Here is a 51337-nt window from a genome sequence, read left to right on the forward strand (position 1 = left end):
TACTGAGGTTGAACTCGTGGTGTCGTAGGGGTTCATCCGGGTTGGATGGTCAGGCCGGTCTCGGCCAGGCAGCCGTCGATGAGGTTGCTGCGGTACTGGATGTGCCGCAGGCCCCGCCGGATGCGCTGGATGAGGTGTTCGGGGGTGGTGAAGGCGGTGTTGGACAGCCATCCGCGCCGCAGCAGGGACCAGATGCCCTCGACCGGGTTGAGGTCGGGCGCGTAGGGCGGCAGGTAGAAGATGGTCAGCCACTCGTGCCTCTCGGCGAACTCGCGCAGCCCGGCGGCTTTGTGCACGTTCAGGTTGTCCCAGACGAGGACGATGGGGCCGCCGAGCTGCTGGTGGGCGGCGATCAGCAGGTCGCGGTAGTCGGTCCAGGCGAAGCTCTTGCGCCCGTCGCGGCGGCCGTCGTCGCGACGGGGCCGGTAGATCAGCCGGGACCGGTGGCCCGGTTTGTAGCAGGTCAGGGCCGCTATCGAGACCCGGCGGCGGGAGCGGCCGCGGACCCGCACCACCGGGGTGTGCCCGCGCCGGGACCAGGTTCTGGCGTGCGGCGGCGTCATGGAGAATCCGGCTTCGTCCTCGAAGATCAGCCAGGCTCCACGGGCCGCCGCGAGCCTTCCGCGCGGGGCCACGTCTCCTTCACCCATCCCGTGACGGCGTCGTCGTCGCGCTCGAGTGCGCGGCGGGCCGGGACCTGGCAGGACCAGCCGCCTCGGACCAGGAGCTTGCGCACGCCCTGGAGGGTGTAGGTGAGGTGGAAGCGCCGGCCGATGACCGTCTTCACACGGTTCAGGGTCCAGCGCTGGTCCTCCCAGCCGTGCGCGGCCGGCCCCTTGGCCAGTTCTTTCTCCAGAGTGGCGAACTGCTCCTGGCTCAGCCGCGGCAGCGAGGCCGGCCCCTGCGAGCGCAGGGCCCGCGGACCACCCTCGTCCCAGGCCCGGCGCCAGCGCTGCACCGAGCGGACGCTGACCCGCAGGTCCCTGGCGATCACCGAACTCGCCTCGCCCCGGGCGAACCGCTCGGCCGCCTTCAGCCGTAGCTCCTCGCGGAACTGTTGTCGTTCGGCGGTCAGACCGCCGCCTTGTGGATACCGCATCCCACCGGCATACCGCAGGGATCAAGGACCGTCAGCCCCTACGACATCACAAGTTCAACCTCAGTAACCGTTCCGCCCGGCCTCCTTCCCGGATCCCTCCCGCTCCCCGGCGCCGGCCAGCAGCCGGTCGGCGATCTCCTCGATCCGCTCGCGCAGGCCCTCCTGGCTCTTCCCGCCGTCCAGCCGCTCACCGCCGATCACATAGGTCGGGGTGCCGGTGACCCCGATCGCCCGGCCCTCGGCCTGATCGGCGTCGACGATCAGCAGATGCCGCCCGTCGATCAGGGCGGTGTCCATCTCCTCGGCGTCCAGGCCCAGCTCCCGGGCCACCTCCAGCAGCAGATCCTCGCCGCGCTCTCCCAGCTCACCGGTACGGGCCAGGACCGCCTGGGCGTACTCGTCGCCGCGGCCCTGCGCGTACGCCTCCTCGGCGGCCTGGGCGGCGGCGTAGGAGTGGCGGTGCTTGTCCAGGGGGAAGTGGCGCAGCCGGATCTCCAGGGCCTCGCCGTACCGCTCGCGCAGCGCGCGCAGGTCGGCCATGGCCCGGTCGCAGTCGGGGCACTGCAGTTCGCACCAGACGTCCAGGACGGGGCGGGTGGGGCGGATGTCGTTCATGGCGACAGTCTCCCAGCCCGGCCCCGGGAGGAGAGCGGGAGGTGCGCGAGGGGGTCCGAAGGAGGAGAGGGCCCGGAAATCCCCCCCGAGACCGCGGGGCGGAACGTGGCACATACGGGGCGGGAAGCGGCACGATGGATACATGCTGACCACGACCGTCTGCGCGGCGCTCTCCGCGGCGGGACTGGCCGTCGCCTTCCTGACGGCCTACCGCCGCCGCTTCGCCGCGGCCACCCGCATAGCGGCCCTGTCCCTGGTGCCCGTCGGGCTGGCGATGTCCGGCCTGCTGGGAATGTTCGGCGAGATCGGAGGGGCGGTGGCGGCCTGGGCCTCGGACCTGGTGCTCAAGCCCACGGTCTGGGCCGGCTTCGGGGTGCTCGCCGCGGCCCTGGTCCTGTACGTGGTGGGCCGCGCCGCCGGCAGGCGTACGCGTGCCCGCGAGGGCGGAGCCGGGTCCGGGCGCGCCGCGCGCCGCGCGGCGGAGCCCGGTGCCTCCCGGCCGGCCCTCGGCGGCGAGGGCGACAAGGGGGGCAGGGGCCGTGAGGGGCGTCCCGCGGCGGGGGCGACCGACACGGACGACTTCTCGGACATCGAAGCGATTCTGAAGAAACACGGCATCTGAATCCGGTGAACCGTGCCCGCGCGGTGGTGTGTTGAGCCGCGCGGCTCACCCGCCTGCGCCATCATCGCGGCGAGATGCACGACACCACCGAGACACCCGAGGACCGTGCCCCCGGCTCCCTGCGCGAGGCGGGTCACGGCATCCGGTCCGGCGGACCGGATGCAGGACTCCCCGGCGAACCGCCCGAGCCCCGCGGCTGCCTGTTCGCCCTCTCCCAGCCGCCGCTGATGCTCTTCCTGGCCGTCATCGGCGCGCTGGTCTTCCTGGCGGCGGTACACGACCTCCTCCTGCTCTGACCGCCGTTTCGCCGCCGGGTCCCCGGCTCTCCGAGGGCTTCCGGCCGGGGCGGTCAGTTCCCGGAGGCCTCGCGCTGCCGCGCCCGGTAGGCGGCCACGTGCAGACGGTTGCCGCAGGTGCGGCTGTCGCAGTAGCGGCGCGAGCGGTTGCGGGACAGGTCGACGAAGGCGCGGCGGCAGTCGGGGGCGGCGCAGCGGCGCAGCCGCTCGCGCTCACCGGCGACGACCAGGAAGGCCAGGGCCATGCCGCCGTCCGCGGCGAGGTGGTCGGCGAGGGAGGCGCCTGGTGCGAAGTAGTGGATGTGCCAGTCGTAGCCGTCGTGGTCGGTGAGCCGGGGCGTGGTGCCGGCGGCGGCCACCAGCGCGTTGACCAGCTCGGCCGCGCGATGCGCGTCGGAGGCCGCGAAGACCCGCCCGAACTGATCGCGCACCTCCCGTACGGCGGCCAGGTCCGTCTCGTTCAGGGCGCCCACGTCGCTGACGGCGTTGCGTTCGACGAAGGCGCGCAGCGCGGCGGTGTCGGTGAGGGTGTCGGGGGTGTGCTCGTCGGGCGCTGTGTTCAGGAGGTCGACGACGGCGTCGAGGGCGCACCGGGTGTCGTGGTTGATCAGCACGGTCGTCGCTCCCTGGCCGGTCTGTCGTCGGCAGCCCTGCGGGCCTTGCTGCGGTGAGACTCTAGCCCCTCCCGGACACGGCGACGCCGCCGCCACGTACCACCGTGGCGGCGGCGTCGCCGTCGCTGGGTCGGGAGGGCCGGGCCCCGAGCCGTCGCCCCGAGTCGGACGGCAGCGGGGTGCCGGCGGCTGTCAGCTCTCCGCGAGGATGTGGGAGAGCTCGGTGTCGAGGTCGAAGTGCCGGTGCTCGGTGCCGGGTGGGACCGCGGCGTCCGTTCGCTTGAGGAAGGATTCCAGGGCCCGCGCGGGGGCCTCCAGCAGCGCCTCGCCCTCCGGCGAGCTGAGAGCGATGCAGACGACGCCCTGACCGTGGCTGCGGGACGGCCAGACACGGACGTCGCCGGTGCCTGTGGGACGGTGCAGGCCTTCGGCGAGGAGATCGCGGGCGAAGACCCACTCGACGGTCTCCTCGGCGCCGGTGTGGAAGGTGGCGTGCACGGCGTAGGGATCGGCCGTGTCATACCGCAGGCCCGCGGGTACAGGCAGGGAGGACTCGCTCGATACAACGAGGCGCAGGTGCAGCTCGCAGCTGACCGTGGTGTTCATAAGCGCCAGGGCCTTTCGCTCAGTGTGCGCTCGGGGATTCGCACGTCGGCGAAATCGACATGCCACCTGCGGGAGGGGTGTAAACCCCTCTGCCCCTTTTGTTTCCCTTCACATCATTCAGATGGAGGAATGGGGATTTGGCCGATGGTCTGTTCGGGCGAAGGGTGCGGAGGGCTCGGGTAATCTGGGGCGGGTGGAAACCGAGAGTAAGGAACGGGCCCTCGGTTCACGGGCGCCGCGCTTCATCAAGGCATCCCGGACGCTCCACCTGAGCTGGCAGGTGGGGGTCTTCCTGGTCGGGCTCGCCATCGTCTTCGCCGGAGTACTGATGCTGGCGCTGCCGGGGCCGGGCTGGCTGGTGATCTTCACGGGGCTGGCGGTCTGGGCGACCGAGTTCGTCTGGGCCCAGATCGTCCTGCGGTGGACGCGGCGGAAGGTCTCCGAGGCGGCCAGGCGCGCTCTCGACCCTAAGGTGCGGCGCCGCAACATGACGCTCACGGCGCTCGGTGTGACCGTCGCCGCGGTCCTGGTGGGCCTGTACCTGGCCCGGTACGGGCTGGCGATGCCGTGGGACGTCGCGGGATGAGCCGGCGGGGCCCCTCCGGGTGCGCGAGTGGGTCACGAGCAGTCGCTGACATGCGGTAATGTTGTCGCCGCACCCGGGCGATTAGCTCAGCGGGAGAGCGCTTCGTTCACACCGAAGAGGTCACTGGTTCGATCCCAGTATCGCCCACCGAAGGCCGGGGTCCCGGCAGGCTCGAAGCCTGCCGGGACCCCGGCCTCTTCGTGTCCGCCCGCGCACGCTCCGGATGCCCGGCGGTGAATTCCGTCCGAACCGTTGACGCCTCTGCCGCGCGTCCCTAAGTTAGCCCGGCAAGCGCTTGCCTAAAACGTTTCAAACAACCGGGGTGGCGGGACGAACCCGCCCGGGAGGGGCGTTTCGATGAGTTCTCGACGGAGCAGGGTCGCGGGTCTGCGGGCCATGGGGGCCGGTCTGGCCGCGCTGGGGCTGCTCGCCTCCGGGTGCGGTGGCGGTGACGCGGGCGCGGACGGCAAGGTGACCATCCGCTACTCCTGGTGGGGTGCGCAGGACCGGGCCGATCTGATCAACAGGACCATAGACCTGTTCGAGAAGGAGAATCCCGGCATCGAGGTCAAGACCGACTTCCAGGAGTACGGGGACTTCTGGACGAAGTTCAACACCCAGGCCGCGGGCGGCAATCCGCCGGACGTCTTCCAGAACTCCTATGCCTTCCTGCGCAAGTACGGCCAGAAGAACCTGCTGCTGGACCTCAACCCCCAGGTGAAGGCGGGCAATCTGAACCTGGACGACTTCCGCCAGGGGCTCGGCAGGGCCGGTGAGATCGACGGGAAACTACTGGGTGTTCCGGTTGGGGCCAACACCTTCACCCTCGTCTACGACGTCAAGGCGTTCGAGGAGGCCGGCGTCACCCCCGAGCGGGGGTGGACGTGGGAGGACTTCGACGCGGCCGTGGAGAAGATCAGCGAGCCCGGGGAGGACTTCTGGGGCGCCAGCAGCAACGGCGGCGTGATGTACCTGTACGACCTCCGCCTGCGCCAGCAGGGCAAGGCGTTCTTCACCGAGGAGGGGCTCGGCTTCACCGAGGCCGACCTGAGGAAGTGGTGGGGCGACCACCGCGCCAAGCTCGACGACGGCCTGCTCGTCCCGGCCAAGCAGGCCGCGCAGGTCCTGCCCAAGTCCGAGGTCAGCGCCGGTCTGTCGGCCGCCGAGTTCACCTGGGACAACTTCCTGGCGCGCTACGTCTCCGAGACGGACAGGGAACTCGCCCTGGCACCGATCCCGACCATGGACGGCGAGCGCACCGCGCAGTACCTCTCCTCGCTGATGCTCAGCGCCTCCGCCCGGACCGAGCACCCGGAGGAGGTCGCCAAGTTCGTCGACTTCATGGTCAACGACCCCGAGGTCGGGAAGATCATGGGCTACAACCGCGGAGTGCTGCCGACCAACGCGCAGTTCGAGGCCTACGAGCCCGAAGGGCCCGACGCCAAGATCGCCGAGTACGAGAAGAGCGTCACCGACCAGCTGGAGCCGATCACACCCCACCCGGCCGGGACCGACACCGTCGAGGCGGCCTTCCTGAGCATCTACCGCTCGATGGCCCAGGGATCGGTGTCCGTCGACGAAGCGGTCTCCCAGTTCTTCGACGAGGCCAAGACCGCCCTCGGCTCCTGATCCGAGGAGAACGTCCCGTGATGCGTACCGAGACCCCCGCACCGGCCGGGACGGAGGAGGAGCGGGCGGCGAAGAGTCCTCGCCGCCCCGCCCCCTCCGCCCCCGCCTCCCGGCCCGCCGCCACCGCGCGGCGGCGGGCCCGCCGGGAGACCCTGGCCGGCTATCTGTTCCTCTCCCCGTGGTGCGTCGGCATCCTGCTGCTGACGCTGGGGCCGATGCTCGTCTCCCTCTATCTGGCCTTCACCGACTACAACCTCTTCGACTCGCCCCGCTGGGTGGGCCTGGAGAACTTCTCCGAGATGTTCTCCGACGACCGCTGGTGGACGTCGGTGCGGGTCACGGCCGTGTTCGTGCTGGTGGCCACCCCGCTCAAACTCGCGGTCGCGCTCGGTGTGGCGATGCTGCTGGTGCGGCCGCGCAAGGGGCAGGGCTTCTACCGCTCGGCGTTCTACGCCCCCTCGCTGATCGGGGCGAGCGTGAGCATCGGCATCGTCTGGCGGGCCCTGTTCCAGGACGACGCGGTCGTCGACCGCTCCCTGAGCCTGTTCGGCTGGGACGGCGGCGGCTGGGTCGGCGACCCGGACTGGTCGCTGCCCACCCTGATCGCCCTGTCGGCCTGGCAGTTCGGTGCGCCGATGGTCATCTTCCTGGCCGGTCTCAAGCAGGTGCCGCGCGAGCTGTACGAGGCGGCCGAGGTGGACGGCGCCGGCGCCTGGCGGCGATTTCGCTCCATCACCCTGCCGATGATCTCCCCGGTGCTCTTCTTCAACCTGCTGCTGGAGATCATCCACTCCTTCCAGATCTTCACCTCCGCGCTCGTGATCGCCGGGCCCGGCGGACGCGCGGGCGGCCCCGGCGACTCGCTGCTCGTCTACACCTGGTACCTGTACGAGCAGGGCTTCTCCAATCTGCGCATGGGCTACGCCTCCGCGATGGCCTGGATGCTGCTCGCCGGGATCGCCTTGGTGACCGCCGTGCTGTTCTGGTCCCAGCGACGCTGGGTGCACTACGAGGAGGGGGGCCGATGAGCGCGCCCACCGGCACCGTCCGTCCCGTCCGCACCGCCCGTCCCCCGCGCACCGGCGCCCCGGCGCGCCGCGGGGTGCGGTCGGTCCTGTGGCACCTGGGGGCGCTGGCCCTGCTGGCCGTGGTGCTCTACCCGGTCGTCTGGGTGCTGGGCGGCTCCCTCAAACCGGGCGACGAGATCGTGGGCAGCCTGGATCTGCTGCCCACCGATCCGATCACCGGCAACTACGAGCGGCTCGCCGACGGGATCGCGGGCATCGGCATCGAGACGTTCTTCGTGAACTCGCTGCTGGTCGCGCTGGGTTCGGTGGCCGGTGTGCTGATCTCCTGCTCCCTGGCCGCGTACGCCTTCGCCCGGATCCGCTTCGCGGGCCGCGACGTGCTGTTCGCGCTGATGATCGGCACCCTGCTGCTGCCCGTCCACGTACTGCTGGTGCCGCAGTACGTGCTGTTCCAGAAGATGGAGCTGATCAACACCTACGTGCCGCTGCTGCTGGGCAAGTTCCTCGCGGTGGACGCCTTCTTCGTCTTCCTGATGGTGCAGTTCATGCGCAACCTCCCCAGGGAGCTGGACGAGGCGGCCCGTATCGACGGCTGCGGCCACTGGCGGATCTACTGGACGATCGTGCTGCCGCTGTGCCGCCCGGCGCTGATCACCAGTGCCATCTTCAGCTTCATCTGGGCCTGGAACGATTTCCTCGGTCCGCTGATCTACCTCAACGAGCCCGACAAGTACACCGTCTCGCTCGGCCTGAAGATGTTCATGGACCAGGACAGCCTCGCCGACTACGGCGGCATGATCGCCATGTCGGTCGCGGCCCTGCTGCCGGTGCTGCTGTTCTTCCTCGCCTTCCAGCGCTACCTCGTCGAGGGCGCGGCCACCTCGGGGCTCAAGGGATGAGCGGGACGGGCGCCGCGGCGCGGGCTCGCGCGGACACCGCCACGAGCGCTGCGACGGGCATGGACCGGCGGCCCCCAGCCGCCCGGTTCGCGCTCTTCGCCGAGTGCCTGCTGGCCGGGGTGTGGCTGCTGCTCGCCGCGCTCGCGCTGGTGACGGCGCTGCCCGCGTTCGCCGCCGCCTGCGGCCACCTGCGGCGGTACCTGGACGCCGAGCAGGCCGGGTGGCGGCAGTTCGCCGCCGAGTGGGCGGCCGCCGTACGGACCGGCTGGCGGTTCTCGCTGCTGTGGTGGGCCGCCCTGGCGCTGCTCGCCTTCGATCTGCGGGTGGTCTCCTCCGGACTGCTGCCCGGTGGCCCCGCGGTGGCCGCGGTCGGCGCCGTGGCCGCGGTGGCCGTGGTGGTGGCCGGGCTGCGCACCGCCGCCGCCTGGCGGCCCGGAGACGACTGGGTCCGCACAGCCCGTTCCGCCGCCCGGCGCACCCTGCGCACCGAGCCGGGCGGCTCGCTCCTGCTGGCCGGAGGGCTGGCCGTGGTCGGCGTCGCCGCCTGGATGCTGCCGCCCCTGATCGCCCCGGCGCTCGGCTGCCTGGCCGCCTGCGCGGTCGCCGTCGAGCGGCGGTACGGCCGTACCTGACCGAGTCCTCCCGGGGCCGGCCGCCGCGCGGGCTCGCTCAGGGCCGTCCGGTCGCCTGTCCGGCCGCGGCGGCACGGTTCCCGGTCGGCTCCGCCCCCGGGGGCGGGACCGACCGGACCGGGGCGGACGGTCCAGGCTCCCGTCCGCCCCTCCCGGCCCTCCCACGTCCCGGTACGGCGCGCCCGTCAGCGCATCCGGCCCACCGCGCGGCGCAGCCGCCGGGCCTCCCGCAGCCGCCGCTCGTAGGTCGCGCCGACGAGCAGGAGCAGCACACCCGCGGCGGCGGGCGGCACCCAGCGGGGCAGGAGTCCGGCCACCTGGACGACATGGGGGGCCAGTTCGTGCACGGCGACCAGAGCGGCGGTGCCGCCGCCCATCAGCAGCGGGGCCTTCAGCCGCGACCGCGCGCCCAGCACGGTCAGGGCCAGCGCGGCGGCGCCCAGTAGCAGCGGGCGCGGCCAGTGCGCGTCCACCCAGACCGCCACCAGGCTCGGCGCCAGCGTCGTCGCCAGCCCGGGGCCGTACGCCGCCCAGGAGGAGACCTCCGGACGGATCCGGTGCAGATGGCCGACGGCCAGCGCGGGGACGGTGACCGGCAGGGTGTACGCCTCCGGCGAGGTCACCTCCCAGCTCCCCAGTCGCACCCACCAGGCCAGCACCAGCAGCGCGCCCCCCGCGTACGCCGCGACCGGCCGGCGCTCCGCGCGCAGTGCCACGCCCCCAGCGGCCACCCCGCACAAGGCCAGGGCCAGGGAGAGCGCGACGGGCTCCGCGGCCGTCAGGGCGACGGCCGCGGCGGCGACGGCGTATCCGGCGCATTCCACCGGCACCCCGGCCGGGCGCCCCCGCAGCCGGGCGGCCAGGGGCACCGTGGCCACCGCGACGCCCAGCACCGCGAACGCCGCCCGGTGCGGCGGTGCGTCCAGGGCCAGGGGCACGGCGGCCGCGAACGCGCCCGACCACAGCACCGCCGCCACGGCCGCCACCGGTTCCACAGCGTCGGCGCGCGCGACCACCGCCGCCCCGGCGAAGGCGGCGGCCAGCGCGCCCAGGACGGCCACCGTCATCGCCGGTTCGGCCAGGGACCAGCCGCTCACCGCCACGGCCGCCACCACCGCCGCCACCAGCGCGGTCACCGCAGACGCCCCGGCCGCGCCCGGCAGGGGCGGGCCCACCGAGACGGCCAGCAGCAGCACCACCAGTGCCACCAGCAGCACCACGGTCACCTGGTACGGCAGGTCCAGCACCACCGGCAGCACGGCGGCCGCCGCGCCCGCCGCCACCAGCGCGCCCCCGCAGGCCCTCACGCGCCACTCCCGCGGCACCCGCACCCCCGCCCCCAGGCCCCGGCCCACCGCGGCCGACGCCACCGCCAGCGTGCCCAGCACCACCGGCAGCGCCATCCCGTACGGCCAGCCCAGCCCCGGGGCGGCCGCGGCCAGGGCGCCCCGCGGCGCACCGTCCCAGGCCATGAACACCCAGCCCAGCGGCCCCAGCGCCAGCCGCGCCACGGCGGGCAGCGCCCACAGCGCGGCGCCGGCGCACACCGCGGCGGACGCCAGCCGCAGCCCCGCCGCCACGGACCGTTCCCCCACCGGGACCGCACCCAGCGCCAGCGCGCACAGCAGGAAGCCCAGCACCGGCCACCCCGGCTCCGGCAGCACCCCCGCCCTCCACGGCGCGGCGCCACCCGCCACCAGCACGGCCACTCCCGCCGCGGCGGACGCCACGGCGGCCGGCGCCTCCGCAGCGGGCGCCTCCGCAGCGGGCGCCTCCGTATCCGTGCGGGCCGCGGTACGGGCGAGGTGGCTGGCCGCGTACAGCAGCACCGCCGCGGCCGCCGCGAGCAGCGCCGCCGCGTGCGCCGAGTCGGCCCACCCCGCCGCCGTCAGGGCCAGCACGGCGGAGGTCAGCAGCCCCGGAGCCCCCAGCGCGCAGCCCGCGGCGAGAGCCGTCACCGACACCGCCCGCCGTCCGCGTCCGGCGCACCGTCCGGCACACCACAACGCCACCGCCGCGTCACCGGCCGCCGTGGCCAGCAGCGCCCAGGAGAAGGAGTACGGGCCGCCGTCCGCGCTCAAAGCCCACAGCGGAAGCGGGAGTTGGGCGAGACACAGGGCGGTGGGCAGCGGACCGCGCAACCGCGGCAGCGCCGCCCCGTACCCCGCCCAGAGCGCGGCGGTCATCGCCGCCGCCACCGCCGCGTAGCCGGCGCCGTCTGCCTCCGGCAGCGCCACCCGGTGCAGCGCGTAGGCGTCGAGCAGCAGCAGGACCAGCCCCAGCGAGGCCACCGCCTCGGCCGTCGCCACCAGCCCGCGGCGGAGCAGCGGTGCGGGCACACCCAGTGCCAGCAGCGTCAGCGCGCCCAGTACCGCCGAGCGCCCTCCGATGTCCAGCCGGCCCCAGCTCACCAGCGTGAAGGCGGTCACCGCGACCGCCAGCAGCGTCCCGCCGAGGGCCAGCAGCACGTTCCGCGCGGCCGGTGGGGCGGCAGGCACGGCCGGGGCGACATCGGCGAACGGGGCTGCCGCGGCGGCATCCGGCCGGCCGCCGCTCCCCAGGTCCCAAGCGCGCAGCCCGGCCAGCAAATCCCGGCGCAGGACGAGAAGTTCGGTGCCCCGGGCCTCCAGCCGCCACAGCTCCGCGTCGATCTCCCGTATTCGCCGTGACACCGGCCCGGTGAGCGGCGGCGCGCACCGCGGGCAGACGGCCCCCGGAGCGCCAGGGGCGAGCGGCAGGGAACAGCGGGGGCAGTGGGCGGGCGGCGGGAGGTTCGGCATGCGCGGAGTGTGACGCGTACGAGGGCGTGCGGGCATGCGCGGTGGTACTCAGGCGGCCCTGAGTACCACCGCTTCCGGTGCGGGGGAGTGCGGGCGGGAAGGAGTTTGGATGAACACCCGCGCTCCCTGTATGGTTCTCGTCGTGCCGCAGGGGCGATTAGCTCAGCGGGAGAGCGCTTCGTTCACACCGAAGAGGTCACTGGTTCGATCCCAGTATCGCCCACCGCCCGGGAGGCCGGTTCCGTCCGACGGAACCGGCCTCCCGCGTTTCACGCCCGGCCTCCCGGCCGCCTTCCCCGGAGCAGCCCCGGACGGCTTCGAAGCGGCCCGGAACAGCCCCGGACCGCTCCCGGCCCGCCCTCAGACCGCCGCCGGGGCCTCCGTCCGCAGCGGCCACGCCGGATCGACCGCCTCGTCGGACCCGTTGCGGGCGAACCACGCCTGCAACCCGCGTGCCTGGGCCGCGTGCCAGACCGACTGCAGGGTGTGGAGCTCGGCCGGAGACATCGAGGACAGCCGCCGCGCGTGGCGACGCCCCACCTCCCGTACGACCTCGAGCGCCGCGGAGGCGTCGGCGGCCGCGTCATGGGCCTCGGCCAGTTCCACCCCGTAGTGCTCGCACAGCGCGGCCAGGGTGCGGCGGCCCTTGCGGTAGCGGTCCAGATGCTTGTCCAGCACCCGCGGGTCCAGCACGCACAGCGCAGGGGACGCGACGGCATCGGTCAGCGAGGTGCCGTGATGCCGCCGGGACTCCCGGTCCAGCAGGGTCAGATCGAACGGCGCGTTCATCACCACCAGCGGCAGCCCCTCGGACGCACGCTCCGCCAGGGCCCGCACGATCTCCCCGACCGCGTCCGCCGGGCGGCGGCCGTGCTCGCGCAGATGCTCCCCGGTCAGGCCGTGCACCGCCGCCGCCCCCTCGGGCACCGGCACCCCCGGGTCCACCAGCCAGCGCACGGCGCGCACCTCGGCCCCCGGCGCTTCCTGCACCACCAGCGCGGCCGAGACGATCCGGTCCCGCTCCGGGTCCACGCCCGTGGTCTCGGTGTCGAATGCGGCGAGCGGTCCCTCGTACCACACCGTCATGCTCTGCTTCCCCTCCGTGTCGAGACCGGGACCGTCCCGGCGGACGGGCGCACACGGCGGCGCGTACGCCCGTCGCCCGTCTTGATACCTCACCCCGCTCGCGGCCAACCCCGGCCTCCCTGGACCGTGCCGCAACCGTTTCGCGGCGGGGGCGTCCGGCTCGGTACGATTCACGGTGCGCGGCGATCGTCCGCGCCTCGGGTCGATCCCGAGACGGGGAGACCCGAGACGACAGCAGTCAGGAGAGACCGGTGGCGGACGTCCGTGTGATCATCCAACGCGATTCCGAGCGGGAAGAACGCGTGGTGACCACGGGCACCACGGCCGCCGATCTCTTCGCCGGCGACCGCTCCATCGTCGCCGCCCGCGTCGGCGGGCAGCTGAAGGACCTGGCGTACGCCGTCGCCGACGGCGACGAGGTCGAGCCCGTGGAGATCTCCTCCGAGGACGGGCTGAACATCCTGCGGCACTCCACCGCGCACGTCATGGCCCAGGCCGTGCAGGACCTCTTCCCCGAGGCCAGGCTCGGTATCGGCCCGCCGATCAAGGACGGCTTCTACTACGACTTCGACGTCGCCGAGCCGTTCACCCCGGACGACCTCAAGCGCATCGAGAAGCGGATGCAGGAGATCGTCAAGCGCGGCCAGCGCTTCTCCCGCCGCGTGACCGACGACGAGGCGGCCCGCGAGGAACTGGCCGGCGAGCCGTACAAGCTGGAGCTCATCGGGCTCAAGGGCAACGCGGCCGAGGCCGCCGAGGGCGCGTCGGCCGAGGTCGGCGCGGGCGAGCTGACCATCTACGACAACCTCGACGCCAAGACCGGCGAGCTGTGCTGGAAGGACCTGTGCCGCGGTCCGCACCTGCCCACCACCCGCACCATCCCGGCGTTCAAGCTGATGCGGTCGGCCGCCGCGTACTGGCGGGGCAGCGAGAAGAACCCGCAGCTCCAGCGGATCTACGGCACCGCCTGGCCGTCGAAGGACGAACTGAAGGCGTACCTGGAGTTCCTGGCCGAGGCGGAGAAGCGCGACCACCGCAGGCTCGGCGCCGAGCTGGACCTGTTCTCCATCCCGGAGGACATCGGCTCCGGCCTGGCCGTCTTCCACCCCAGGGGCGGCATCATCCGCCGCACCATGGAGGACTACTCGCGCAGGCGGCACGAGGAGGCGGGCTACGAGTTCGTCTACACCCCGCACGCCACCAAGGGGAAGCTGTTCGAGAAGTCGGGCCACCTGGACTGGTACGCCGACGGCATGTACCCGCCCATGCAGCTCGACGAGGGCGTGGACTACTACCTCAAGCCCATGAACTGCCCCATGCACAACCTGATCTTCGACGCGCGGGGGCGTTCCTACCGCGAACTGCCGCTGCGGCTGTTCGAGTTCGGCACCGTGTACCGCTACGAGAAGTCGGGCGTCGTCCACGGCCTGACCCGGGCGCGGGGCTTCACCCAGGACGACGCGCATATCTACTGCACCAAGGAGCAGATGGCGGACGAGCTCGACTCGCTGCTGACCTTCGTGCTGAACCTGCTGCGCGACTACGGCCTGGAGGACTTCTACCTGGAGCTGTCCACCAAGGACCCTGAGAAGTTCATCGGGACGGACGAGAACTGGGAGGAGGCCACGGAGACCCTGCGCCGGGCCGCCGGGAAGCAGGGCCTGGAGCTGGTCATGGACCCGGGCGGCGCCGCTTTCTACGGTCCGAAGATCTCGGTACAGGCGCGCGACGCCATCGGCCGGACCTGGCAGATGTCGACCATCCAGGTCGACTTCAACCTCCCCGAGCGCTTCGACCTGGAGTACACCGCCCCCGACGGCTCCCGGCAGCGGCCGGTGATGATCCACCGCGCGCTGTTCGGCTCCATCGAGCGGTTCTTCGCCGTGCTGCTGGAGCACTACGCGGGCGCCTTCCCGGCCTGGCTGGCACCGGTCCAGGCGGTCGGCATCCCGATCGGCGACACCCACGTGCCCTACCTGGAGGAGTTCGCGGCCCGGGCGAGGGCGAAGGGGCTGCGGGTGGAGGTGGACTCCTCCTCGGACCGGATGCAGAAGAAGATCAGGAACGCGCAGAAGAGCAAGGTGCCGTTCATGGTCATCGCCGGTGACGACGACATGGCGGCGGGCGCGGTCAGCTTCCGCTACCGCGACGGTTCACAGAAGAACGGTGTGCCGGTCGACGAGGCGATCGCGGAGATCGCCAGGGCCGTCGAGGACCGCGTTCAGGTCTGACCGCCGTACGCGGGTGCGTGCTTCCCGGAGCCCGGTGCTCCGGGAAGCACGCCTTTTCGTCGCTCTGCCCCACCGGCCCGCCGCGGACCGGTGAAGTCCTATGCTGGCCCGCATGAGCAGCGAGTCGGAGCAGCAGATCGGAGTGGGGTCGCCGGACGCCTTCCAGCGCCTGTGGACGCCCCACCGGATGGCCTACATCCAAGGGGAGAACAAGCCGAGCGGCCCGGGTGCCGGTGACGGCTGCCCGTTCTGCACGATCCCGGCCAAGTCCGACGAGGACGGGCTGGTGATCGCCCGCGGCGAGCTGGTGTACGCGGTGCTCAACCTCTACCCGTACAACGGCGGCCATCTGATGGTGGTGCCCTTCCGGCACGTCGCCGACTACACCGACCTCACCGATCAGGAGACGGTGGAGCTGGGCGACTACACCAAGCGGGCCGTGAAGGCGCTGCGCGCGGCCTCCGGGGCGCAGGGGTTCAACATCGGCATGAACCAGGGCGAGGTCGCGGGCGCCGGGATCGCCGCCCACCTCCACCAGCACATCGTGCCGCGCTGGGGAGGCGACACCAACTTCATGCCGGTGGTGGGCCACACCAAGGTGCTGCCGCAGCTGCTGGCCGACACCCGGCGCATGCTGGCCGAGAAGTGGCCCGCCGGGGCCTGAGCCCGAACCGCCGCACACGACCGCGCCGCACAAGACCGCGCGGAGCCCGTACGGGCACCGGTTCCTCCGGTCGCAGTCGTACGGGCCCCGCGCGGCCGTCGTGACCCTCCGGAGCGGGTCAGGAGGCGTTGTAGACGTCGGCGTTGCCCGGCTCGGCGCCCTGCACCTGGCCGCTGAGGTTCAGGGAACGGGCGCTGAACTTCTCGATGTCCACGTTGTTCTCCTTGAGCACCTTCAGGGCCGCCGCGTGCACCACCCGCAGCACCGGAGTGGCCGCGCGCAGGGCGTCGTCGGCCATGAAGCGGTGGCGCCAGGGCTTGTCGGCCCACACGTGCCGCAGCCCGAAGGGTTCGGGGAGGCTCAGCTTGCCGCCCATGAAGTCCAGTACCGGCGGGAACCACGTCAGAGGGGCGCGCACCGCCAGCCGCACCACCTCGCTGGGCTGGATCAGCGGCAGCTCGATGTCCTTGGTCTCCCAGAACCGGACGGGCTTGGAGACCGTCTTCTTCCTCGGCGACGGTTTGGAGAAGAACACCGGGTGGACCGGTCCGAGCGCGTGGCCGGTGACCTCGATGCGCAGGGTGTGGTGCAGCACGGTCACGTTGACCAGCAGGGTGAGCACGAGCTGGCCGTCCCACAGCACGAACTGAACGCCGAGGTAGTGGCGGTTGCCGCTGCCGAACTGCTGCTCGTTGCAGATCCGCTGGACCTCGAACTCCTTGACGCTGTACGCCTCGACGTTCTGGCCGTCGGGCCGGGAGACGTCCGAGGCGCCCTCCCCGACGGGGGAGACCACCCAGTGCCGGACGGAGGGCTTGGGGAAACCGCCGGTGTGCAGCGGGGTGCGCTCCAGCATCCGCAGCTGGTCGTGGATCGCGCGTGCCACGTCCCAGCTCCGGAAGGGGTTGATCTCGGTGCCGGGGGAGGCCGGCACCAGCTCCTCGGCCAGCTGCCAGCTGCCCCAGCGGGTGCCCATGCCGAGTATCCCCTTGGGGCCGGCGTAGAAGACCACGTTGCTGCGCTGCTCGGCCGTCAGCTTGGCCAGATTCAGCCTTATGCTCTCCGCGCCCGCGTCGCCGGGGGCGTGCGGCACGGCCTCGGGGATCTTGGCGCCGATGCCGCCGCCCGACAGCAGGCCCTCCCAGCGGGAACGCAGGTCCTTGGCGTAGCGCTCGCAGATCTGCTTGGCCAGCAGCCACCCCACCACCGGGGCGACCAGCATCACGCGCAGGTAGATCGCCCAGAAGCCGGTGAACGGCAGCTTCAGCACGAAGACCCCCGCCAGCACGCCGAAGGCGACGAGCACGCCCATGCCCAGCGCCCCGGCCCTGCGGTCCTGTGCGCCCGCCAGGGTGCGGCGCAGCTGGAAGCCTCCGAGCCACAGCAGGACGCCGGGCAGGAAGAGCACCCCGAAGAGCACCATCACCACCGTCAGCCGGGTGTCGCGCTCCCGGCGGATGCGGTTGGCCGCCAGGCAGTGCTCGACCACGGCCTGCGGCTCGCAGCCGAAGGACTGGATCAGCGCCTTGCGGGCGCCGCCGAGCATCCGCGACTGGACCGCGCGGGAGAAGGCCTCGCCCAGGTTCGGCTCGAACAGCGAGAAGCGGGGAGCGGAGACCTTGGCGGCGTCGTTCGCCGCGAGCAGGTCCGTCACCGGGCCGTCGCGGTAGGCGGCCGAGGCCAGCGCCTGGGTGGCGGCGGTCTGCCCGCCGCCCGCCACGGTCAACGGGACCTGCGCGCCGGGACTGAAGTCGTACGCGCCGCCCGCGACGTCATCGAAGCCCGCCAATGGTGCCCCCACTCCGCTTGCGCCGTCCGACGTCAGGCTCGTACCGACCGTTCCCAACCACGGCCCGTCGCACACCTGTTGATGCCAGTGCGTGCCGCGCCCGACGCCGCGGGGCTCAGCGTACCGTCACCGGGGGGTCACGCCGCGCGGCTTTCGGCCTGCCCGCGGAGCCGTTCCGCGACCTGCCGCGGCACCGGTTCGTGGCGCAGGCGGGAGCGGGTGAAGCGGCCCGTGCCGTGCGAGAGGGAGCGCAGGTCCACCGCGTAGCGGCCGATCTCCGACTGGGGGACCTCCGCGCGCACCAGGGTGCTGCCGCCAAAGACCTGCTCGGTGCCCACCACCCGGCCGCGCCGCCCCGAAAGATCGCTCATCACCGCGCCCACGTACTCGTCGGCGACCGTCACCCGCACCTCGTCGACCGGCTCCAGCAGGTGGATCCGCGCGCCGGCGGCGGCCTCGCGCAGTGCCAGGGCGCCCGCCGTCTGGAAGGCGGCGTCGGAGGAGTCCACCGAGTGCGCCTTGCCGTCGACGAGGGTGACGCGCACGTCCACCAGGGGGTGGCCGGTGGCCACCCCGCGCGCGGCCTGGGCCCGCACTCCCTTCTCCACCGAAGGGATGAACTGGCGCGGTACCGCGCCTCCCACCACCTCGTCGGCGAACTCGATGCCCGAGCCGGCCGGCAGCGGTTCCACGGTGATCTCGCAGACGGCGTACTGGCCGTGGCCGCCGGACTGCTTGACGTGCCGCCCGCGCGCGGCGGCCCGCTCGGCGAAGGTCTCGCGCAGGGCCACCCGGTGGGGCACGGCGTCGACCCGGACGCCGTAGCGGGTGCGCAGCCGCTCCAGGGCCACGTCCCGGTGGGCCTCGCCCATGCACCACAGCACCAGCTGGCGGGTGTCGGGGTTCTGCTCCAGGCGCAGGGTGGGGTCCTCGGCGGTCAGCCGGGCCAGTCCCTGGGAGAGCCTGTCCTCGTCGCTCCTGGCGTGCGCCCGGACGGCCACCGGCAGCAGCGGGTCGGGCATCACCCACGGCTCCATCACCAGCGGATCGCCCTTGTCCGACAGGGTGTCGCCGGTCTCGGCTCGGGAGAGTTTGGCGACACAGGCCAGATCGCCCGCCACGGCCTCCGGCAGATGGCGCTGCTGCCCGCCGAAGGGGCTGGTCAGGGCTCCGACGCGTTCGTCCGCGTCATGGGGCCGCCCGGTGGGGGCGCCATCGCGGTCGGTCAGGCCGTGGCCGCACACGTGCACGGGGGTGTCCGGGCGCAGGGTGCCGGAGAAGACCCGCACCAGCGACATCCGCCCCACGTAGGGGTCGGAGGAGGTCCTGATCACCTCGGCGGCCAGCGGCCCCCCGGGGTCGCACGCCAGCGGGGGCCGGGGCCGGCCGTCGGGAGCGGTGACCGGGGGCACCTCGCGTTCCTCGGGGGTGGGGAAGCCGCGGGTGACCAGCTCCAGCAGCTCCACCGTGCCCAGGCCCTGCCGGGCTCCCTCCGCGGCGGGGGCCGCGGCCAGGACGGGGTGGAACACACCGCGGGCGACGGCCTTCTCCAGGTCCCGCACCAGCGTCTCCACCTCGACGTCCGCGCCGCCGAGGTAGCGGTCCATCAGGGTCTCGTCCTCGCTCTCGGCGATGATGCCCTCGATCAGCCGGGCGCGGGCGTCGGCGATCAGCGGGAGGTGCTCGGGGTCCGGGGCGCGTTCGGCTCGCTCGCCCGCGGAGTAGTCGAGGATCCGCTGCGACAGCAGCCCGATCAGCCCGGCGACCGGCGCGTGCCCGTCGGGCCGCCCCTCCGGCGGATCCCCGTGCATGGGCAGGTACAGCGGGAGCACGGCGTCGGGGTCGTCGCCGCCGAGGACCCGCCGGCAGATGTCGGTCATCTCCCCGAAGTCCGCGCGGGAGGCCTCCAGATGGGTGACGACGATGGCGCGCGGCATCCCGACGGAGGCACACTCCTCCCACACCAGCCGGGTCGACCCGTCCACGCCGTCGGCGGCCGAGACGACGAAGAGGGCCGCGTCCGCCGCCCGCAGACCGGCCCGCAGCTGCCCGGTGAAGTCGGCGTAGCCGGGGGTGTCCAGGAGGTTGACCTTGGCGCCGTCCCACTCCACGGGGACCAGGGAGAGCTGGACCGAGCGCTGCTGCCGGTGCTCGATCCCGTCGTGGTCGGAGACGGTGGTGCCGTCCTCGACCCGGCCCGCCCGGAGCAGTGCCCCCGAGGTCTGGGCGAGCGCCTCGACCAGTGTCGTCTTCCCCGCGCCGCTGTGGCCGACCAGCGCCACGTTCCGTATGGAGCCGGGCCGGTCGGCCACCGGCGCCCTTCCCGCGGCCCCGGTGTGCGTACTCGTCCTGTCGCCCATGTCCTCCGCCTCCCGGTCCGCGCGGCTGGGTCGGATGGTCGTGTGCCGATCGCACCAGAGGTGCTCCTTCGAGCTTTCCACCGCCGCCGGAGTCCGTCCATACGTGGCGTTCGCCGGAACCATGAGTAAAAGGCGCAAAACTGGTTTTCGAGGGTGGATCGTGACCAGAAGGGCGGAAGTGGCGGCCGTCGTGACGCACCGGCGGTGCCCCGGGTGCGGCTGGCTACGATGGGCGCGCCGACGGCCCCCCGGTCGCCGGCCCACCTCGACCTCCGGGAAGGCCATGCTGAACAAGTACGCGCGTGCGTTCTTCACGCGTGTTCTCACACCGTTCGCCGCCCTGCTCCTCCGGCTGGGGGTCAGCCCCGACACGGTCACGCTCATCGGCACCGGTGGAGTCATGGCGGGGGCGCTGGCCTTCTTCCCCCGCGGCGAGTTCTTCTGGGGCACCGTCGTCATCACCCTGTTCGTCTTCTCCGACCTGGTCGACGGCACCATGGCGCGGCAGTCGGGCCGCTCCAGCCGCTGGGGCGCCTTCCTGGACTCCACCCTCGACCGCGTCGCCGACGCGGCCGTCTTCGGCGGCATCGCGCTGTGGTACGCGGGCGGGGGCGGAGACCCGGTGCTGTGCGCGGTGGCGATCTTCTGCCTGGCGAGCGGCCAGGTCGTGTCGTACACCAAGGCTCGCGGCGAGAGCATCGGCCTGCCGGTGAACGTCAACGGCCTGGTCGAGCGCGCCGAGCGGCTGGTGATCACACTGGTGTGCGCCGGGCTCGCCGGGTTCGAGACCACCTTCGGCGTCCCGTACATCGGGATCCTGCTGCCCGTCGCCCTGTGGGTGGTGGCCGCGGGCAGCCTGGTGACGATCCTGCAGCGGATGGTGACGGTCCGGCGGGAGGCCGCCGAGGCCGACGCCGCCCCCGCCCGGGGAGGAGCCGCCTCCACCGGGGGCGGGGCCACGGAGCCGGGACGCGACGGGGCCACCGCGACCGAGCGGGGAGGCGGCAGCTCATGAGGGAGCGGATGACCGACGCCCTGTACGGGCTGGGCTGGGGCGCGGTCAAGCGCCTCCCCGAACCCGCGGCCGCGGTCCTGGGCCGCGCCGTCGCCGACGCCGCCTGGCGGCGCCGGGGTCAGGGGGTACTGCGCCTGGAGGCCAACTATGCCCGGGTGGTCCCCGGAGCGGGCCCCGAGCGGCTGGCCGAACTGTCCCGCGCGGGGATGCGCTCGTACCTGCGCTACTGGATGGAGTCCTTCCGGCTGCCGGTGTGGGACGCGGCGCGCATCCGCGACGGTGTCGAGGTCACCGACCTGAACCGGCTCACCGACACGCTGGGCTCCGGCCGCGGCGTGGTCCTGGCGCTGCCGCACATGGGCAACTGGGACCTGGCCGGCGCCTACCTCACCACCGGCCTGGGCATCCCGTTCACCACCGTCGCCGAACGCCTCAGACCCGAGACCCTGTACGACCGCTTCGTCGCCTACCGCGAGGGCCTGGGCATGGAGGTGCTGCCGCACACCGGCGGAGCCGCCTTCGGCACCCTGGCCCGGCGGCTGCGGGCGGGCGGGCTGGTGGCACTGGTGGCCGACCGGGACCTGTCCTCCTCCGGCGTCGAGGTCGACTTCTTCGGCGAGCCGGCCCGGATGCCGGCCGGCCCGGCCATGCTGGCGCTGCAGACCGGGGCCGCGCTGCTGCCGGCCTACCTGTGGTTCGACGAGACGCCCGTGATGAAGGGACGCGTCCTGCCGCCGGTCCAGGCGCCCGCCGAGGGCACCCGCAGGGAGAAGGCCGCCGCCATGACCCAGGCGGTGGCGGACGGCTTCGCGGCGGGCATCGCCGAACACCCCGAGGACTGGCACATGCTGCAGAGACTGTGGTCGGCGGACCTCGAGCCGCGGACCGGACCGGGGACCGGGCCGGAGACGGGACAGGGCCCGGCCGGCTCGGGCCCGGCCGGCCGGGAGGCGGGGAAGCGGTGAGGATCGGCATCGTCTGCCCCTACTCCTGGGACGTCCCCGGCGGTGTCCAGTTCCACATCCGGGACCTGGCCCAGCACCTCACGGGCCTCGGGCACGAGGTGTCCGTCCTCGCCCCGGCCGAGGAGGAGACCCCCCTGCCGCCGTACGTCGTACCGGCCGGGAGGGCCGTCCCCGTCCCGTACAACGGCTCGGTCGCCCGGCTGAACTTCGGCTTCCTGTCGGCGGCGAGGGTGCGCCGCTGGGTGCACGAGGGCGCCTTCGACGTCCTGCACATCCACGAACCCGCCACGCCCTCGCTCTCACTGCTGGCCTGCTGGGCGGCGCAGGGGCCGATCGTGGCCACCTTCCACACCTCCAACCCGCGCTCGCGGGCGATGATCGCCGCCTACCCGATCCTGCAGCCCGCGCTGGAGAAGATCAGCGCGCGGATCGCGGTCAGCGAGTACGCTCGCCGCACCCTGGTCGAGCACCTGGGCGGGGACGCGGTCGTCATCCCCAACGGCGTGGACGTGGGCTTCTTCGCGGACGCCGGGCCCAAGGCCGAGTGGCAGGGCCGCGACGGCGGGAACACCATCGGCTTCATCGGGCGCATCGACGAGCCCCGCAAGGGGCTTCCCGTGCTGATGAGGGCGCTGCCGCGGATCCTCGCCGAACGCCCCGGCACCCGCCTGCTGGTGGCCGGGCGCGGCGACGAGGAGGAGGCCGTCGCCGGCCTGCCGCGCGAGCTGCGCGACCGCGTGGAGTTCCTGGGCATGGTCAGCGACGAGGACAAGGCGCGGCTGCTGCGCAGCGTGGACCTGTACATCGCCCCCAACACCGGCGGCGAGTCCTTCGGCATCATCCTGGTGGAGGCGATGTCCGCCGGGGCCCCGGTGCTCGCCAGCGATCTGGACGCCTTCGCCCAGGTGCTGGACGGGGGAGAGGCCGGCGAGCTGTACGCCAACGAGGACGCGGGCGCGCTGGCCGCCGCCGCGGTGCGCCTGCTGGGCGACCCGCGCCGCCGCGCGGAGCTGCGCGAGCGCGGCGGCCGCCATGTACGCCGCTTCGACTGGTCCACCGTCGGCGCGGACATCCTGTCCGTCTACGAGACCGTCACCGACGGCGCCGCCTCGGTCGCGCCGGACGAGCGGGCGGGGCTGCGGGCCCGGCTGGGCCTGGCCCGGGACTGAACCGAGGGGAACCTTCCGACCGTGACCACCACGATCGTCTGGATCGCGGCCGCGCTGCTGCTCGTCGCCGTCTACCTGAGCTGGACCGCCGGACGCCTGGACCGGCTGCACGCCCGGATCGACGCGGCCCGCGCCGCCCTGGACGCGCAGCTGCTGAGGCGTGCCTCCGTCGCGCAGGAGCTGGCGACCGCGGGAGTGCTGGACCCGGCCGCCTCCATCGTCCTGTACCAGGCCGCCCACGACGCCCGGCAGGCCGAGGAGGAGCATCGGGAGGTCGCCGAGAGCGAGCTCAGCCAGGCCCTGCGAGCGGTGTTCGCCGAGGGCGCGCAACTGGAGGCGGTACGGGCGGCGCCCGGCGGTGAGGCGACCGCCGAGGAGCTGGCCGCCGCGGTGCGCCGGGTGCCCATGGCGCGGCGCTTCCACAACGACGCGGTGCGGGCCGCCCGCGCGCTGCGCCGCCACCGCAAGGTGCGCTGGTTCCGGCTGGCCGGGCACGCCCCCTTCCCGCTGGCCTTCGAGATGGACGACGAGCCGCCGGCGGTCCTGGCGGACCGGACGGGCCCGCTCAGGGAAGGCCACTGACTTTTGATTGGCCCTTTCGTGAGGGCCGGTTGTTCCGTTTCATCGGCTCTGTAGCAGGGATCACCGTGAACTGGACCGGGCGACGAGCCCTCCGGGGAATCGAACTGGCCTACGATGGGTTCACCGTACGGCTGCCGCGCCCACCCGCGCGAGCAGCCCGGGCCGCCCGTCGGCCGGTGCCGTACGCCGCCGTCCAGCGTCCCGGCCGGTCCCGGACCGTCCGGCCCGTCCGGCCCGTCCTAACCACTGTCACCGTCGCCGAGTGAGGTCGCACCTTGTCCACCACGCCTTCCAGCACGCCCGAAACCGCCTCCGCGCCGGCCCCCGAGACCGGCACCGCGCGCGTCAAGCGCGGCATGGCCGAGCAGCTCAAGGGCGGTGTGATCATGGATGTGGTCACGCCGGAGCAGGCGAAGATCGCCGAGGACGCCGGCGCCGTCGCGGTCATGGCGCTGGAGCGGGTGCCCGCCGACATCCGCAAGGACGGCGGTGTGGCCCGCATGTCCGACCCGGACATGATCGAGGGGATCATCGACGCCGTCTCCATCCCGGTGATGGCCAAGTCCCGCATCGGCCACTTCGTCGAGGCCCAGGTACTCCAGGCGCTCGGCGTGGACTACATCGACGAGTCCGAGGTCCTCACCCCGGCCGACGAGGTCAACCACAGCGACAAGTGGGCCTTCACCACGCCCTTCGTCTGCGGCGCCACCAACCTGGGCGAGGCCCTGCGCCGGATCGCCGAGGGTGCGGCCATGATCCGCTCCAAGGGCGAGGCCGGCACCGGCAACGTCGTCGAGGCCGTCCGCCACCTGCGGCAGATCAAGAACGAGATCGCCCGTCTGCGCGGCTACGACAACAACGAGCTGTACGCCGCCGCCAAGGAGCTGCGCGCCCCCTACGAGCTGGTCCGCGAGGTGGCCGAGCTGGGCAAGCTGCCGGTCGTGCTGTTCTCCGCCGGCGGTGTGGCCACCCCGGCCGACGCCGCGCTGATGCGCCAGCTCGGGGCCGAGGGCGTCTTCGTCGGCTCGGGCATCTTCAAGTCCGGCGACCCGGTCAAGCGCGCCGCCGCCATCGTGAAGGCCACCACCTTCTACGACGACCCCAAGGTCGTCGCGGACGCCTCCCGCGGCCTGGGAGAGGCCATGGTCGGCATCAACTGCGACACCCTGACCGAGGCCGAGAGGTTCGCCGGCCGCGGCTGGTGACCCGCGGCGCGCACCGCGCCCCCTCGGCCCGGGCGGCCCGCGCACCGCGGGCCGCCCGGGCCCGTACCGCCCGTCCGTCCCGTCCGTCCCCGAAGAGGTGCGCCCCGTGACCACCCCCGCCATCGGAGTCCTCGCCCTCCAGGGCGATGTCCGCGAACACCTCGCCGCGCTGGAGGCGGCCGGCGCCGAGGCCCGCACCGTCCGCCGGCCCGAGGAACTGGCCGGGGTCGACGGCCTGGTGATCCCCGGCGGCGAGTCCACCACCATCTCCAAGCTGGCCACCGCCTTCGGGCTGATGGAGCCGCTGCGCGAGCGGGTCCGCTCGGGCATGCCGGCCTACGGCTCCTGCGCGGGCATGATCATGCTCGCCGACAAGATCCTCGACCCCCGCTCCGGCCAGGAGACGGTCGGCGGGATCGACATGATCGTGCGCCGCAACGCCTTCGGGCGGCAGAACGAGTCGTTCGAGGCGTCCGTCGACGTCGCCGGGGTCGGGGGCGGGCCGGTCGAGGGCGTCTTCATCCGCGCGCCCTGGGTGGAGTCCACCGGCGCGGACGTGGAGGTGCTGGCGGTCTTCGAGGCCCACCCCGTCGCCGTGCGGCAGGGCTCCCTGCTGGCCACCGCATTCCACCCCGAACTCACCGGGGACCACCGCGTGCACCGGCTCTTCACCGGGATGGTGCGCTCGGCCGCACGGTGATCCGCCGGTGTCACCGGCTGTAGTATCGGCCCGTTGATTCCCCTGTTGGCGACATGAAGGAGCGAGGCTGTGTCCGGCCACTCCAAGTGGGCAACCACCAAGCACAAGAAGGCCGTGATCGATGCCAAGCGCGGCAAGCTCTTCGCCAAGCTGATCAAGAACATCGAGGTCGCGGCCCGGCTGGGCGGCGCCGACCCCGATGGCAACCCCACCCTCTACGACGCCATCCAGAAGGCGAAGAAGAGCTCCGTCCCCAACAACAACATCGACCGTGCGGTCAAGCGGGGCGCGGGCCTGGAGGCGGGCGGCGCCGAATACCAGACGATCATGTACGAGGGCTACGGCCCCAACGGTGTCGCGGTCCTGATCGAGTGCCTCACCGACAACCGCAACCGCGCGGCCTCCGACGTGCGCGTCGCCATGACCCGCAACGGCGGCTCCATGGCCGACCCGGGCTCGGTGTCGTACCTGTTCAACCGCAAGGGCGTCGTGATCGTCCCCAAGGGCGACCTGACCGAGGACGACGTGCTCGCCGCCGTCCTGGAGGCGGGCGCCGAGGAGGTCAACGACCTCGGCGAGTCCTTCGAGGTCCTCAGCGAGGCGAGTGATCTGGTCGAGGTGCGCACCGCGCTGCAGAAGGCGGGCATCGACTACGACTCGGCGGACGCGAACTTCGTCCCCACCATGCAGGTGGAACTGGACGAGGAGGGCGCCCGCAAGATCTTCAAGCTGATCGACGCGCTGGAGGACAGCGACGACGTGCAGAACGTCTTCGCCAACTTCGACGTGTCCGACGACGTCATGGCCAAGGTCGAGGCCTGACCCGGTCTTCCGGGCCTCCGAGCCCGAGCCGGGGCCCGGTGCCGGCCCTCTTCCGTGTCGCCCTCCGGCGTTGTCGGTGGCAGCCGATAGCCTGCGGGAACAGGTGATCGAACGACCAGTGGACGGAAGGGGGCCGCGGTGCGCGTGCTCGGCGTGGACCCGGGGCTGACCCGCTGCGGCATCGGCGTGGTGGAGGGGACGGCCGGCCGGCCGCTGCGGATGGGCGGGGTCGGCGTCGTGCGCACCCCCGCCGACGCGGATGTCCCCGACCGCCTGGTGCTCGTCGAGCGCGGCATAGAGGAGTGGCTGGAGGAGCACCGGCCCGACGTCGTCGCCGTGGAGCGCGTGTTCAGCCAGCACAACGTCCGCACCGTGATGGGCACCGCGCAGGCCAGCGCGGTCGCCATGCTCTGCGCGGCCCGGCGCGGCCTGCCGGTCGCCCTGCACACCCCCAGCGAGGTCAAGGCCGCCGTCACCGGCACCGGCCGGGCGGACAAGACCCAGGTCGGTGCGATGGTCACCAGGCTCCTGCGGCTGGACGCCCCGCCCAGGCCCGCCGACGCCGCCGACGCCCTGGCACTGGCCATCTGCCACATCTGGCGCGCCCCCGCCCAGGACCGGCTCCAGCAGGCCAGACTCCAGCAGGCCCGGCAGCAGCTCCACCGCCGGCGGGCCCACACCGCCCGGGCGGCCTCCGCGGCGTCGGCTGAAGCGGAACCGGCCCCGGCACGCGGGGCCGCGCCACTCGCGTCGCCCGCCCGGCGAACCCAGCGCACCCCGAAGGACAGCCGATGATCGCCTTCGTATCCGGACCGGTCGCCGCCCTCTCCCCGGACACCGCCGTGATCGAGGTCGGGGGAGTGGGCATGGCCCTCCACTGCACCCCCGCCACCCTCGCCGATCTGCGTGTCGGTGAGCACACCAGGCTGGCCACCTCCCTGGTGGTCCGCGAGGACTCCCTGACGCTCTACGGCTTCGCCGACGACGACGAGCGGCAGGTCTTCGAACTGCTCCAGACGGCCAGCGGCGTCGGCCCGCGGCTGGCTCAGGCCATGCTCGCCGTCCACAGCCCCGACGCGCTGCGGCTGGCGGTCTCCACCGGGGACGAGAAGGCGCTCACCGCCGTGCCGGGCATCGGGAAGAAGGGTGCGCAGAAGCTGCTGCTGGAGCTGAAGGACAGGCTCGGCGAGCCGCTTGGTGCCGGGGCCGCCGCGGCCGGGCGGGGCCCCGGCCCCGCCGCGGGCGAGCCCGGCTGGCGGGAGCAGCTGCACGCCGCCCTGGTGGGTCTGGGCTACGCACCCCGCGAGGCCGAGGACGCGGTCACCGCCGTCACCCCGCAGGCCGAGGCGGTGCTGGCCGAGGGCGGCCGGCCGCCGGTGCCCCAGCTCCTCCGCGCCGCCCTGCAGACCCTCAACCGCGCACGCTGAGACGCCGGGCCGGCCGCCGCGGCGGCCGGCCCGGCGACGGACCGACGAGAGACCGACGATGACGCCGCACTCCCCGCCCCGTCCACGTACCACGGACCGGATCCCCGCCCCGGCCACCGCTGCGGCCACCGCCCCGGCGGCCGGCATCCAGGGGAGGCCGTCATGACCCGGGACGACCACCACGGCCACGCCGGAGGAAGCGCCGAGCGCCTGGTCGGAGCCGCCGCCGACGGTGAGGACACCGCCGTCGAGGCCGCGCTGCGTCCCAAGGACCTGGCGGAGTTCGTCGGCCAGTCCAAGGTGCGCGAACAGCTCGACCTGGTGCTGCGCGCCGCCCGCGCTCGCGGCGGCACCGCCGACCACGTACTGCTCTCCGGCGCCCCCGGCCTGGGCAAGACCACCCTGTCCATGATCATTGCGGCGGAGATGGGCGCCCCCATCCGCATCACCTCCGGCCCGGCCATCCAGCACGCCGGGGACCTGGCCGCGATCCTCTCCTCCCTCACCGAGGGCGAGGTCCTCTTCCTCGACGAGATCCACCGCATGTCGCGTCCCGCCGAGGAGATGCTCTACATGGCGATGGAGGACTTCCGCGTCGACGTCATCGTCGGCAAGGGCCCCGGTGCCACCGCCATCCCCCTGGAACTGCCGCCCTTCACCCTGGTCGGCGCCACCACCAGGGCCGGTCTGCTGCCGCCGCCGCTGCGCGACCGCTTCGGCTTCACCGCCCATATGGAGTTCTACGAGCCGGCCGAGCTGGAGCAGGTCATCCACCGCTCCGCACGGTTGCTGGACGTGGAGATAGACGCCGAGGGCGCCGCCGAGATCGCCGGCCGCTCCCGCGGCACCCCCCGTATCGCCAACCGGCTGCTGCGCCGGGTCCGCGACTACGCCCAGGTCAGGGCCGACGGCCTGATCACCAGGGAGATCGCGGGTCAGGCGCTCGCGGTCTACGAGGTGGACGAGCGCGGCCTGGACCGGCTGGACCGTGGGGTGCTGGACGCCCTGCTCAGGCTGTTCGGCGGCGGCCCGGTCGGCCTGTCCACACTGGCGGTCGCGGTGGGGGAGGAGCGTGAGACGGTGGAGGAGGTCGCCGAGCCGTTCCTCGTCCGCGAGGGGCTGCTGGCCCGCACCCCCAGGGGCCGGATCGCCACGCCCGCCGCGTGGGAGCACATGGGGCTCACCCCGCCCCGGCAGCCGCCGGCGTCCGCACCGGGCGGTCCGGGCCAGCCCGGTCTCTTCGGATCGTGACGGCGTGCGAACTCGCCCTTCGCGGAACCTCAGTGCGATGCTTGACGTTGTTCCCCAGGCGCGGGCTCGCTTAGACTCCGCCGATGCCCTCCGTCCCGGAGGGCATGACCACCCCCGAATACCAGGCCGCTCCCCAGCGGTCGTGTGAAGGAAACCTTCCGCCGTGGATATTGGACTTCTCCTCCCCTTCATCATCCTCATCGGGGCCATGCTCCTGATGACGCGCTCGGCCAAGAAGAAGCAGCAGCAGGCCGTGCAGATGCGCGACCGGATGGAGCCAGGCACCGGCATCCGTACGATCGGTGGCATGTACGCGTTGGTGAAGGAGGTCCACTCCGACACGGTCCTCCTGGAGGTCGCTCCGGGCGTGCACGCGGTCTACGCCAAGAACGCCGTCGGCGCCGTGCTGGAGGCCGACGAGTACGAGCGCATCGTCAACGGCGAGGACCACGACGCGGACGCCCCCGTCGTCCCGGACGACGCCTCCTCGCTGGTCTCCGACGGCGGTGTGGACAAGACCGACCTGAGCAAGACGGACTCCTCCGCCGACGAAACGGAGACCGGGGACGCCAAGCGGAAGGGCGACAACGACTCCAGGTGAGTCGCCCCGCCGCCGGCCCCGACGGGCCCGGCGGCACCGCATGTCCTTACGACCACTTCGCGCGCCGCGCGGCGACCATTCGAGCGCGGGCGGTTGGACAGGGAGACACGAGAAGGTGGCAGCACCGAAGAAAGGTCGCAGATCACCGGGCACCCAGGGACGGCCGTGGCGTCCCCTGGCGCTCATCCTGGTGGCGATGGTGGCGCTCACCGGAGGCATGTTCCTCTCCGGGCACACCACGCCCCGCCTGGGCATCGACCTCGCCGGCGGCACGAGCATCACGCTCACGGCCAAGGCCCAGCCCGGCAAGGAGGAGGCGATCAACGAGACCAACATGAACACCGCCGTCTCCATCATCGAGCGGCGGGTCAACGGTCTGGGCGTCGCCGAGGCCGAGGTGCGGACGCAGGGCGCCGAGAACATCGTCATCAACATCCCGCGCGGCACCGACGAGAAGCAGGCCCGCGAGCAGGTCGGCACCACCGCCCAGCTCGCGTTCCGCCCGGTCCTGACCGTCGCGTCCGGGGCCCCGCCCCAGCCGGACCCTTCGGCGAGTCCGTCCGGCGCCGCCGGTGAGAAGGACGAGAAGGCGGAAGGCACCGAGAAGGCCGAGGAGGCGACGGACGGCGAGAAGTCCGGCGACTCCTCCACGACCCCCTCGCCCGAGGCCTCCACCCAGGGCCGCGCCGTCACCGAGGACCTGCTGGCCGACGGTTCCCAGTCGCCCACCCCCTCGGCCTCCGGGTCCGAGGAGAAGGCCGACGAGCCCGCCGCCCCCGAGCCCTCGCAGCCCGCCCCGGCGCCGGACGCCGGCATCCCGGCCGATCTGCAGAAGAAGCTCGACGCGCTGGACTGCACCACCGACGAGGGCCGCTCCGAGGCCGGCCGGGCCGCCGCCCAGGCGGAGAACTCCGAGTCCGTCGCCTCCTGTGACGAGAGCGGGCTGTACAAGTACGGGCTCGGCCCCGTCGCCGTCCCCGGCACCGACGTCACCGACGCCGCCGCCCTCTTCGACGACCAGCGAGCCCAGGGCTGGATCGTCACCATGGAGTTCGACTCCGACGGCGCCGAGAAGTTCGCCGACATCACCGAGGAGCTCTCCACCCAGGCCGAGCCGCGCAACCAGTTCGCGATCGTGCTGGACGGCCAGGTCGTCTCCGCCCCCCGCGTCTCCGAGCGGCTCGGCGGCGGCAGCGCCGAGATCTCCGGCAGCTTCAACCAGCAGTCCGCCGAGGAACTGGCCAACATCCTCTCCTACGGCGCCCTGCCGCTCTCCTTCGAGGAGAGCAACGTGACCACCATCTCGCCCACGCTCGGCTCCGAGCAGCTCAAGGCGGGCCTGATCGCCGGAGCCATCGGTCTGGCGCTGGTCGTCGCGTACCTGATCTTCTACTACCGGGTGCTGGCGCTGGTGGCGATCTCCAGCCTGGTGGCGGCGGCCGCTCTCACCTACGTCATCATGGCCCTGCTCGGCCCGGCCATCGGCTTCGCGCTGAGCCTGCCGGCCATCTGCGGCGCCATCGTGGCCATCGGCATCACCACGGACTCCTTCATCGTCTACTTCGAGAGGATCCGCGACGAGATCCGCGAGGGCCGCTCCGTCCGGGCCGCCTTCGAGCGGGCCTGGCCCAGCGCCCGCCGGACCATCCTGGTCTCCGACGTGGTCTCGATCATCGCCGCGATCGTGCTGTTCATCGTCTCGATCGGCTCCGTCCAGGGCTTCGCCTTCGTGCTCGGCCTGACGACGGCGCTGGACCTGGCCATCGTCTTCCTGCTCACCAAGCCGATGATGACGATCATGGCCGGCCGCAGGTTCTTCACCAGCGGCCATCCGTGGTCCGGACTCGACCCGAAGCGGCTCGGAGTCACCCCGCCGCTGTACCGGGGCCGCCGCGCCGTGGTCGCCGCCCCCGCCGAACCGAAGGAGGCCTGAGATGTCGCGATTCGGTGATCTCGGCGGCAAGCTGTACCGCGGCGAGGCCAGCTACGACTTCGTCGGAAAGCGGAAGCTCTGGTACGGCGTCACGCTGCTGCTGATGCTGATCTCCCTGGTGGGCCTGGGGGCCCGGGGCCTGTACATGGGCATCGAGTTCCAGGGCGGTGCCGTCTTCACCACCCCGCCCACCCAGATGTCGATCGAGGACGCCCGCGAGACCGCCCAGGAGGTCTCCGGGACCGAGCCCCGTATCCAGGAACTGGGCAGCGGCGCGCTGCGCATCCAGGTCACCGGCCTGGACAACGAGCAGTCGGAGAAGACCCGCGCGGCCCTCGCCGACGAGCTCGGGCTCGAGACCCAGCAGCTGGACACCGAGCTGGTCGGTCCCAGCTGGGGCGACCAGATGAGCAGCAAGGCGATCCAGGGCCTGGTCGTCTTCCTGATCCTGGTCAGCGTCTACCTGGCCATCGCCTTCGAGTGGCGGATGGCGGTGGGCGCCATGGGCGCCCTCATCCACGACCTGGTCGTCACCATCGGCGTCTACGCCATCGTCGGCTTCGAAGTGACCCCGGGCACGGTGGTCGGCGTCCTGACGATCCTCAGCTACTCGCTGTACGACACGGTGGTGGTCTTCGACAAGGTCAAGGAGAAGACCCGGGGCCTGCTCAAGCAGAACCGCCACACCTACGGCGAGCTGGCCAACCTCGGCATCAACGCCACCGTGGTCCGCTCCGTCAACACCTCGGTAGTCGCCCTGCTGCCGGTGGCCGGACTGCTGTTCATCGGCACCGGCCTGCTCGGCGGCGGCATGCTCAAGGACATCTCGCTGTCGCTGTTCATCGGTCTCACCGCCGGTACGTTCTCCTCCATCTTCATCGCCACCCCGATCGTGGTGGACCTCAAGCTCCGCTCGCCGGAGATCAAGGCCCACGACCGGCGGACGCTGGCCAAGCGGGCCAAGGGCGGCGACGGGGCCGAGGACGCCGAGGAGCCGGGCGGGAGCGCGGGAGCCGGTGCGCGTCCGTCCGCGGAACCCACCGCAGCGGCCGCCGGATCCGTCGGCGGGCCCCGCTCGCCGGAGTCCGGCAGCCGCGGGCGCCCCTCCGGAAGGCGGCGGTGATCCGATGATCTCCGTCACGGCCGACTTCGAGGGGCTGCGCGGCCTGCTGCTCAGCAGGATCCGCGACGTGCCCGACTACCCCAAGCCGGGGGTGCTGTTCAAGGACATCACCCCGCTCCTGGCCGATCCCGAGGCCTTCACCGCCCTCACCGACGCGCTGGCCGGCCTCGCCCGGGAGCGCGGCGCCACCAAGGTGGTGGGCCTGGAGGCGCGCGGCTTCATCCTGGCCGCCCCGGCGGCGGTGCGGGCGGGCCTCGGCTTCATCCCCGTGCGCAAGGCGGGCAAGCTGCCCGGCGCCACCCTGTCGCAGGCGTACGAGCTGGAGTACGGCAGCGCCGAGATCGAGATCCACGCCGAGGACCTCAGCCCCGAGGACCGGGTGCTGGTGATCGACGACGTGCTGGCCACCGGCGGCACCGCCGAGGCTTCGCTGCGCCTGATCCGCCGCTCCGGGGCGCGGGTCGCCGGGGTCGCGGTCCTGATGGAGCTGGGCTTCCTGCCCGGCCGGACCAGGCTGGAGGCCGCGCTGGAGGGCGCTCCGCTGGACGTGGTGATCACCGTCTGAGAGCAGCCGGTGCCACTGCGGCACCGATTTCGCGCAGGGGACGGCCCGGAGCACTCCGGGCCGTCCCCTGCGTCGCGTCCGGCCCCCGGCCTGTGACACCCTCGAAGGCATCCGGCGCCCGCCCCGACACCCGGCGCCGCCCCGCACCGGCGCCCGGTTCGTTCCGGGGCAGGGGTGGATACCATGGCAGTCCGGCCTGTTCCCGGCCGGAACCGCCCTCCGTACGCCGCCGCCGGCGAGGAGGGGCCCACCGAGGAGTTGCCCTTGCCAGACGAGGCCAAGCCGCTCACCGCAGCGCAGCAGCAGGACGCCGGCAGGCCGGCGAAGCCCTCCGCTGCGGGCGCCACCGCGGCCGGGAAACGCGGCGGTACTCCGAAACCGTCGCCGTCCACCGCCGCGCCGGCGGGCGGGAAGCGCGACGACGCGGCCTCCCGGGAGAAGGTCTCGGCCACCCGCGCCGTCTCGGGCGTCTCCGGGCGCTCGGGCTCCTCCAACCGCGTCCGCGCCCGCCTGGCCCGCCTGGGCGTCCAGCGCTCCAGCCCCTACAACCCAGTGCTGGAGCCGCTGCTGCGGATCGTCCGGAGCAACGACCCCAAGGCCGACACCGCCACGCTGCGGCAGATCGAGCGCGCCTACCAGGTCGCCGAGCGGTGGCACCGCGGGCAGAAGCGCAAGAGCGGCGACCCGTACATCACCCATCCGCTGGCCGTCACCACCATCCTCGCCGAGCTGGGCATGGACCCGGCCACCCTGATGGCGGGCCTGCTGCACGACACGGTCGAGGACACCGAGTACGGCCTGGACACCCTGCGCCGCGACTTCGGCGACCAGGTGGCCCTGCTGGTGGACGGCGTCACCAAGCTGGACAAGGTCAAGTTCGGCGAGGCGGCCCAGGCCGAGACGGTCCGCAAGATGGTCGTCGCCATGGCCAAGGATCCGCGGGTGCTGGTCATCAAGCTCGCCGACCGCCTGCACAACATGCGCACCATGCGCTACCTCAAGCGGGAGAAGCAGGAGCAGAAGGCCCGCGAGACGCTGGAGATCTACGCTCCGCTCGCACACCGCCTGGGCATGAACACCATCAAGTGGGAGCTGGAGGACCTCGCCTTCGCGATCCTCTACCCCAAGATGTACGACGAGATCGTCCGCCTGGTCGCCGAACGCGCGCCCAAGCGCGACGAGTACCTGGCGACCGTCATCGACGAGGTCCAGGCCGACCTGCGCGGCGCCCGCATCAAGGCGACCGTCACCGGCCGCCCCAAGCACTACTACAGCGTCTACCAGAAGATGATCGTGCGGGGCCGCGACTTCGCCGAGATCTACGACCTGGTGGGCATCCGCGTCCTGGTCGACACCGTCCGCGACTGCTACGCGGCTCTGGGGACCGTCCACGCCCGGTGGAACCCGGTGCCGGGGCGGTTCAAGGACTACATCGCGATGCCCAAGTTCAACATGTACCAGTCGCTGCACACGACTGTCATCGGGCCCGGTGGCAAGCCGGTCGAGCTGCAGATCCGCACCTACGACATGCACCGCCGCGCCGAGTACGGCATCGCCGCGCACTGGAAGTACAAGCAGGAGGCCGTCGCCGGCGCCTCCAAGGTCCGCACCGACGCGCCCGCGAAGAAGGGCGACGCCGTCAACGACATGGCGTGGCTGCGGCAGCTGCTGGACTGGCAGAAGGAGACCGAGGACCCGGGCGAGTTCCTGGAGTCGCTGCGCTTCGACCTCTCGCGCAACGAGGTCTTCGTCTTCACGCCCAAGGGCGACGTCATAGCGCTCCCGGCGGGCGCCACCCCCGTGGACTTCGCCTACGCCGTCCACACCGAGGTCGGCCACCGCACCATCGGCGCCCGCGTCAACGGGCGCCTGGTGCCGCTGGAGTCCACCCTGGACAACGGCGACCTGGTGGAGGTCTTCACCTCCAAGTCGCCCGGCGCCGGCCCCTCCCGCGACTGGCTGAGCTTCGTGAAGTCGCCGCGTGCCCGCAACAAGATCCGCGCCTGGTTCTCCAAGGAGCGCCGCGAGGAGGCCATCGAGCAGGGCAAGGACGCCATCGTGCGGGCCATGCGCAAGCAGAACCTGCCGATCCAGCGCATCCTCACCGGCGACTCCCTGGTCACCCAGGCGCACGAGATGCGCTACCCCGACATCTCGGCGCTCTACGCGGCCATCGGCGAGGGCCATGTCTCGGCGCAGAACGTCGTCCAGAAGCTGATCCAGGCCATCGGCGGCGAGGAGGCCGCCAACGAGGACATCGCCGAGACCGCCCCGCCCATGCGCCGGCGCGCCAAGCGGCGCTCCAGCACGGACCCGGGCGTGATCGTCAAGGGCGTGGAGGACGTTTGGGTCAAGCTGGCCCGCTGCTGCACCCCCGTGCCAGGCGACCCGATCCTCGGGTTCGTCACCCGCGGCAACGGGGTCTCCGTCCACCGCGCCGACTGCGTCAACGTCGACTCGCTCTCGCGCGAGCCGGAGCGGATGCTGGAGGTCGAGTGGGCGCCGACCCAGTCCTCGGTCTTCCTGGTCGCCATCCAGGTCGAGGCGCTGGACCGCTCCCGGCTGCTGTCGGACGTCACCCGCGTGCTGTCCGACCAGCACGTCAACATCCTCTCCGCGGCCGTCCAGACCTCCCGGGACCGGGTGGCCATCTCCCGCTTCACCTTCGAGATGGGCGATCCCAAGCACCTCGGGCACGTGCTGAAGGCGGTACGCGGGGTGGAGGGCGTCTACGACGTCTACCGCGTCACCTCGGCCCGCCGTTCGTAGCCCGGCACGGACAGCCCCGCACGGACACGGGGGCGGCCCCGGCACCTTCATCCTCGAAGGCGCCGGGGCCGCCCCGTCACGCGTTCCGCCTCCTCAGCCGCTGAACTCCCGCAGCCCCTTGAGGGCCTGGTCCAGCAGTGCCTGCCTGCCCTCCAGCTCCCGCTCCAGCTTCTGGGCCTTGGCGGTGTTGCCGGAGGCGTGGGCCTTGTCGATCTGCGCGCGGAGCTTGTCCACGGCGTCCTGGAGCTGGCCGGTCAGCCCCTCCGCCCGCGCCCGGGCCTCGGGGTTGGTACGGCGCCACTCGGCCTCCTCGGCCTCCTGGATCGCCCGCTCCACCGCGTGCATCCGGCCCTCGATCCCGGCCCGGGCGTCCCGGGGCACATGGCCGATGGCGTCCCAGCGCTCGTTGACCGCGCGGAAGGCGGCGCGGGCCGTCCTCAGGTCGGTGACCGGGAGCAGCCTCTCCGCCTCGGCGGCCAGCTCCTCCTTGCGGGCCAGATTCTCCCGCTGCTCGGCGTCCCGCTCGGCGAAGACCTCGCCGCGGGCGGCGAAGAAGACGTCCTGGGCACCGCGGAAGCGCTGCCACAGCTTGTCCTCGTGCTCGCGCTGGGCCCGGCCCGCGGCCTTCCAGTCCTGCATCAGCTCGCGGTAGCGGGCGGCCGTCGGGCCCCAGTCCGTCGAACCGGACAGGGCCTCGGCCTCGGCGACCAGCTTCTCCTTGCGCCGCCGGGCCTCCTCGCGCTGCGCGTCCAGCGAGGCGAAGTGGGCCTTGCGTCGCTTGGAGAAGGCCGAGCGGGCGTGCGAGAAGCGGTGCCACAGCTCGTCGTCGGACTTGCGGTCCAGCCGGGGCAGGCCCTTCCAGGTGTCCACCAGGGCGCGCAGCCGCTCCCCGGCGGCCCGCCACTGGTCGCTGGCGGCGAGTTCCTCGGCCTCGGCGACCAGAGCCTCCTTGGCCTTGCGCGCCTCCTCGGCCTGCCGGGCCCGGGCGGCTTTGCGCTCCTCCCGACGGGTCTCGATCAGCTCGGTGAGCTGGTCCAGCCGCCTGCCCAGGGCCTCCAGATCGCCCACCGCGTGCGCCTGATCGACCTGCTGCCGCAGGTGCTCGACGGCGGCCAGGGCGTCCTTGGCCGACAGGTCGGTGGTCCTCACCCGGCGCTCAAGGAGGTCGATCTCCACGACCAGGCCGTCGTACTTGCGCTCGAAGTAGGCCAGGGCCTCCTCGGGGGCTCCGGCCTGCCACGAGCCGACGGCCTTCTCACCGTCGGCGGTACGCACGTAAACGGTCCCCGTCTCGTCGACGCGGCCCCACGGGTCGCTGCTCACAGCGCCTCCTCCACATGATGCCGACGGGAGGTGTGCGCTCCCCGGCATCGTCCACAGTTGTCATACGGCCGCCGGCCGGATGCGACCGGCCCGGCCGGAGGGTCTGCCCGACCGTCGGCGCAGGCACCCCCTACAACGCCAAACATAGGCGACCGGTGCCCGCCCTGTCCGCATCCCGGGCGACCGAAATCCGCTCCCGGGACTGCCCGGAGCGACTGCCCGGACCGCCCGGAGCGACTGCCCGGACCGACCGCCCGCCCGGACCGACCGCTCCGGGCACGGACGGGGCACCGGCCGCCGTGGATCAGCTCTTGCGCACCGTCGCCCTGTCGATCACCACGGTCGCGTTCGGCTTGGTGTTGCCCGTCTGCGGGTCCGGCGTCATACCGGCGTCGGCGATCTTCTTCAGCACGTCCATGCCCTCGGTGACGGTGCCGAAGGGGGTGTAGTCGGGGGGAAGCTGGCTGTCCTGGTAAACCAGGAAGAACTGGCTGCCGCCGGTGTCCCGGTTCTCCTTGGTCTGGGCGTTGTACCGGTTGGCCATGGCGACCGTGCCCGCGGGGTAGGTGCCCTCCTTCACCTTCGGGTCGTCGAGGTTCTCGTCCGGGATGGTGTAGCCGGGCTGCTGGACCTTGCCGTCCTTCGACATACCGGTGCCGGTGCCGGTCGGGTCGCCGCACTGCAGCACGTAGATGCCCTGGTCCACCAGGCGGTGGCACGGGGAGTGGTCGAGATAGCCCTCACCGGCCAGGAACTCGAAGGAGTTCACGGTGCGCGGAGTCTTGGCGGCGTCCATCTCGATCTCGATGTCGCCGCAGGTGGTCTCCAGCTTCATCGTGTAGGTGGCCGAGGTGTCGATCGACATCTTCGGCTCCTTCTTCCAGTGCTTCCCGCTCGGCTCGCCCTTCGCCGGCTTCTCGCACGGGTCCGGGGCCTTGCTGGTGGGCGGGGTGGAGGGCTCGGCGGAGGCGTTGTCGGTCTTCTCGTCGTCCGCCGCCAGGCCGCCCGCGGCCGCGTATGCGCCGCCGGCCGCCAGGACCAGGGCCAGACCGCCCGCGATGGAGGCGTTGCGGATCCGCCCCTTGCGCCGTGCCTCGGCCCGCCTCTGCTGCTGACGCAGGTACTTCTCGCGGGCGAGCTGCTTGCGCCGCTGCTCACTGCTGACCACGGATCGTCTCCTTCGAATCCTTCGGGGCGTTCTGTACGAGGCGTGCGTACGCACACGTGTGCCACAGCTTGGGCCGTACGGTATACGGGATACGGGTTCGCGGGCTCCGTCTCGTCGCCGGTAGGCTCTGTAACCGCTGCCGGCGGCCGGTTTCGACGGCCGCGGCATCCCCTGCCGGACGACCGAAGGACGATCGTGCTCATTGCCGGGTTCCCCGCCGGGGCCTGGGGGACCAACTGCTATCTGGTCGCCCCCGCCGCCGGCGAGGAGTGCGTGATCATCGACCCGGGCCACCAGGCCGCCGAAGGCGTCGAGGAGGCCATAGCCAAGCACCGCCTCAAGCCGGTCGCCGTCGTCCTCACCCACGGCCACATCGACCACGTCGCCTCCGTGGTCCCGGTGTGCGGCGCGCACGGTGTGCCCGCCTGGATCCACCCGGAGGACCGGGAGATGATGAGCGACCCCGAGAAGTGGCTGGGCCGCTCCATCGGGCAGCCGCTGATGGGCGAGCTCTCCGTGGGGGAGCCGGACGACGTGGAGGAGCTGGCCGACGGCGCCGTGCTGTCCCTGGCCGGGCTGGAGCTGACCGTCTCGCACGCTCCGGGCCATACCAGGGGGTCGGTGACCTTCCGGACGCCCGAGCAGGCCGACGTCCCGCCGGTGCTGTTCTCGGGTGACCTGCTGTTCGCCGGCTCCATCGGACGCACCGACCTGCCCGGCGGCGACCACGCCGAGATCCTGCGGTCGCTGGCACGTGTGTGCCTGCCGCTGGAGGACTCGACCGTGGTGCTGTCCGGCCACGGCCCCCAGACCACCATCGGCCGCGAACGCGCCACCAACCCGTTCCTGCGGGAGGTGGCCGCCGGCGGCCCGTCCGGTACGGGAGGCGGCACCACCGCCCCGCGACGAGGAATGTGACGACGAAGAAGACGTGAGCACCTTCTCCGCCCCCAGGGGCACCTACGACCTGATCCCTCCGGAGTCGGCCGACTACCTGGCGGTGCGCGAGGCGATCTCCGCGCCGCTGAGGCGCGCCGGCTACGGCTACATCGAGACGCCCGGCTTCGAGAACGTCGAGCTGTTCGCCCGCGGTGTCGGCGAGTCCACCGACATCGTGACCAAGGAGATGTACACCCTCACCACCAAGGGCGGCAGCCGCCTCGCACTGCGCCCCGAGGGCACCGCGCCGGTCGTCCGCGCCGTGCTGGAGCACAACCTGCACCGCGGCGCGCTGCCGGTGAAGGTCTGGTACTCCGGCTCGCAGTACCGCTACGAGCGCCCCCAGGCCGGCCGCTACCGGCACTTCTCCCAGGTCGGCGCCGAGGCGCTGGGCGCCGAGGACCCGGCCCTGGACGCCGAGCTGATCATCCTGGCCGTGGACGCGTACCGCTCGCTGGGGCTGAGGAACTTCCGGCTGCTGCTGAACTCCCTGGGCGACCGCGAGTGCCGCCCGGTCTACCGCGCGGCCCTCCAGGACTTCCTGCGCGGACTCGACCTGGACGAGGACACCCGGGCCCGCGTCGAGATCAACCCGCTGCGCGTGCTGGACGACAAGCGCGAGGCCGTGCAGAAGCAGCTCACCGGTGCGCCGATGATGCCCGACCACCTGTGCGAGGCGTGCAAGGAGTACCACGAGCAGGTGCGCGGGCTGCTGACGGCGGCCGGGGTGGAGTTCGAGGACGACCAGAAGCTGGTGCGCGGCCTGGACTACTACACCCGCACCACCTTCGAGTTCGTCCACGACGGGCTCGGCTCGCAGTCCGCCGTCGGCGGCGGCGGCCGCTACGACGGCCTGTCGGAGATGCTCGGCGGCCCGCCGCTGCCCTCGGTGGGCTGGGCGCTGGGCGTGGACCGCACGGTCCTGGCGCTGCGGGCCGAGGGCGTGGAGCTCCCGGCTCCCTCGCGTACCCAGGTCTTCGCCGTCCCGCTGGGGGAGGAGGCGCGGCGCGCGCTGTTCGGTGTGGTCACCGAACTGCGCCGGCAGGGGATCGCCACGGACTTCGCGTACGGCGGCCGTGGTCTGAAGAACGGCATGAAGTCGGCCAACCGCTCGGGGGCGGCGTACGCCGTCGTGGCCGGGGAGCGGGATCTGGCCGAGGGGGTCGTACAGGTCAAGGACCTCGACAGCGGCGAGCAGGTCCCGGTGCCGCTGGACGGTGTGGTGGCGGAACTGCGACGGAAGCTCGCCTGACTCGTTGTGCGTTGTGCACAATGAAGAACCCCACCTGAGACGACGGGATGACTCGACCATGACGACGACCACGGCGCCACGAGACGAAGCGGCCCGCACCGGCGACGACGGCGGCGGGCCGCCCGCACGGGGCGCCGTGGGCGCGGGCCGCGCCTACGGCCTGCTGCTGGTGATCACCGGTCTGGCCGGGGTGCTCGCCGCCTGGGTGATCACGGTCGACAAGTTCAGGCTGCTGGAGGCCAAGCTCGCCGGGGACACGCTGGACATGGCGTGCGACATCAACCCGGTGGTCTCCTGCGGCGGCGTGATGGAGAGCCCGCAGGCCGAGGCGTTCGGCTTCCCCAACCCGGTGCTCGGCCTGGTCACCTACGGCATGATCGTCGCCGTCGGCATGGGCCTGCTGGCCGGGGCGCGCTTCCCCCGCTGGTACTGGCTGACCATGAACGCCGGCATGCTCTTCGGCGTCGGCTTCTGCACCTGGCTGATGTACCAGTCGCTGTACGAGATCGGCAAGCTCTGCCTGTGGTGCAACCTGGCCTGGGTCGCCACCCTGCTGATGTTCTGGTACACGACCTTCCGCAACATCCACAACGGCTTCCTGCGCGTCCCGGCCTGGCTGCGCGAGGGCGTGCGGGAGTTCCACTGGGTGGTCCCGGCGGTCCACATCGGCATCATCGGCATGCTGATTCTGACCCGCTGGTGGGACTTCTGGACGAGGTGATCCCCAACGGCCGGAAGGGCCGCTCCACGCCGACGCCGGCTTGGGGCGGCCCTTCCGGCCGTCTGATTCCCGGGGCGCCGCCGCCGTCGGCACGGCTGTCGGCGGCGTGACTTAGGGTTGCGTTCCGTGGAACCGGATCTGTTCACCGCCGCCGCCGAGGAGCGCCAGGAGAAGGACCCCTCCGCCTCACCCCTGGCGGTCCGGATGCGCCCGCGCACCCTCGACGAGGTCGTCGGCCAGCAGCACCTGCTGCGCCCCGGCTCCCCGCTGCGCCGTCTGGTGGGCGAGGGCGGGAAGGGGCCCGCGGGGCCGTCGTCGGTGATCCTGTGGGGGCCGCCGGGCACCGGCAAGACGACCCTGGCCTACGTCGTCAGCAAGGCCACCGACAAGCGCTTCACGGAGCTGTCGGCCATCACCGCCGGGGTCAAGGAGGTCCGGGCCGTCATCGACGGCGCGCGGCGTTCGTCGGGCGCCTACGGCAAGGACACCGTGCTGTTCCTGGACGAGATCCACCGCTTCAGCAAGGCGCAGCAGGACTCGCTGCTGCCGGCGGTGGAGAACCGCTGGGTCACCCTCATCGCGGCGACGACGGAGAACCCGTACTTCTCGGTGATCTCCCCGCTGCTGTCCCGCTCGTTGCTGCTGACCCTGGAGCCGCTGACCGACGACGACCTGCGCGGGCTGCTGCGCCGCGCGGTCGCCGACGAGCGCGGGCTGGGCGGATCGGTGGAACTGCCGGGGGACGCCGAGGCGCATCTGCTGCGGATAGCCGGCGGCGACGCGCGCCGTGCGCTCACCGCGCTGGAGGCGGGCGCGGGCGCGGCCCTGGACAAGGGCGAGCGCGAGATCACCCTGACGACGCTGGAGGAGGCCGTCGACCGGGCCGCGGTGAAGTACGACCGCGACGGCGACCAGCACTACGACGTGGCCAGCGCGCTCATCAAGTCCATCCGCGGCTCGGACGTGGACGCGGCCCTGCACTACCTGGCCCGGATGATCGAGGCGGGCGAGGACCCGCGGTTCATCGCCCGGCGGCTGATGATCTCCGCCAGCGAGGACATCGGCCTGGCCGACCCCACCGCACTGCAGACCGCCGTGGCCGCGGCCCAGGCGGTGGCGATGATCGGCTTCCCCGAGGCGCGGATCACGCTCGCCCAGGCGACCGTGGCCCTGGCCCTCGCCCCGAAGTCCAACGCCGCCTACCTGGCGATCGACGCGGCCCTGGCGGACGTACGGGCGGGCCTGGCCGGCCCCGTGCCTCGGCATCTGCGCGACGGCCACTACCAGGGCGCGAGGAAGATGGGCCACGGCGAGGGGTACCGGTACCCGCACGACATGCCCGGCGGCGTCGCCGCGCAGCAGTACGCCCCGGACGGCGTCCACGGCAGGCGCTACTACGAGCCGACGCGGTACGGGGCGGAGGCCCGGTACGCCGAGGTGGCGGAGCGGGTGAGGGCCCGGCTGCGGGAGGAACCGCGGGAGGAGGGGGCGCCGCCGGGCAAGCCCTGAGGCCCGCAGGTCCCGCAGGCCCCGCAGGGGCCGAGGGCTCCGTCGGCCCCGTCGGTCCTCGCGGTCCTCCCCGCCCCGGCCCGGTCAGGACGCGGAACCGGCCTCGAACAGGGCCCGGATCGCGTGGCGCAGCCCGGAGGCGTCCCGTACCGGCCGGGGGAAGTCGAAGAGGGCGTCGAAGCACCGCCCGTCCGCGCAGAACCGCACCCGCAGTCCGAAGCGGTCCAGGGCCACGGGCACCACCGCCTCCCAGGCGCCGCAGGCCCGCTCCCGCTCGCCCAGCAGCGAGCACAGTCCGCGCAGCAGGTCGTCGTGGGCAGCTGCCAGGTGCTGCAGGAGTTCGGCCTCGTGGCGTGCCAGGGGATCGGCTGAGGCGGCGGCGAACTCGTCCGGCTCGACGTGCCCCTCACCCCGCAGATCGTCGATCCGTCCCTCGCCGACCTCCAGTCGCAGCGGTGTCCACGCGGCGCCCGGAAGGGGGCCCGAGGGATACCGTTCGGCCAGCAGCCGGGCGCAGGCCGCCCGCTCGCCGCCGGACACGGGGGTGAGCCAGCCCGCCACCTCGGCCCGGCCGCGGATGCGGTGGGGCACCGCGACGGGCGCCACGTCCGTGATCTCCATCACGGCGGCCAGATCGCCGTCCCGGGCGTGGGCTGCGGCCCGGGCGGCCGGGGAGGCGGCCGGGACCAGCAGGAGCACGTCCCCCTCGCCGGTGACGGCGCGGGACTCGCAGCAGCCCTGACCCGGCCACTGGCCACCGGCCGGGTCCGTACCGGGAATGACCAGGGCGGCCGAGGCGTTCGACTCGACGAGGGTACGCATCCGCTCGGCGGCCCCCGGCCGCCGTGTGTCAGGCTCAGCCTCGGGACGCGGCTGACCCCTCCTCGCGCTCCCCGCCCCGGCGGCGGCTCCGGCACTGCCGCCGGAGCCGCCGCCGCGTGCGGGACCGGTGCCGGGCAGGGGGCTCCCAGGTCGAAACATGCGTTCTCCTCCGCTAAGGTTAGGCTCACCTAAATTACACGGAGGTCCGTTCAACGTGAACCAGTCGCGTCCCAAGGTCAAGAAGTCGCGTGCGCTCGGCATCGCCCTGACCCCGAAGGCCGTGAAGTACTTCGAGCAGCGCCCGTACCCGCCGGGCGAGCACGGACGGGGCCGCAAGCAGAACAGCGACTACAAGGTCCGGCTGCTGGAGAAGCAGCGCCTGCGCGCCCAGTACGACATCAGCGAGCGCCAGATGGTCCGCGCCTACGACCGCGCCCGCAAGGCCGAGGGCAAGACGGGCGAGGCCCTGGTCGTCGAGCTGGAGCGCCGCCTGGACGCGCTCGTCCTGCGCTCGGGCATCGCCCGCACCGTCTACCAGGCCCGCCAGATGGTCGTGCACGGCCACATCGAGGTCAACGGCCGCAAGGTCGACAAGCCCTCCTTCCGCGTCCGCCCGGACGACGTGGTGTCCGTCCGCGAGCGCAGCCGCGCCAAGCACCCCTTCCTGGTGGCGCGCGAGGGCGGCTACGCGCCCGACGGCGAGACCCCGCGCTACCTCCAGGTCAACCTCCAGGCGCTGGCCTTCCGCCTGGACCGCGACCCGAACCGCAAGGAGATCCCGGTCGTCTGCGACGAGCAGCTCGTCGTCGAGTACTACGCCCGCTGATCCTCCGGCTTGTCCGTACGCCCGGGATCGGCCGGCACGGACGCCCCGGACCTCCAGGTCCCCGGCCCTCCTGACGCGTCCCGCGGCAGGAGGGCCGCGGCGTGTCGTCCCCGGCGCGCGGGCCCGCCGCCCCGCCGCCCCGCCCGCCGGGCCGGAGGAATGCGGTACGGGCGACGGCCCGCGGCGCGATAAGGTCGGTATCCGCCGTCGCACCCGTGAGATCGGTGGGCAGGTACCCCCACGAACCGCAGGACGCGGCGGCCGACCCCATACGACCCGAGGGAAGCGGTGCAGCGTGTCCGGTGGAGAGGTGGCCGGCCTCCTGGTGGCCGTCTTCTGGGCGATCCTGGTGTCGTTCCTCGCCGTGGTGCTGGTGAGGCTCGCACAGACGCTCAAGGCGGCGACCAGACTGGTGACGGACGTGACCGAGCGTGCGGTCCCCCTCCTCGCCGAGGCGTCCGAGACCGTCCGCTCGGCACAGAGCCAGCTCAGCCGGGTGGACGCCATCGCCTCCGACGTCCAGGAGGTCACCGCCAACGCCTCGGCGCTCTCCTCCACCGTCTCCACCGCCTTCGGCGGCCCGCTGGTGAAGGTCGCCGCGTTCGGCTACGGAGTGCGCCGCGCCCTCGGCCGCAGGAGCGACCCGCCGCGGTCGAAGCGTTCCGTCGTCGTGGGCCGGTCCGTGCCGGCCGCGCGCCGGGGGAGCGGTCGGCGCCGCGACGGAAAGGACTGATCCACCGTGTTCCGCCGTGCCTTCTGGTTCGGTGCCGGTGCCGCCACCGGCGTCTGGGCCACCACCAAGGTCAACCGTAAGCTGCGCAGCCTCGCGCCCGACAGCCTCGCCGTACGAGCGGCGGACCAGGCCGTGGCGGCCGGGCACCGGCTGAAGGACTTCGCGCTCGACGTCCGCGCCGGAATGGCACAGCGGGAGATCGAGTTGAACGACGCACTGGGACTGACGCCCCCCGCCGACCCCGGGGCCGCCGGCCAGGCGGAAGAACGCCGGGGGATCGCCGGGCGGGCCCCGCACCGCCCCGCCCTCGGAGCCACCCACCCGTACGACCGGAATGAGGACCACTGATGGAGTCGGCTGAAATCCGCCGCCGCTGGCTGCGCTTCTTCGAGGAGCGGGGGCACACCGTCGTGCCGTCGGCGTCGCTGATCGCGGACGACCCGACGCTGCTGCTGGTCCCCGCCGGAATGGTTCCCTTCAAGCCGTACTTCCTGGGCGAGGCCACCCCGCCGTACGAGCGCGCCGTCAGTGTGCAGAAGTGCGTGCGCACCCCGGACATCGAGGAGGTCGGCAAGACCACCCGCCACGGCACCTTCTTCCAGATGTGCGGCAACTTCTCCTTCGGCGACTACTTCAAGGAGGGCGCCGCGAAGCTCGCCTGGGAGCTGCTCACCATGCCCCAGGACAAGGGCGGCTACGGCCTGGAGCCGGAGAAGCTGTGGATCACCGTCTACGAGGAGGACGACGAGGCCGAGCGCATCTGGCGCGACGTCGTCGGCGTCCCCGCCGAGCGGATCCAGCGCCTGGGCAAGGAGGAGAACTACTGGGACATGGGCGTGCCCGGCCCCTGCGGTCCCTGCTCCGAGATCAACTACGACCGCGGCCCGGAGTTCGGCGCCGAGGGCGGCCCGGCCGTCAACGACGAGCGCTACGTGGAGATCTGGAACCTGGTCTTCATGCAGTACGAGCGCGGGCCGGGCCAGGGCAAGGACTACCCGATCCTCGGCGAGCTGCCCAGCAAGAACATCGACACCGGGCTCGGCCTGGAGCGCCTGGCGATGATCCTGCAGGGTGTGCGCAACATGTACGAGACCGACACCCTGCGCGCGGTCATCGACACGGCCGGCGGGCTGACCGGCGTGCGCTACGGCGCCGCCGGGGACACCGACGTCTCCCTGCGCGTGGTCGCCGACCACATGCGCACCTCCGTGATGCTCATCGGCGACGGCGTCACCCCCGGCAACGAGGGCCGCGGCTACGTGCTGCGCCGCATCATGCGCCGCGCCGTCCGCAACATGCGCCTGCTGGGCGCCGACCGGCCGGTCGTCGGCGAGCTGGTCGACACCGTGCTGCGCACCATGGGCGAGCAGTACCCCGAGCTGCTCACCGACCGGCAGCGCATCGAGACCGTCGCGCTCGCCGAGGAGGCCGCCTTCCTCAAGACCCTCAAGGCCGGCACCAACATCCTCGACACCGCCGTCACCGAGACCAAGTCCGCCGGCGGGGCCGTCCTGCCCGGCGAAAAGGCCTTCCTGCTCCACGACACCTGGGGCTTCCCCATCGACCTCACCCTGGAGATGGCCGCCGAGCAGGGCCTGTCCGTGGACGAGGAGGGCTTCCGCCGCCTGATGAAGGAGCAGCGGGAGCGGGCCAAGGCCGACGCCAGGGCCAAGAAGACCGGCCACGCCGACCTCAGCTCCTACCGCGAGGTCGCCGACACCGCCGGGACCACCGTCTTCACCGGCTACACCGACACCGAGGGCGAGACCTCCGTCGTCGGCCTGCTGGTGAACGGCCTGCCCTCGCCTGCCGCCTCCGAGGGCGACGACGTGGAGGTCGTGCTCGACCGCACCCCGTTCTACGCCGAGGGCGGCGGGCAGCAGCCCGACACCGGCCGCATCCGCCTGGACTCCGGCGCCGTCATCGAGGTCCGCGACGTCCAGCAGCCGGTGCCCGGTGTCACCGTGCACAAGGGCACCGTCCAGGTCGGCGAGGTCACCGTCGGAGCCTCGGCGTACGCCGTCATCGACGTCACGCGCCGCCGTGCCATCGCCCGCGCCCACAGCGCCACCCACCTCACCCACCAGGCGCTGCGCGACGCGCTCGGCCCGACGGCCGCCCAGGCCGGCTCCGAGAACGCCCCTGGCCGCTTCCGCTTCGACTTCGGTTCGCCGACCGCCGTGCCCGGCACCGTCCTCACCGACGTCGAGCAGCGGATCAACGAGGTCCTCGCCCGTGAACTCGACGTCATGGCCGAGGTGATGAGCATGGAGGAGGCCAGGAAGCAGGGCGCCATCGCCGAGTTCGGCGAGAAGTACGGCGACCGGGTCCGCGTGGTGACCATCGGTGACTTCTCCAAGGAGCTGTGCGGTGGCACCCATGTGCACAACACCGCCCAGCTGGGCCTGGTGAAGCTGCTGGGCGAGTCCTCCATCGGCTCCGGAGTGCGCCGCGTGGAGGCCCTGGTCGGCGTGGACGCCTACAACTTCCTCGCCCGTGAGCACACCGTGGTCTCCCAGCTCACCGACCTGGTCAAGGGCCGTCCCGAGGAACTGCCGGAGAAGATCTCCGGGATGCTCGCCAAGCTGAGGGACGCCGAGAAGGAGATCGAGCGCTTCCGCGCCGAGAAGGTCCTGGCCGCCGCCGCGGGTCTGGCCTCCTCCGCCCGCGACGTCAACGGGACCGCGTTCGTCGGCGCCCGGGTCCCCGACGGAACGACCGCCGACGACCTGCGCAAGCTCGTCCTCGACGTGCGCGGCCGCCTCCAGGGCGGACGTCCGGCCGTGGTGGCCCTGTTCTCGGTGGCGAACGGCCGTCCGCTGACCGTCATCGCCGCCAACGACGCCGCCCGCGACCGAGGTCTGAAGGCCGGCGACCTCGTCCGCGCCGCCGCCAAGGCCCTCGGCGGCGGGGGCGGCGGCAAGCCGGACGTCGCCCAGGGCGGCGGCCAGAACCCCGAGGCCGTCGACGAGGCCGTCGCCGCCGTCGAGCGCCTGGTGGCGGCCGCCTGATGCGGCGCGGCAGGCGGCTGGCCGTCGACGTCGGGGACGCCCGGATCGGGGTCGCCTCCTGCGACCCCGACGGGCTCCTGGCCACACCGGTGGAGACCGTGCCGGGGCGCGACGTCCCGGCCGCCCGCCGCCGGCTGGCCGAACTCGTCGCGGAGTACGAGCCGCTGGAGGTCGTGGTCGGGCTCCCCCGCTCCCTCAACGGGCGCGAGGGCCCGGCCGCGGCCCGGGTGCGGGCCTTCGCCCAGGGACTGGCCGAGGCCGTCGCCCCGGTGGTGGTGCGCCTGGTGGACGAGCGGATGAGTACCGTCACCGCGGCCCAGTCCATGCGCGCCTCGGGTGTCTCGTCGAAGAAGGGGCGCGGCCGGATCGACCAGGCCGCGGCCGTGGTCATCCTGCAGAGCGCCCTGGAGACCGAGCGGGTGTCCGGCCGGGCCCCGGGGGAGTGCGTCGGGGCGGGCGGCCGATAGCGGTACGGTAACGTTCCGCTTCGGACGGCGCCGTTCGAACACCGAGCCGTACGCCGGAGACGGCAGTTCGGACAGCGGCGTCCGCGAGTACCGCAACCGGCTGCCGTCCGACGGCTCTAGGGGATCGATGACTGAGTATGGCCGGGGCACCGGCTCCGAACCGTGGCACCCCGACGACCCCCTCTACGGGGACCAGGGGTGGAACGGCGGAGCCCACCACGGACCCCAGCAGGGGACCCAGCACGGCGACTGGGACACCTACGGCGAGCAGCAGTACCACCCCCAGCACCAGCACCAGCAGCACCAGGGCCACCAGCAGCCCGGCTACGGGCAGCAGGACTGGGACACCCAGGGCGGCGGGCAGCAGTACGGCGATCCGTACGGGCACCAGCAGCACCAGCAGCACGGTGATCCCTACGATTACCAGCACCAGCACCAGCAGTACGGCGATCCGTACGGCCACCAGCAGCACCAGCAGCCCGGTGACCCGTACGGACAGCACCAGGATCAGCACCAGGGCGCCCCGTACGGCGGGGGGCAGTACGCGGACCACAGTGGTCCCCCCGGACCCCAGGACGCCCACTCGCACCACCCCGAGCAGCACGGACACCACGAACAGCCCGGGCAGCACGAGGAGTACGGGCAGCAACCCCCGCCGTCACGGCGGGGGCGGCGCCGTGACGAGCCGGACCCCGGCCCCGGGCCCGACGAGGAGACCGGCTGGGACCCCGGCCCGGACCAGGGCGAGCACGCCTTCTTCTCGGACGACGGCGACGACGGGCACGACGACGAGGACGACGGACGGTCCGGCCGCGGGGGCAGGGGCAAGGGCGGCAGGAAGGGCCGCAACGGCGTCGCCTGCCTGACCGTCGCCCTCGTCCTGGTCGGCGGCGTCGGCACGGCCGGCTACTTCGTCTACGACTTCTACCAGAGCCACTTCGCCGCAGCGCCCGACTTCTCCGGTCAGGGCAAGGGCGACACCCAGGTGGAGATCCCCGAGGGCAGTACGCTGGCCCGGATGGGCGCCATCCTGGAGAAGGCCGGCGTGGTCAAGAGCCAGCAGGGATTCATCGAGGCGTCCCGGGCCAACTCCAAGGCGCAGAGCATCCAGCCGGGCGTCTACATGCTCCGCAAGGAGATGTCCTCGGCGGCGGCCATCGAGATGATGCTCGACCCCTCCAGCCAGAACGCCCTGATCATCGCCGAGGGCAAGCGGGCCTCGGAGATCTACGCGCTGATCGACGAGAAGCTCGGCCTGGAGGAGGGCAGCACCGAGAAGGCCGCCGAGAAGGCCGACCTCGGCCTGCCCGAGTGGGCCGAGGGCGACCCCGAGGGCTTCCTCTTCCCGGCCAAGTACACGGTCGGCGACAAGACCGAGCCCGAGGACCTGCTCAGGAAGATGGTGGAGCGGGCCGACCGGGAGTTCGAGAAGGCGGACCTGGAAGACCATGTGGAGCGGCTCGGCCTGGAGTCGCCGCTCCAGGTGCTCACCGTCGCCAGCCTGGTGCAGGCGGAGGGCAAGTACAAGCACGACTTCGTGAAGGTCTCCCGCGTGGTCTACAACCGGCTGAAGCCGGGCAACACCGAGACCAACGGCTATCTGCAGTTCGACTCCACCTACAACTTCGCCAAGAACCAGTACACCCTGGACGTGCCCTCGCCCAGCACCATGGCCAAGTTCGACCACCCCTACAACACCTACGCCAAGAAGGGCCTGCCGCCCGGCCCGATCAACAGCCCGGGCGCCGAGGCGCTGCACGCGGCGGTGGAGCCGGCCGAGGGAGGCTGGTACTACTTCGTGTCGATCACCGAGGACAACACGGTGTTCTCCGACACCTACGAGGAGCACAGCCGGCACGTGGAGAAGTACAACGCGGAGCAGGAGAAGAACGGGGAGGACCAGTGAGCCCGGCCGGAAGACGTGCGGCGGTCCTGGGGTCGCCCATCGTGCACTCCCTCTCCCCGGTGCTCCACCGGGCCGCCTACCGGGAGATGGGCCTGACCGGCTGGTCGTACGACCGCTTCGAGGTGGACGAGGACGGCATCGCGCCGTTCTTGGAGAAACTCGCCGCGGGCGGTGGCCAGTGGGCCGGGCTGTCGCTGACCATGCCGCTCAAGCGGGCCGTCATCCCCCTGCTGGACGCGATCGGTGACACCGCGGCCTCGGTCGGGGCGGTCAACACCGTGGTCTTCGCCGCGGACGGCCGCCGCGTCGGTGAGAACACCGACATCCCCGGCATGATCGCCGCGCTGCGCGAGCGCGGTGTGGACAGCGTTCCGCACGCCGCGGTGCTGGGCGCCGGGGCCACGGCCTCCTCCGCGCTCGCGGCGCTCGCCCGGGTCTGCACCGGAGAGGTCACCGCCTACGTCCGCAGCCGGGAGCGGGCCGAGGAGATGCGCGGCTGGGGCGAGCGGCTGGGCGTGGCGGTGACGACCGCCGACTGGGCGGACGCGCCACGGGCCCTGACCGCGCCGCTGGTGATCGCCACCACGCCCGCGGGCGCCGCCGACGCCCTGGCGGCGGCCGTGCCAGAGCGTCCCGGCACCCTCTTCGACGTCCTCTACGAGCCCTGGCCGACCCCGCTGGCCGCCGCCTGGTCCGCGCGTGGCGGGCAGGTCCTGGGCGGCCTGGACCTCCTGGTCCATCAGGCGGTCCTCCAGGTCGAGATGATGACCGGCCGCTCCCCGGCCCCGCTGGCCGCGATGCGCGCGGCGGGCGAGGCCGCGCTGGCGGCGCGTACGGCCTGACAGCCGGGCGAGCCTGGCGAGCCGGGCCCGTCACCGGTGGCCGGACCTGACAAACCAGGCCCGGCCAACGAGACAGGTGTCCCGTCTTCTGGACGGACGGCCTGTCCCGCGGTGCGATCGTGAAAAGATCGGTGGCACGCACGGGCCTGGACTAC

The 51337-nt window shown here is 72.7% G+C and carries 46 protein-coding genes and 2 tRNA genes; 37 read left to right on the forward strand and 11 right to left on the reverse strand.

Translation table 11 applies throughout. The annotated features are described in order from the left end of the window. Positions 1-32: 32 nt before the first annotated feature. Positions 33-1099, reverse strand: a protein-coding gene (locus IQ279_RS28955) for an IS630 family transposase (protein ID WP_443742683.1) whose coding sequence is annotated in 2 segments (ribosomal slippage) — positions 33-650 and positions 653-1099 — 1065 coding nt in all. Because the reading frame shifts where the segments join, the coding sequence is not laid out codon by codon here. A gap of 60 nt (positions 1100-1159) precedes the next feature. Continuing rightward, positions 1160-1714, reverse strand: a complete 555-nt coding sequence (locus IQ279_RS24305; RefSeq protein ID WP_206351440.1) for a DsbA family protein — start codon at positions 1712-1714, stop codon at positions 1160-1162. Between the two features lie 142 nt (positions 1715-1856). Between IQ279_RS24305 and IQ279_RS24310 the strand changes: the two genes are divergently transcribed. Together IQ279_RS24310 and IQ279_RS24315 are read left to right on the forward strand one after the other, a co-directional pair. Then, on the forward strand, positions 1857-2336 hold the full coding sequence (locus IQ279_RS24310) for a hypothetical protein (RefSeq protein WP_206351443.1): 480 nt from the start codon (positions 1857-1859) through the stop codon (positions 2334-2336). Between the two features lie 74 nt (positions 2337-2410). Further along, complete coding sequence (locus IQ279_RS24315) at positions 2411-2632, forward strand: hypothetical protein (RefSeq protein ID WP_206351496.1); 222 nt, start codon at positions 2411-2413, stop codon at positions 2630-2632. Positions 2633-2685: 53 nt separating this feature from the next. Here the strand turns inward: IQ279_RS24315 and IQ279_RS24320 are convergent, their stop codons facing one another. Both IQ279_RS24320 and IQ279_RS24325 read right to left on the reverse strand, forming a co-directional pair. Beyond that, the gene (locus IQ279_RS24320) at positions 2686-3246 is read right to left on the reverse strand and encodes a CGNR zinc finger domain-containing protein (protein WP_206351445.1); all 561 of its coding nucleotides are present in this window, start codon (positions 3244-3246) and stop codon (positions 2686-2688) included. 192 nt (positions 3247-3438) lie between these two features. Next, entirely contained in the window at positions 3439-3852 is a 414-nt protein-coding gene (locus IQ279_RS24325) for an SsgA family sporulation/cell division regulator (RefSeq protein WP_003959770.1), read from the reverse strand. A gap of 121 nt (positions 3853-3973) precedes the next feature. On the opposite strand from IQ279_RS24325, the gene IQ279_RS24330 reads away from it, so the two are divergent. The 6 genes from IQ279_RS24330 (at position 3974) to IQ279_RS24355 (ending at position 8626) form a co-directional block, all read left to right on the forward strand. Beyond that, positions 3974-4438, forward strand: a complete 465-nt coding sequence (locus IQ279_RS24330; RefSeq protein WP_206351447.1) for a TIGR02611 family protein — start codon at positions 3974-3976, stop codon at positions 4436-4438. A 75-nt stretch (positions 4439-4513) separates the two neighbouring features. Next, a tRNA-Val gene (locus IQ279_RS24335) sits at positions 4514-4585 on the forward strand. Between the two features lie 210 nt (positions 4586-4795). Further along, positions 4796-6067, forward strand: a complete 1272-nt coding sequence (locus tag IQ279_RS24340) for an ABC transporter substrate-binding protein (protein ID WP_206351449.1) — start codon at positions 4796-4798, stop codon at positions 6065-6067. Positions 6068-6087: 20 nt separating this feature from the next. Then, on the forward strand, positions 6088-7095 hold the full coding sequence (locus IQ279_RS24345) for a carbohydrate ABC transporter permease (protein WP_206351450.1): 1008 nt from the start codon (positions 6088-6090) through the stop codon (positions 7093-7095). Beyond that, a complete protein-coding gene (locus tag IQ279_RS24350) occupies positions 7092-7994 on the forward strand; it encodes a carbohydrate ABC transporter permease (protein WP_206351451.1) in 903 nt (300 codons plus the stop codon). Before IQ279_RS24345 ends, IQ279_RS24350 begins: the two co-directional genes overlap by 4 nt. Continuing rightward, positions 7991-8626, forward strand: coding sequence for a hypothetical protein (locus tag IQ279_RS24355; RefSeq protein WP_307792515.1), 636 nt, complete (start codon positions 7991-7993; stop codon positions 8624-8626). Before IQ279_RS24350 ends, IQ279_RS24355 begins: the two co-directional genes overlap by 4 nt. 185 nt (positions 8627-8811) lie before the next feature. Here IQ279_RS24355 and IQ279_RS24360 read toward each other — a convergent pair whose 3' ends face one another. Beyond that, positions 8812-11406: an SCO7613 C-terminal domain-containing membrane protein gene (locus tag IQ279_RS24360; protein ID WP_241028677.1), complete on the reverse strand. Its 2595-nt coding sequence runs from the start codon at positions 11404-11406 to the stop codon at positions 8812-8814. Between the two features lie 151 nt (positions 11407-11557). Between IQ279_RS24360 and IQ279_RS24365 the strand changes: the two genes are divergently transcribed. Further along, a tRNA-Val gene (locus IQ279_RS24365) sits at positions 11558-11629 on the forward strand. Between the two features lie 137 nt (positions 11630-11766). Here IQ279_RS24365 and IQ279_RS24370 read toward each other — a convergent pair. Further along, a complete protein-coding gene (locus IQ279_RS24370; protein WP_206351452.1) occupies positions 11767-12492 on the reverse strand; it encodes an exonuclease domain-containing protein in 726 nt (241 codons plus the stop codon). A 251-nt stretch (positions 12493-12743) separates the two neighbouring features. Here IQ279_RS24370 and thrS point away from each other — a divergent pair, with 251 nt between their 5' ends. Both thrS and IQ279_RS24380 read left to right on the forward strand, forming a co-directional pair. Next, positions 12744-14723, forward strand: a complete 1980-nt coding sequence (gene thrS / locus IQ279_RS24375) for a threonine--tRNA ligase (protein WP_206351453.1) — start codon at positions 12744-12746, stop codon at positions 14721-14723. A 100-nt stretch (positions 14724-14823) separates the two neighbouring features. Beyond that, positions 14824-15387 carry an HIT family protein gene (locus tag IQ279_RS24380; protein ID WP_206351454.1) on the forward strand — a complete coding sequence of 188 codons (564 nt, stop codon included), beginning with the start codon at positions 14824-14826 and terminating at the stop codon, positions 15385-15387. Between the two features lie 118 nt (positions 15388-15505). Here the strand turns inward: IQ279_RS24380 and IQ279_RS24385 are convergent, their stop codons facing one another. Together IQ279_RS24385 and IQ279_RS24390 are read right to left on the reverse strand one after the other, a co-directional pair. Continuing rightward, entirely contained in the window at positions 15506-17176 is a 1671-nt protein-coding gene (locus tag IQ279_RS24385; protein WP_206351455.1) for an AbeC-like domain-containing protein, read from the reverse strand. 137 nt (positions 17177-17313) lie between these two features. After that, positions 17314-19536, reverse strand: coding sequence for an elongation factor G-like protein EF-G2 (locus IQ279_RS24390; protein WP_206351456.1), 2223 nt, complete (start codon positions 19534-19536; stop codon positions 17314-17316). A 283-nt stretch (positions 19537-19819) separates the two neighbouring features. On the opposite strand from IQ279_RS24390, the gene pgsA reads away from it, so the two are divergent. The 15 genes from pgsA (at position 19820) to IQ279_RS24465 (ending at position 35663) form a co-directional block, all read left to right on the forward strand. After that, the gene (gene pgsA / locus IQ279_RS24395) at positions 19820-20551 is read left to right on the forward strand and encodes a phosphatidylinositol phosphate synthase (protein ID WP_206351457.1); all 732 of its coding nucleotides are present in this window, start codon (positions 19820-19822) and stop codon (positions 20549-20551) included. Next, entirely contained in the window at positions 20548-21516 is a 969-nt protein-coding gene (locus IQ279_RS24400) for a phosphatidylinositol mannoside acyltransferase (protein ID WP_206351458.1), read from the forward strand. Before pgsA ends, IQ279_RS24400 begins: the two co-directional genes overlap by 4 nt. Next, positions 21513-22685 carry a glycosyltransferase family 4 protein gene (locus tag IQ279_RS24405; RefSeq protein ID WP_206351460.1) on the forward strand — a complete coding sequence of 391 codons (1173 nt, stop codon included), beginning with the start codon at positions 21513-21515 and terminating at the stop codon, positions 22683-22685. Before IQ279_RS24400 ends, IQ279_RS24405 begins: the two co-directional genes overlap by 4 nt. Positions 22686-22706: 21 nt before the next feature. Then, a complete protein-coding gene (locus tag IQ279_RS24410; protein WP_206351462.1) occupies positions 22707-23267 on the forward strand; it encodes a LemA family protein in 561 nt (186 codons plus the stop codon). Between the two features lie 275 nt (positions 23268-23542). Further along, entirely contained in the window at positions 23543-24472 is a 930-nt protein-coding gene (pdxS, locus tag IQ279_RS24415) for a pyridoxal 5'-phosphate synthase lyase subunit PdxS (RefSeq protein ID WP_206351463.1), read from the forward strand. 106 nt (positions 24473-24578) lie between these two features. Further along, positions 24579-25172, forward strand: a complete 594-nt coding sequence (gene pdxT, locus IQ279_RS24420; RefSeq protein ID WP_206351464.1) for a pyridoxal 5'-phosphate synthase glutaminase subunit PdxT — start codon at positions 24579-24581, stop codon at positions 25170-25172. A 69-nt stretch (positions 25173-25241) separates the two neighbouring features. After that, positions 25242-25994, forward strand: coding sequence for a YebC/PmpR family DNA-binding transcriptional regulator (locus tag IQ279_RS24425; protein ID WP_206351465.1), 753 nt, complete (start codon positions 25242-25244; stop codon positions 25992-25994). A gap of 138 nt (positions 25995-26132) precedes the next feature. After that, entirely contained in the window at positions 26133-26789 is a 657-nt protein-coding gene (gene ruvC / locus IQ279_RS24430) for a crossover junction endodeoxyribonuclease RuvC (protein WP_307792516.1), read from the forward strand. Further along, a complete protein-coding gene (gene ruvA, locus IQ279_RS24435) occupies positions 26786-27421 on the forward strand; it encodes a Holliday junction branch migration protein RuvA (RefSeq protein WP_206351466.1) in 636 nt (211 codons plus the stop codon). Before ruvC ends, ruvA begins: the two co-directional genes overlap by 4 nt. A gap of 162 nt (positions 27422-27583) precedes the next feature. Continuing rightward, positions 27584-28672: a Holliday junction branch migration DNA helicase RuvB gene (gene ruvB, locus IQ279_RS24440; RefSeq protein ID WP_206351467.1), complete on the forward strand. Its 1089-nt coding sequence runs from the start codon at positions 27584-27586 to the stop codon at positions 28670-28672. A gap of 163 nt (positions 28673-28835) precedes the next feature. Continuing rightward, entirely contained in the window at positions 28836-29273 is a 438-nt protein-coding gene (yajC, locus tag IQ279_RS24445) for a preprotein translocase subunit YajC (RefSeq protein WP_206351468.1), read from the forward strand. Positions 29274-29388: 115 nt separating this feature from the next. Continuing rightward, on the forward strand, positions 29389-31206 hold the full coding sequence (gene secD / locus IQ279_RS24450; protein ID WP_206351469.1) for a protein translocase subunit SecD: 1818 nt from the start codon (positions 29389-29391) through the stop codon (positions 31204-31206). 1 nt (position 31207) lies between these two features. Next, the gene (gene secF / locus IQ279_RS24455; RefSeq protein WP_206351470.1) at positions 31208-32329 is read left to right on the forward strand and encodes a protein translocase subunit SecF; all 1122 of its coding nucleotides are present in this window, start codon (positions 31208-31210) and stop codon (positions 32327-32329) included. 4 nt (positions 32330-32333) lie between these two features. Then, positions 32334-32894, forward strand: coding sequence for an adenine phosphoribosyltransferase (locus IQ279_RS24460; protein ID WP_206351471.1), 561 nt, complete (start codon positions 32334-32336; stop codon positions 32892-32894). Between the two features lie 264 nt (positions 32895-33158). Further along, positions 33159-35663, forward strand: a complete 2505-nt coding sequence (locus IQ279_RS24465) for a RelA/SpoT family protein (RefSeq protein WP_206351473.1) — start codon at positions 33159-33161, stop codon at positions 35661-35663. A gap of 93 nt (positions 35664-35756) precedes the next feature. Here the strand turns inward: IQ279_RS24465 and IQ279_RS24470 are convergent, their stop codons facing one another. Together IQ279_RS24470 and IQ279_RS24475 are read right to left on the reverse strand one after the other, a co-directional pair. Further along, positions 35757-36986, reverse strand: coding sequence for a DUF349 domain-containing protein (locus IQ279_RS24470; RefSeq protein ID WP_206351475.1), 1230 nt, complete (start codon positions 36984-36986; stop codon positions 35757-35759). A gap of 304 nt (positions 36987-37290) precedes the next feature. Further along, on the reverse strand, positions 37291-38154 hold the full coding sequence (locus IQ279_RS24475) for a peptidylprolyl isomerase (RefSeq protein WP_206351477.1): 864 nt from the start codon (positions 38152-38154) through the stop codon (positions 37291-37293). A gap of 195 nt (positions 38155-38349) precedes the next feature. Between IQ279_RS24475 and IQ279_RS24480 the strand changes: the two genes are divergently transcribed. The 4 genes from IQ279_RS24480 (at position 38350) to IQ279_RS24495 (ending at position 42575) form a co-directional block, all read left to right on the forward strand. Then, entirely contained in the window at positions 38350-39072 is a 723-nt protein-coding gene (locus IQ279_RS24480; protein ID WP_206351479.1) for an MBL fold metallo-hydrolase, read from the forward strand. 13 nt (positions 39073-39085) lie between these two features. Beyond that, positions 39086-40345, forward strand: coding sequence for a histidine--tRNA ligase (hisS, locus tag IQ279_RS24485; protein WP_206351481.1), 1260 nt, complete (start codon positions 39086-39088; stop codon positions 40343-40345). Positions 40346-40403: 58 nt separating this feature from the next. Further along, positions 40404-41066 (forward strand): vitamin K epoxide reductase family protein, encoded by a 663-nt coding sequence (locus tag IQ279_RS24490; protein WP_206351483.1) that lies wholly within the window; start codon positions 40404-40406, stop codon positions 41064-41066. A 126-nt stretch (positions 41067-41192) separates the two neighbouring features. After that, entirely contained in the window at positions 41193-42575 is a 1383-nt protein-coding gene (locus tag IQ279_RS24495) for a replication-associated recombination protein A (protein WP_206351484.1), read from the forward strand. An 84-nt stretch (positions 42576-42659) separates the two neighbouring features. On the opposite strand, the gene IQ279_RS24500 is transcribed toward IQ279_RS24495, so the two are convergent. After that, on the reverse strand, positions 42660-43397 hold the full coding sequence (locus IQ279_RS24500) for a DUF2470 domain-containing protein (RefSeq protein WP_307792517.1): 738 nt from the start codon (positions 43395-43397) through the stop codon (positions 42660-42662). A gap of 157 nt (positions 43398-43554) precedes the next feature. Here IQ279_RS24500 and rpsD point away from each other — a divergent pair, with 157 nt between their 5' ends. The 7 genes from rpsD to IQ279_RS24535 all read left to right on the forward strand — a co-directional run bounded on the left by rpsD (position 43555) and on the right by IQ279_RS24535 (position 51182). After that, positions 43555-44223, forward strand: coding sequence for a 30S ribosomal protein S4 (gene rpsD / locus IQ279_RS24505; RefSeq protein WP_093850791.1), 669 nt, complete (start codon positions 43555-43557; stop codon positions 44221-44223). A gap of 295 nt (positions 44224-44518) precedes the next feature. Then, positions 44519-44956 carry a DUF948 domain-containing protein gene (locus IQ279_RS24510; RefSeq protein ID WP_206351487.1) on the forward strand — a complete coding sequence of 146 codons (438 nt, stop codon included), beginning with the start codon at positions 44519-44521 and terminating at the stop codon, positions 44954-44956. Between the two features lie 6 nt (positions 44957-44962). Further along, on the forward strand, positions 44963-45304 hold the full coding sequence (locus IQ279_RS24515) for a DUF6167 family protein (RefSeq protein ID WP_206351488.1): 342 nt from the start codon (positions 44963-44965) through the stop codon (positions 45302-45304). Then, positions 45304-47967, forward strand: coding sequence for an alanine--tRNA ligase (gene alaS, locus IQ279_RS24520; protein WP_206351489.1), 2664 nt, complete (start codon positions 45304-45306; stop codon positions 47965-47967). Before IQ279_RS24515 ends, alaS begins: the two co-directional genes overlap by 1 nt. Next, entirely contained in the window at positions 47967-48434 is a 468-nt protein-coding gene (gene ruvX / locus IQ279_RS24525; protein WP_206351490.1) for a Holliday junction resolvase RuvX, read from the forward strand. Before alaS ends, ruvX begins: the two co-directional genes overlap by 1 nt. A 127-nt stretch (positions 48435-48561) precedes the next feature. Beyond that, positions 48562-50340 carry an endolytic transglycosylase MltG gene (gene mltG / locus IQ279_RS24530; RefSeq protein WP_206351491.1) on the forward strand — a complete coding sequence of 593 codons (1779 nt, stop codon included), beginning with the start codon at positions 48562-48564 and terminating at the stop codon, positions 50338-50340. Continuing rightward, entirely contained in the window at positions 50337-51182 is an 846-nt protein-coding gene (locus tag IQ279_RS24535; RefSeq protein ID WP_206351492.1) for a shikimate dehydrogenase, read from the forward strand. The genes mltG and IQ279_RS24535 overlap by 4 nt, the downstream gene beginning before the upstream one ends. The last annotated feature ends 155 nt before the right edge of the window (positions 51183-51337 follow it).

The sequence above is a fragment of the Streptomyces verrucosisporus genome (assembly GCF_017114865.1).
Taxonomy (GTDB): Bacteria; Actinomycetota; Actinomycetes; order Streptomycetales; family Streptomycetaceae; genus Streptomyces; species Streptomyces fenghuangensis.

Excerpts from the sequence above, each read along its gene's own strand:
- IQ279_RS24305 (WP_206351440.1), bottom strand. The coding sequence starts at position 1,714 with ATGAACGACATCCGCCCCACCCGCCCCGTCCTGGACGTCTGGTGCGAA.
- IQ279_RS24310 (WP_206351443.1), top strand. The coding sequence starts at position 1,857 with ATGCTGACCACGACCGTCTGCGCGGCGCTCTCCGCGGCGGGACTGGCC.
- IQ279_RS24315 (WP_206351496.1), top strand. The coding sequence starts at position 2,411 with ATGCACGACACCACCGAGACACCCGAGGACCGTGCCCCCGGCTCCCTG.
- IQ279_RS24325 (WP_003959770.1), bottom strand. The coding sequence starts at position 3,852 with ATGAACACCACGGTCAGCTGCGAGCTGCACCTGCGCCTCGTTGTATCG.
- IQ279_RS24330 (WP_206351447.1), top strand. The coding sequence starts at position 3,974 with ATGGAGGAATGGGGATTTGGCCGATGGTCTGTTCGGGCGAAGGGTGCG.
- IQ279_RS24340 (WP_206351449.1), top strand. The coding sequence starts at position 4,796 with ATGAGTTCTCGACGGAGCAGGGTCGCGGGTCTGCGGGCCATGGGGGCC.
- IQ279_RS24345 (WP_206351450.1), top strand. The coding sequence starts at position 6,088 with ATGCGTACCGAGACCCCCGCACCGGCCGGGACGGAGGAGGAGCGGGCG.
- IQ279_RS24350 (WP_206351451.1), top strand. The coding sequence starts at position 7,092 with ATGAGCGCGCCCACCGGCACCGTCCGTCCCGTCCGCACCGCCCGTCCC.
- IQ279_RS24355 (WP_307792515.1), top strand. The coding sequence starts at position 7,991 with ATGAGCGGGACGGGCGCCGCGGCGCGGGCTCGCGCGGACACCGCCACG.
- IQ279_RS24360 (WP_241028677.1), bottom strand. The coding sequence starts at position 11,406 with ATGCCGAACCTCCCGCCGCCCGCCCACTGCCCCCGCTGTTCCCTGCCG.
- IQ279_RS24370 (WP_206351452.1), bottom strand. The coding sequence starts at position 12,492 with ATGACGGTGTGGTACGAGGGACCGCTCGCCGCATTCGACACCGAGACC.
- IQ279_RS24380 (WP_206351454.1), top strand. The coding sequence starts at position 14,824 with ATGCTGGCCCGCATGAGCAGCGAGTCGGAGCAGCAGATCGGAGTGGGG.
- IQ279_RS24390 (WP_206351456.1), bottom strand. The coding sequence starts at position 19,536 with ATGGGCGACAGGACGAGTACGCACACCGGGGCCGCGGGAAGGGCGCCG.
- pgsA (WP_206351457.1), top strand. The coding sequence starts at position 19,820 with ATGCTGAACAAGTACGCGCGTGCGTTCTTCACGCGTGTTCTCACACCG.
- IQ279_RS24400 (WP_206351458.1), top strand. The coding sequence starts at position 20,548 with ATGAGGGAGCGGATGACCGACGCCCTGTACGGGCTGGGCTGGGGCGCG.
- ruvA (WP_206351466.1), top strand. The coding sequence starts at position 26,786 with ATGATCGCCTTCGTATCCGGACCGGTCGCCGCCCTCTCCCCGGACACC.
- ruvB (WP_206351467.1), top strand. The coding sequence starts at position 27,584 with ATGACCCGGGACGACCACCACGGCCACGCCGGAGGAAGCGCCGAGCGC.
- secF (WP_206351470.1), top strand. The coding sequence starts at position 31,208 with ATGTCGCGATTCGGTGATCTCGGCGGCAAGCTGTACCGCGGCGAGGCC.
- IQ279_RS24460 (WP_206351471.1), top strand. The coding sequence starts at position 32,334 with ATGATCTCCGTCACGGCCGACTTCGAGGGGCTGCGCGGCCTGCTGCTC.
- IQ279_RS24490 (WP_206351483.1), top strand. The coding sequence starts at position 40,404 with ATGACGACGACCACGGCGCCACGAGACGAAGCGGCCCGCACCGGCGAC.
- IQ279_RS24500 (WP_307792517.1), bottom strand. The coding sequence starts at position 43,397 with ATGCGTACCCTCGTCGAGTCGAACGCCTCGGCCGCCCTGGTCATTCCC.
- rpsD (WP_093850791.1), top strand. The coding sequence starts at position 43,555 with ATGCGTTCTCCTCCGCTAAGGTTAGGCTCACCTAAATTACACGGAGGT.
- alaS (WP_206351489.1), top strand. The coding sequence starts at position 45,304 with ATGGAGTCGGCTGAAATCCGCCGCCGCTGGCTGCGCTTCTTCGAGGAG.
- ruvX (WP_206351490.1), top strand. The coding sequence starts at position 47,967 with ATGCGGCGCGGCAGGCGGCTGGCCGTCGACGTCGGGGACGCCCGGATC.
- mltG (WP_206351491.1), top strand. The coding sequence starts at position 48,562 with ATGACTGAGTATGGCCGGGGCACCGGCTCCGAACCGTGGCACCCCGAC.